This is a genomic window from Tardiphaga sp. 285_C5_N1_2, from assembly GCF_052076065.1.
GTDB classification, from domain to species: domain Bacteria; phylum Pseudomonadota; class Alphaproteobacteria; order Rhizobiales; family Xanthobacteraceae; genus Tardiphaga; species Tardiphaga robiniae.
Genome location: NZ_CP197241.1, coordinates 390,001 through 444,874 on the forward strand (window position 1 = coordinate 390,001; position 54,874 = coordinate 444,874).

Here is a 54,874-nt window from a genome sequence, read left to right on the forward strand (position 1 = left end):
CGCAGAAGGATCTCGATGCGGTCACCGCCAAGCTGCCGCAGCAGGCACCTGACAAGCCGGATCCCAAAGTGGTCGCGCAGCTCGATGACGTCGCCAAGAAAAACGGCTTTGCGAACTACGGCGACTACAACGACGTCGTGGAAAACATCATGCTGGTGCTGGGCGGCTTCGATCCGCAGACCAAGAAATATGTCGGCCCCGAAGTGGTGTTCAAGCAGCAGATCGCGGCCGTGCAGGCCGATAAGAAAATGCCGGCCAAGGACAAGAAGGCCGCGCTCGCCGATCTCAACGCCGCGCTCAAATCGCCGCCGCCAGCAGTCGAGAACAAGGGCAATATCGACCTCGTCGGCAAATATTACGACAAGCTGGCCGCAGCGATGCAGAACGACGAGTAAGTCCGCCATTGCCATCGCGCGGCTTGGACTTCTGAAGATCGGGGCCGCAGTGCGGTCCCGAATATCGTTGGAGGCCTGGCCAACGCTACGAAATAACGCCTTGGCGTGCTCCGAATTGTTGTCTAAGCCCTCGTTATTCCGGCTTTCACGAGCCTTTCACTGACGCGGGAGACCGACATGTCGAATCCGAAAGAAGTTCCCGCCCTCCCGCTGAAGGGCTACAGCCTGTTGGACTTCCAGCCTGATCCGACCGTGGTCGGCATCTCCTTCGACACCGAGGCCGGTGTCTTCATGTTCGTGGCCACCAAGGAAATCCTCGACATGCTCGGCCAGGCTTTCATCCACAAGGCCGCCTCAATGCCGTCACGCGAGCAGAGCTGAGACAAAGCTGTTTGCCACTCCGGAATCGGGTGGCGAATGGCTGAAGATCGTCGCAAACTCCGGACCTCACCACATCGGATGCTGATGCGATCGATGGAGGCTCTTATGACCGACGTTCAGTTCACTCTTTTCGACACCGCCATCGGCCGTTGCGGCATCGCATGGGCCGATCGCGGCATCGTTGCCGTGCAATTACCACAGCCGGACGAAAAACAGACCCGCGTGCGCATCAAGCAGCGCCATGCGGAGGTCGTCGAGGCCGCGCCGCCGCCTGCGGTACAGGCAGCCATCGACGGTATCGTCGAACTGATGACCGGCAAGCCGGTCGATCTTCTCGATATCGATCTCGATCTCACCGACGTTCCCGAATTCAATCGCAACGTCTATGCGATTGCCCGCCAGATCCCGCCGGGCGCGACGCTGACTTATGGCGATATCGCCAAGAAGCTCGGCGGTGTCGAACTGTCACGCAATGTCGGGCAGGCGATGGGGCAGAATCCGTGTCCGGTGATCGTGCCGTGTCATCGGGTGCTGGCTGCCGGCGGTAAGCCGGGCGGATTTTCGGCCAATGGCGGCGTCGAGACCAAGCTCAAGATGCTCGCCATCGAGGGCGCGTATGTGAATCACACGCCCTCGCTGTTCGATTAGACCTGCCGCAAGATTACCGCAGGCCTGACGCAGGATTTTCGCAAGCTGAGGTGAAATTGCGTCAGGCCGCTTTTCGACCTTAACCCTTTGGCGGAACGGAGATCTTGACCGATTCCCGCTGCAGCATCTTGTTGTGGAAAGCGTCGAGTTTCGGGAATGCCTTGTGCCATCCGCAATCCGGAAAGCGGAAGTCGGCATAGCCGAGCACGCAGACGAGCGCGATCTGCGCCGCATCCATCGGACGCGTCAGGATGTCCGGATGGTTTTCGAAACGCGTGAGGCCCTGCCATGCGCGATCCCACTGATCGTCATACCAAGCCTGCCACAGAAACTCTTTCGGGCGCACGCCGACCTCGTAGCGGCACAGTAGCATCGCATCCGTCATGCCCTGCAGCATCGAATGCTCGCTCTTCACCTTCCAGCGCGCCGGACCCGAGGCCGGGATCAGCTTGTTGCCGCCGGCGAGCTCGTCGAGATATTCGGTGATGACGTAGGAGTCGACGATGACATTGCCATCGTCGAGGATTAGCGCCGGCAATTTTCTGACCGGGCTGATGTCATGGGAATAGGTCTCGTTCTTCTGCGTCGGCGCGACCGAAGCCGCCACCAGTTCGATCTTGTCGATCAGCCCGAGTTCGATCGCCGCGATGCGCACCTTGCGTGCGAAGGGCGAGCCCGGAGAAAACGTCAGCTTCATTTTGGTCCTTTACTCAGTTCTATTGGTCGTCATTGCGAGCGCAGCGAAGCAATCCAGTCCTTGCTTTGTGGCCTTCTGGATTGCTTCGTCGCTTTCGCTCCTCGCAATGGCGAGGAGAGTGATACGCCTTAAGCCGCAACCACTTTCTGCTTCTGCTCGCCGAGCTTCTCGATGCCGAGCATCATGACGTCGCCGACTTCGAGGAATTTCGGCGGCTTCATGCCGAGGCCGACGCCGGGTGGCGTGCCCGTGGTGATGATGTCGCCGGGCATCAGCGTCATCATGCCGGACAGATACGAGACGATCTGCGGCACATTGAAGATCATGGTCGCAGTCGAACCCGTCTGGCAGCGCTTGCCGTTGACGTCGAGATACATGCTGAGCTTGTGCACGTCGCCGACTTCGTCTGGCGTCACCAGCCATGGGCCGAGCGGGCCGAATGTGTCGTGCGACTTGCCCTTGGTCCACTGGCCGCCGCGCTCGATCTGGAAGAAGCGCTCGGAAACGTCATTGCAGACGCTGTAGCCGGCGACATGCTTCAGCGCATCGGCTTCGGTCACATATTTGGCTTTGGTGCCGATGACGATAGCGAGTTCGACTTCCCAGTCGAGCTTGGTCGAGCCACGTGGCTTCTCCACGTCGTCATTCGGGCCGCACAGGCTGTTCAGCGCCTTCATGAAGACGATGGGCTCCGACGGAATCTGCATGTTGGATTCAGCGGCGTGGTCGGCGTAGTTCAGGCCGATGGCGATGAATTTCGGTTTGCCGCCAACGGGCGAGCCAATGCGCGGCGAGCCGCTTACGGCAGGCAGCGATGCCGGGTCGAGCGCAGCGAGCTTGGCAAGATTGGCAGGCGCAAATGCATCGTCAGCCAGATCCTTCACCTGGCCGGAGAGGTCACGCAGCTTGCCGTCCTTGTCGATCAGTCCCGGCTTTTCGCTGCCGAACGCGCCGTATCTTACGAGCTTCATTGTCGTCTCCCTTGGGGCTTGCCTGAAAGGTTGTGGAACAGGGCGCGGGGAAATTCAACCGCGCGACAGAAAGGTCAGAGCCGCAAAAATCAGTGCTGCAGCGCGGCAAATCTGAAAGCATCGCCCTCGCGCATGATGTGGCCGGCACCGAAGTGACCGCCGATCACCAGTGTCGGCGTATCCGCAAAACGCGAGAACAATGCGCGCCGCGATAAGGCGGATTGCAGGGGATCGGCATCCGCCGTGGACGACCAGTCGAGATGCGCCATCTGCACCGGATGATGTGCGGCGTCGCCGGTCAGCAGCGCTTCCTCGCCTGCGGATTTGATATGCACGCTCATATGGCCGGGGCTGTGGCCCGGTGTCGGGATCAGCGTGATCTCATCCGAGAGTTGCGCATCGCTGGCAACGAGATCCATCAGCCCGGCATCGGCGATCGGCTTTACGGAATCGTTGAACACGGCGAGATGCGACGCCGTATCGCTATGCGCCGCCCAGTAGTTGTATTCGTGCTGCCCGAACACATAGCGTGCATTCGGGAATGTCGGCGTCCATTGGCCAGCGACCAGTTTTGTATTCCAGCCGACATGATCGACATGCAGATGGGTGCACAGCACCGTGTCGATACTGTCCGGCGCGAAGCCCGCCGCCGTCATGTTTTCGAGGAACGGCGTGTGCAGATTATTCCAGGTCGGCACCGAACGGCCCTGCTTGTCGTTGCCGAGACACGTATCGACGACGATGCGCTGCGTCGGTGTTTCCACGACCAGCGCATGGATCGACATTTTCAGCCGGCCTTCAGGAGTTGCAAATTCCGGCATCAGCCACGGCAGCGCATGGACCTCATCGGGGCCGACCTGCGGGAGAATGAAGCGTGTGCTGCCAATCGTCTCGCCTTCGATGATCTGCGTGATCCTGACCTTGCCGACCGTCCATTGCATCAGGCGTTCACCCCATTGTTCTTTTTGGAGCCGGAAGATGCGGGTTTCCGGCATGGCGCGCAATGGATCATCTCGCGGGGCTGCGCGTTGTCTGGGTGGAACACCAGGCCCTGCAGCGAGGAGCGTGCGATGCCAGAACTAGCGATTTCATCCGAGAAAGTGGGCTTTCTGATCGAGAAGGCGCGGCAGTTCGATGCCAAGGATATCGCCTCCGACACCGATTCCGGCTCCAACGGCGCCGATGACGATATGATCGATGTGCTTGAGGACAATGGCGAGGATCCCGTGGCGCGGGAAATCGCGGGCTTCATCAGCGCGCTCACCGAGGACGAGCAGATCGATCTTGTCGCCTTGATGCGGCTGGGACGCGGCGACGCCACCATCGAGGAATGGAGCGACTTGCGCCGCGAAGCCGCAGAAGGCCGCAACGGGCGCACAGCGCGCTATCTGCTCGGCGAGCCTTTGCTCGGCGATCTCTTGGCCGAAGGCCTGGAAGAATTCGGCGTCGATTGGTCGAACGAGCGCACTACGCCGGTTCACTGATCGCTTAATCAAACCGCGTAACTCAAAAAGAAAAGGCGATCGGCCGTGCAGCCGATCGCCTTTTTGCGTCTTGAGATGCCGTCGAGTTACATCGTGCCGGGGAAAGCGCCGCCGTCGAGAACGATGTTCTGGCCGGTGATGAAGCCGGATTTCGAACTGCACAGCCATGCACATGCCTGACCGAATTCATCGGCTTCACCGAAGCGACCCGACGGATTTTCGGCCGCGCGCTTGGTCAGGATCTCGTCGACCGAAAGACCTGTCGCCTTGACCTGGCCGGCGGCAACGCCCTTCAGGCGATCGGTGTTGAATGGGCCGGGCAGCAGGCCGTTGATGGTGACATTCGCACGCACGGTCTTGCGCGACAGGCCGGCAATGAAGCCGGTCAGGCCGCTGCGTGCACCATTCGACAGGCCGAGCACATCGATCGGTGCTTTCACGGCGGCTGAGGTGATGTTGACGATGCGGCCGAACTTGCGCTCCATCATGCCGTCCACCGTCGCCTTGATCAGTTCGATCGGGGTCAGCATGTTGGCGTCGATGGCCTTGATCCAGTCGTCGCGGGTCCAGTTGCGGAAATCGCCGGGCGGCGGGCCGCCGGCATTGTTGATGAGGATGTCGATCTGGCCGGCTGCCTTCAGCGCAGCTTCGCGGCCTTCGACCGTGGTGATGTCACCGACGACTTCGGTGACCTCGACGCCGGGATAGGCCTTGCGGATATCGGCAGCGGCTGCAGCCAGCACGTCGCCGCCGCGTGCAGTCATCGTGACATGCACGCCTTCTGCGGCCAGCGCTTCGGCGCAGCCACGGCCGAGGCCCTTGCTGGATGCGCAGACAAGCGCGCGGCGGCCTTTGATTCCAAGATCCACGATGTCACTCCTGAAGTTCGATAATCCGAGGGCCGCGTTATAGCGGTTCCGGCGGGGTCTGATAAGGGCGCTCCCGTCAGAGCCGGTGCGCGCGTTTCCATTGCTCGATGGTGGCCGTCACGTCCGGCGGCAGCGATTTGACGCCCTTCTGCCCGGCCAGCGACAGCAGGGGCCGCAGCTGTGAGCCGGTCATATAGACTGGCTGCCTGTCGGCCGGCATCAACTGGTCGAAGATCAGCACCAGCGTCACCGCGATCAGGCCGACGCGAATGGCGCCGAGCAAAGCGCCGCCGAGCCGGTCGCCGATGCCGATCTCGTGGCCGATCACGTCGTTGATTGCCATGCGCAGCAGCGAGCCGAGCACGATGCCTGACACGAGAAAGATCGCGAAGAACAGCAGTGAATTTTGCGTGGTCGAAGCGGCGGCGGCGCCGGACAGTTGCGGCGCGATCAGCCCGGTGATCCAGACGGCGATCGGCATGGCCAGCAGATAGCCCAGGATGGTCACGGCGCTGCGCAAGAGGCCGGCGCGGAAGCCGATGACCATGGCGACGATCAGGCCGACATAAACGACGACATCGAAACTGTTCATCGCGGCTTCGTTCCCATGCGGCAATTCCGCGTCAAAGAAATCGGCGGAGCGCGCCGGTTTGCGATCGCGGCAAGGCCGGGTATCACTAGGGCAAAATCAAAGGGAAATGCCATGTCCGGGATATTCGACGTCAGTAAAGAAACCATCCTCATCACCGGAGCCTCGCAGGGCCTCGGCCGACAATTTGCGCGCGTGCTGTCCGCGCATGGTGCAGCTGTGGTGCTCGCAGCGCGGCAGATGGGCAAGCTAGAGAGCCTGCAGAAGGACATCACGGACAAGGGGGGGCGCGCTGTCGCGGTGTCGATGGATGTCACCGACAATGCCTCGATCGCAAAGGCGTTCGATACCGCTGAAGCTGCGCTCGGGCCGGTCAGCGTGCTGATCAACAATGCCGGCATCGCGGTGGAGAAGATGGCCATCGATCAGACTGAGGCGGATTGGGACGCGGTCATCGGGGCCAATCTCAAGGGCGCCTATTTCGCGGCGACCGAAGCCGCACGCCGCATGATCGGGCATAAAGTGGAGGGCAATATCGTCAATATCGCTTCCGTCCTCGGATTCGGGCTGACCAAGGCGGTGTCGCCTTATGCGATCTCCAAGGCCGGCATCGTGCAGGCGACCAGGGCACTGGCACTGGAACTCGCCGCGCACCGCATTCGCGTCAATGCGCTGGCGCCAGGCTATATCGATACCGACATCAACCACGCCGCGTGGGACACGCCCGTGGGCGAGAAGCTGATCAAGCGCATCGCGCAGCGCCGGGTCGGTCACGAGAGCGATCTCGACGGTGCCATTCTGCTGCTGGCCTCGCAGGCCTCGCGCTACATGACCGGCAGTACCGTGACTGTGGATGGTGGCTTTCTGCTGAACTAGGCCGCCAGAGGGCGTCCAGCGGGTCTTTGAAGGCTGTTTGGCTCTGTGCGGTCCGTCACTGGGCCGGACTGTGCCGAAACAAGGCAGATTGGCGCGTTTCCGGACCGTCATAAAAGCGCAAAAAGATCGCCGCAGCCCCTTTCCAAAGCAGGCTGGCATTGGTACATACCCCTCGCACCGAGGGCTTTGCCCCGGTTGCCTTCTCAGGAAGCCTCCGGACTGGGATCGATCGACGCCTTGGCGTTGGCCGACTTCGTTTCGTCTCTGGTTTTCCGAAAGGTTTGGCGCGGGGTGGAGCAGCCCGGTAGCTCGTCAGGCTCATAACCTGAAGGTCATAGGTTCAAATCCTATCCCCGCAACCAAACATCTAATTGATATTTCAGAAAAAACGAAAAGCCGCCCTCTGGGCGGCTTTTCGTTTTTACGTCGTGGCGACGGATGCCTTTCAGGGAAAGAATGTGAGGTTTCCGCAGTGATGCAGGCGCCAACTGGCGATGCCGTTAGCGCCTCGACAGCAATACGATGACAGTTATAGCGAGCAGCAACGACAGGCCCTTCCAGACCATGTTCGGATTGCGCTCCAGGAGAGGCACGGTCGACGGATTGAGAAACTCCGCCTTCGGATTGCGCAGGTCGTAAACATATTCGGAGAGTTCGTCGTAGCGCTTCGCCGGGTCGGCGTGCACGGCCTTACGCAACACGCCGTCGATCCATTCCGGAATATCGCTGGCATTGTTGAGCAGCGATCGATAACGCAGCTTGCGGTGCTGCGCGGCGTTCGTCGCCTTCGCGACCTCCGCTCCGTAAGGCAGCGTCCCGGACAGCATCTGATAGGTGAGGGTCCCAAGCGCATAGAGGTCGGATTGCGATGTGGCGCGCTTGCCGAAAAACAACTCGGGTGCGGTGTATTGCGGCGTGCCGAGAATGTCGCTGTGTTTGCCGGGTGAATCAGCTTCGGCGACGCCGTTGACACGGGTCGAGCCAAAATCGATGATCTTCACCGTGCCCGTCTTGTCGATCATGATATTGTCTGGCCGAATGTCCTGATGGATCATCTCCATCCGATGGAACGCCTGTAAGCCGCGTGCGATCTGCTCGGTGATGCCGCGCACGGTTTCCAAATCCGGCTTCGGATTGTCGAGCATCCACTGCTTCAGCGTCTGGCCTTCGATGAATTCGGCGACGATGTAGAGGTAGTTGCGCTTGCGCGACTGTCGGCACGGCTTCAGCACATGCGCGCTGTCGATCCGCCGCGCCACCCATTCCTCGATCATGAACCGCTTGAGATAGACCGGGTCGTCGCGCAGATCGATCGACGGAATCTTGATGACAACCTGTTCGCCGCTCTCCACATCGACCGCGAGATAGATGTGGCTGCGGCTGCTGCCATGAAGTTCGCGCACGATCCTGTAGCCGTCGAACACCGCGCGAGCTTCGAGCAGTGGCGGCAGCGGCAATTGCGGCATCAGAATGTCGCTGGCCTCACCATCCGGCACCGCATCTATCCGCACGATCTGTACGGTGAGGTTGTCCGGGCTGTTCTGTGCATAGGCCTCGTCGACGATCAGCCTCGCGGCAGCGTCGAGATCGCCTGCGTGATCGGCGATCGCCGAAGTGATGAAGCGCGCGCTGACGAAATCATAGACGCCGTCGGTGGCGAGGATGAAGACATCGCCGTCGTCGATCTGCAGCACCTGATAGTCGATCTCGATTTGCGGGTTCACGCCAAGCGCGCGGGCGAGGTAGCTCTGCTCGGATGAGATTACGACGCGATGGTCGGTGGTAAGTTGCTCGAGTGCGCGGTCCGATACGCGATAGATGCGGGAATCGCCGACATGAAAGAGGTGCGCTGCGCGTGCGCGTATCACCATTGCACTCAGGGTGCAGACATAGCCGCGATCCTTGTCGTAATGGTAGCGGCCGCGCTGGGTCTGGGATTGCAGCCACGAATTGGTCGCAGCGATGACGCGTTGCGCCGATGTCTTCACCGACCAGGATTCGGATGTGCAGTAATAGTCGGTGAGAAACGATTTGACCGCAGATTCGCTGGCTTCGCCGCTGATCGCGCTGCTGCTGATGCCGTCGGCGATGACGACGGCAATGCCTTTGAGGCTCAACAGCGGCTCGGTCGGAATCAGGGCGCCGTGGAAATCCTGATTGGTGTCTTTGCGGCCTCTGTCCGAATGCTGGCCGATCGAAATCGTCAATTCACGCGGCATGGGTTACACTAATAAAATGACGCCCCAGCTGGAGAAGCCGGGGCGTCGTGTTGCGAGGATTGCGGGTCGGCCTAGCGGGCGAGACTAGCAACGCGCTTCGGAGCTGTCTTGATGTGTGTTGCATACAGCGTTAGGCCGGTGAAGGTAAGGCCACCAATGAGGTTGCCGAGCACGGTCGGAATCTCGTTCCAGATGATGTAATCCATGATCGTGAACTTGCCGCCGAGCATCAGGCCGGCAGGGAACAGGAACATGTTGACGATCGAATGCTCGAACGTCATCGCGAAGAAGACCATGACCGGCATCCACATCGCGATGACTTTGCCGCTGACGGTTGTTGAGATCATCGCACCGACCACGCCGGTTGAGACCATCCAGTTGCAGAGCATGCCGCGGATGAACAGCGTCAGCATGCCGGCTGCGCCATACTGCGCATAGCCGAGCGTACGGCCTTCGCCGATATGGCCGATCACCTGACCCACCTTGTCTGGGGGCGTCGAGAAGCCGAAGGTGAACACGATTGACATCATGATGGCGACGATGATCGCACCCATGAAGTTGCCAACGAAGACGAGCCCCCAATTGCGCAGCACGCCGCCGACAGTGACGCCGGGGCGCTTGTCAAGCAATGCGAGGGGCGTCAGCACGAAGACGCCGGTGAGCAGGTCGAAGCCCAGCAGATAGAGCATGCAGAAACCAACCGGGAAGAGGATCGCGCCGATAATCGGATAGCCTGTTTGCACCGTGACGGTGACGGCGAACACCGCAGCGAGTGCCAGGATAGCACCGGCCATGAAGGCGCGGATGATGGTGTCGCGCGTGGACATGAAGATTTTGGATTCGCCGGCGTCCACCATTTTGGTCACGAATTCCGAAGGGACGAGATAGGCCATTACTTGAAAACTTTCTTTGGAGCGGGGTCGGTTGATGTGGCGTGCACCTATGGGGCGGCGGCGACGCTCATGTTGAGATAGATGCGGCCGTTCTCGAGCTTGACCGGGAAGCTGCGCGCGCAGCCCTTGTCAGCACCCGAGGCTTCGCCATCATCGAGATTGATGATCCAGTTATGCAGCGGGCAGGCGACCTTGCGACCGTGCACGATGCCTTCGCTGAGTGGACCGCCCTTGTGCGGGCAGCGATTTTCCAGCGCAAACACCTCGTCGCTGGCAGTGCGGAATACCGCGATCTCGCGCCGCGGAGTCTTCACCGTGCGCGCGCCGCGTTGCGGGATCGCGCGCAGTGGACCGACGTCGAACCAGAAGTCGTTGGATGGGACCATTGTCATGTTCATTCTGCCGGGACGGCTATAATCGAGTTGAGTGTTGCGAGCGGCGTAAACTCATGCTGTTCGCGGCCGGCGGCGCGTTCGGCCCAGGGATCCTTGCGGACCGCGCGCTGTGATTTCTCGAAGCGCGCCAGCAGCGCGCGACGGTTGTCGGCATCATCCATGATCGCCGCACGTACCTTGTCGAGGCCGGCGTTTTCGACCCACTTCCAGACGCGTTCGAGATAGCCCGCTTCCTCGCGGTACATCTGCATGAAGGCAGCGATGTATTCGATCGCCTCATCCTCCGTATCGACATGGCCAAGCAGATCGGTCTGGCGGACATGCAGCCCCGCCGCACCGGCGATGTGGATGTCGTAGCCGGATTCGACGCAGATCACGCCGATGTCCTTCACCGTGGATTCCGCGCAGTTGCGCGGGCAGCCCGAAACGCCGAGCTTCACCTTCGCAGGCGCCCATGAGCCGCACATGAAGCGCTCGAGCTTGACGCCGAGACCGGTCGAATCCTGCGTGCCGAAGCGGCACCATTCGGAGCCGACGCAGGTCTTCACCGTGCGCAAGCCCTTGGCATAGGCTGCGCCGGAGACGAGGCCCGCACTATTGAGCTGCGCCCACACCGCGGGCAGGTCTTCCTTCCGCACGCCCAGCAGATCGATGCGTTGGCCGCCAGTGACTTTCACCGTCGGAATCTTGAAGCGGTCGGCGACGTCGGCGATGGCGCGCAATTCGTCGGGGGTGGTCAGGCCGCCCCACATGCGCGGCACAACGGAGAAGGTGCCGTCCTTCTGGATGTTGGCGTGGACGCGCTCGTTGATGTAGCGCGACTGCGCATCGTCGGCATACTCGCCCGGCCACGCGCAGAGCAGGTAATAATTCAGCGCGGGGCGGCAGGACGGACAGCCGCAAGAGGTTTTCCACGCCAGTTCCTGCATCACGGCGGGAACGGACTTCAACTCCTTCGAGAGAATGAAGCCACGGACTTCGCTATGGGTGAGGTCGGTGCATTTGCACATCGGCTTGCGGCCGGCGGCGGAGTAATTGTCGCCGAGCGTGGCCGCGAGCAGCGATTCCACCTTCGCCGTGCATTGGCCGCAGGAGGCCGATGCCTTGGTGCGGGCGCGCACATCGTCGAGGGTGGTGAGGCCGTGGGCGGTGATCGCCTGCGTGATCGCGCCCTTGCACACGCCGTTGCAGCCGCAGATTTCGGCATCGTCGGACAGCGCTGCGACAGCAGCGACCGGATCGAGGGCAACGCCGCCCTGATAGGCCTGGCCGAGGATCAGCGCGTTGCGCATGGCGCCGATATCGACGTTCTTTTTGAGGAGGTCGAAATACCACGAGCCGTCGGCCGTATCGCCATAGAGCACCGCGCCGATGATGCGGTCGTCGCGCAAGACGACACGCTTGTAGATGCCGCGGGCAGGATCGCGTAGCACGATCTCATCCTTGACGTCGCCTTCGGCGAAATCGCCGGCCGAGAACAGATCTACGCCGGTGACTTTCAGCTTGGTCGAGGTGGTCGAGCCGATATAGCCGTCCACGGTTTCGCCGGCGAGGGTCGCCGCGAGGGTCTTCGCCATGTCATACAGGGGCGCGACAAGGCCGTAGCACTGGCCGCGATGCTCGACGCATTCGCCGACCGCATAGATGTTGTCGTCGCTGGTCCGCAGATGATCGTCCACGACGATGCCGCGCTTGACGTTGAGGTCGGCTAGCTTGGCGAGTGCGGTGTTCGGGCGGATGCCGACCGCCATCACGACGAGATCGGCCGGTAGGGTCCGACCATCGTCGAGCCGGACTGACTCGACACATCTGTCACCGAGGATGGCTGCTGTGTTGGCTCCGGTCAGCACCTCGATGCCGCGCGCCTCGATCGCCTTTTGCAACAGATAAGCGGCATTGGGATCGAGTTGGCGCTCCATCAGTGTTGGCATTAGATGGACAACGGTTGTTGTCATGCCGCGCATGGCCAGGCCGGCTGCGGCCTCGAGGCCGAGCAAGCCGCCGCCGATGACGACAGCGTGGCCGCCCTTGCCGGCTGCATCGAGCATCAAGTTGACGTCGTCGAGATCGCGATAGGTGACGACGCCGGGCAGTTCCGCGCCGGGTACCGGAATGAGGATCGGCTTCGAGCCGGTTGCGATAATCAGCGTGTCATAAGCTTCGACCGCGCCGGACTGTGTGGTGACGGTTTTCGCAACGCGATCGATCGCGACGACGAGTTCGCTGCGCCTGAGATCAACCTTGTTGGTCGCATACCACTCATCGGTGTGAATCAGAATGTCGTCATATGCCTTCTCGCCGGAGAGCACCGGCGACAGCATGATGCGGTCATAATTAACACGCGGCTCCGCGCCGAACACCACTACGTCGTAGCGGTCTGGTGCGCGTGCGAACAGCTCGTCCATGACGCGGCCGGCGGCCATGCCGTTGCCGAGGATGACGAGCTTCTGATTCTTTGCGTTCGGTTGATCGAGCATGTGCAAACCTGTTTGGACCGCTGCCGATCGGAAACAGGGACTCGCTCACCAAGCCCGGTAGGGATGGAGTCACGATGACCGCTTCGCACCTGACAATCAGGAAGCGAGCTGTGTCCCTGCGCTTGAAACCAGCAGCGGTTTCAGCATCCGGCGGACGGCGGTCATCATTGACGTAGATATTATTAGCAAATGGCGTGCCAACGTACCTGTCGTCTAACATTCTGATTTTTCGACTATTTCTAAATGAGCTCGGCTGTCGCAGATCAGTCGTGCCATTAAAACGAGCGGCGTTACTGATTTCCTAGGCAGATGATTAAATCTTGTGCGGTGCGCTGCAGGTTCGAGATGGCTCCCGATCTGTGCAGACCACAGGCTCGACGACCGACGCGCGCCTGGCGAAGATCTCGTCAATTTATTAGAGGATCGTTGCGGTGGTGAGCTGGCCGTTCTCGGTGCTCGGCCGGGCACGGCGACGCAGCACATAAAGCGTGCCGAGGGCAGGGCGCCCTGCTTCGAGGCGCAGCTCGGAATTCTCCTTGCATACGATTTCGAAGTTCGTCGCGGCGCAGGCTTCGAAATATCTCTCGCTATGGGCGAACCTTCCTGACGAGAGCAACGTGAAGTCGCCGTGACCCGCGCGTTCGATGCTCGCTGCGAAGAGGCCGCCTGCAGGTAATACGCGCGCAATCAGGCCGATGAGTTCTTCCAGCCGGCCGAGATAGATCAGAAGATCGGCAGCGAAGACGAGGTCGAAGCTGCGTGGGCTGTCCGCGAGATAGCTCACGACATCGGCCTTGATAAGGTCGTGATAGGCGTTCCGCCGTGTTGCGATGGCGAGCATCTTCTCCGACAGGTCGATGCCGGTCAGCCGCGCGCCGAACCGCCCGAGTGGCTCCGCAGCCAACCCCGTTCCGCAGCCGAGATCCAGAATGGTCGCAAGTGTCGGTCGGCAGGACGCAACCATATCGGCGAGTTGCTGCGGCACCTTGTAGCCAAGAATGTCCACAAGCTTGTTGTCGAAGCCTGCGGCGAATTCGTCGAAGTGCGCTTCGACATAGGCTGCCGGTGCGCGATCATGTGTCTGTCCACCGACGGCATCCAGCAAGTAGCGCTGCACGGGATCGTTCGGCCGGCCTTCCAGTCGCAGGCGTCCGGCCGTGGCAGCGGCTTCATGCATGCCATAGGCGCTGAACAACGCGAATGCGGTGCGCAAGACCTCGTCCAGTGGTTCGGTCTCTTGTCCGGCAAGCGTCGGGTAGCGGGTGATGGCGCCCTGAATGTCGCCGTCCAGCATCGAGGCAAAGGTACGCGCGCGGGCGTAGAGACGTAGTGTGACGCCTTCCAGCGGCACAAAGCCGTTTGCGGTTGCCAAGGCATCGGCGCTCTCGCCAAACCGGCCGGCCATGTAGAAGGCCTGTCCGAGGCAAAGATGCGTGACCGCGTCGATGCCGCCCCAGGATAGTGCACGTTGCAGATGCACGATCGCCTGCTCGGGACGGCGGGAGCCGAGATACAGCACGCCCAGGCCGAGATGAGCGTCGCCAAGCGAGGCATCGCCCGACAGAGCGCGCAGATAGGCCGCTTCAGCATCATCGATACGCTGCAGCCGGTAGGCGAGGCTCGCATATTGCAGCCATGTCGTCGCGTGGTCCGGATCGATGGCGAGCGCGCGCAACGCACTTGCTTCCGCCAGTTCGTCGCGACCGCTCAATTGATAGTCCGTCGCGAGCTCACGCCAGGCGGTGACGTCCGTCGGCATCAGTGCAAGTGCAGCAAGAAGCGCGTCGATAGCGACGTCATGCTGGCCATGGTTGCGGTTGATCGTTGCAAACTGCCGCAGCACAGAACATGCGTTGTCGGATTGCTCCATCAGCAGCGCGAAGACGGCGTGCTCCTTCATCCAGCGATCGATCTGATCGGCGGCGTGCTGGGCGTCCGGAAGTGCGAGCGTAGTGGAATCCATCGAGTCAGTCAGGAAAGTCGAATCCGAAGTTGTGCACTATGCTGCTTCTGCTCAATGCGCGCCGCGAAAACAAGGTAGCGATTGTGCCGCAGAGGTTGTGTTTCTGATATCAGGTTGCGCGATGCGTAGTCGTCTAAGGTCGCATCATCTGATCTGTTGCCGCGGGTTCCAATCCGTATAAGCTGTCCTGAAAGAAAAACGACCACTGGGCGGAAATGAAATGGAGGAGGCGCGGTGAAATCACCCGTCGTAAAGCGATCGATCGTTGTCGCCGGACACAAGACAAGCGTCAGCCTCGAAGAGGCGTTCTGGACGGCGCTGAAGGAGATCGCCGGCATGCGCCGGATCACGATGTCGCAGCTCGTCGGCGAGATCGACAAGAACCGACAGCAGAACAACCTGTCCTCGGCGATCAGGCTTTACGCGCTGGCCCATTACCAGGCCCTCGTCCCGCAGTCCGGGCTGTCGTAGGCGTCCGGTAAGCCCTGCGGCGGACCGGCTGGCGGCAAGGCGCATCTGCGCCTACATTCGGTCCAGCCACTTCCACATCAGTCAGGGCCTCTGCATGACCGTTCACCAGCGCAATTTGTCCACCCCCATCGATCCCGTGAAGCTCGACCGTCTGGCCGAAGTCGCCGTGAAAGTTGGGCTGCAACTTGCGCCGGGGCAGGATCTGCTGCTGACCGGCCCCGCCGCGGCGCTGCCGCTGGTGCGCAAAATCGCTGAACATGCCTACAAGGCCGGCGCAGGCCTGGTGACGCCGTTTTTCTCCGATGAAGAGATGACGTTGGCGCGCTATCGCTACGGTCACGATGTGAGCTTCGATCGCGCCGCCGGCTGGCTCTATGAGGGAATGGCAAAAGCGCTCGGCAACAACACGGCGCGCCTCGCCATCGTCGGCGACAATCCGATGCTGCTGTCCAACGAAGACCCCGCCAAGGTGTCGCGCGCCAGCAAGGCGAATTCCATCGCCTATCAGCCGGCGCTGCAGAAGATCGCCGGCTTCGACATCAACTGGAATATCATCGCTTATCCCACGCTGTCCTGGGCCAAGCAGGTGTTTCCCGGCGATGAGGACGACGTTGCCGTGCAGAAGCTTGCGGATGCGATCTTCGCCGCATCGCGCGTCGACAATGCCGATCCCATTGCCGCCTGGGCCAAGCACAATGCGGCGCTGCGCAGCCGCACCGAATGGCTGAACGCGCAGCGCTTCCGCGCGCTGCATTTCACCGGGCCGGGCACCGATCTCGTGGTGGGTCTTGCCGACGGCCATGAATGGGAAGGCGGCGCGTCGACCGCCAAGAACGGCATCATCTGCAACGCCAATATCCCAACCGAGGAAGTCTTCACGACGCCGCATGCCGCGCGTGTCAACGGTCATGTCCGATCAACCAAGCCGTTATCTTACCAAGGTACGCTGATCGACGACATCGCGGTGCGCTTCGAGGACGGCAAGATCGTCGAGGCGAAGGCCTCGCGCGGCGAGGAAGTGCTCAACAAGGTGCTCGACACCGACGAAGGCTCGCGTCGGCTCGGCGAAGTGGCGCTGGTGCCGCATTCGTCGCCGATCTCGGCGAGTGGCCTCTTGTTCTACAACACGTTGTTCGACGAGAATGCCGCATGCCATATCGCGCTCGGCCAGTGCTATTCGAAGTGCTTCGTCAATGGCGGCGATCTCACGCCCGAGCAGATCGCGGCGCAGGGCGGCAACAAGAGCTTCATCCATATCGACTGGATGATCGGCTCCGGCGAGATCGACATCGATGGTGTCCACACCGACGGCCGTCGCGTGCCGGTGTTCCGCAAGGGCGAGTGGGCGTAACGCTGCAGCTATGATCTGAACGGGCGCGGAAACTGAGTCTTCAAATTTATGGCCCAGCCCCACCGCGTCGGCTTTCTCCTGATCGACGGCTTCGCGCTGATGTCCTTCGCCTCGGCGATCGAACCGCTGCGCGCCGCCAATGTGCTAGCCGGCAAGAAACTGTATCAGTGGCTGCAGATCTCGACCGGCGCCGACGCGATCCTGGCATCGAACGGATTGTCGGTGGCGTCCGATCACACCATTGCCGACAGCGTGCGCTATGACACTGTATTGGTTTGCGCCGGCGGAAATCCCGCAAGTTTCGATGATGCCAAGACGCTGGCCTGGCTGCGTCGCCTCGCGCGCTCGGGCTGCGCCATCGGCGGTGTATCCGGCGGGCCTTTCATTCTCGCCAAGGCCGGCATCCTCGACGATGTACGTTGCACGATCCATTGGGAGCATCTCGATGCGTTCATCGAAGCCTTTCCCGAGATCGAGCCGACGCGTACGCTGTTCGAGATCGATAGCAACCGGCTCACCTGCGCCGGTGGTGTCGCCGCGCTCGACATGATGCATGCCATCATCCGCCGCGATCACGGCCAGGCACTGGCAGCGAAAGTCAGTGACTGGTTTCTGCAAACCGCCGTGCGGCTCGGCGACGACAGCCAGCGCATTTCATTGCGCGAGCGCCTCGGTACCAGCAATCGCGCCGTGCTCTCGGCGATCACCGTGATGGAACGGCGTCTGGCCGGCCCTGCGCCGCGCGACGAGCTGGCAAAAACGGCCGGCGTGTCCGTGCGCCAGCTCGAGCGGCTGTTCACCGCACATCTCGGCGTAACCATTGAGCAGCATTACATGACCCTGCGCCTCGGGAAAGCTCGTGCACTGCTGCAGCAGACCAGTATGCCGGTGGTCGAGGTCTCGGCCGAATGCGGCTTCGCCAGCGCCAGCCATTTCGCACGGATGTATCGGCGGGCCTTCGATGTGCCACCGTCGCAGGACCGGATGTCGGGGAAGAGCAAGGCGAAGTGAGGCCTAGCTCCGCCGCGGATAAATAATCACAGACAGATACGTCATAGGCGCCTTCACCAGTTCTTCCGGGCCGTGCCGCGCGGCTGCGTCGAAGAACAGCGTGTCGCCGGGCTCCATCAGATAGGTCTGATCGGCGTGGCGATAACGCACCTTGCCTGTCAGCATGTAGATCATCTCGACGCCGGCGTGACGAAAGTTACTATAGGCCTCGGCATCCTCGTTCAGCGTGATCAAATAGGGCTCGACGCCGAGCTCGCCGTGGATCGACTGGCCAAGCAGTTGATAGTGATGGCCGGACTTGGTGCCGCGTCGCTCGATCTTGACGCCCGTACCGGCTTTCACGAAGGAGCAATCACGCTCTTCTTCGGTCTCGCGAAAGAATCTGGAGATCGGAACGTTGAGCGCTTTTGAGAGTGCATTCAGCGTGCCCAGCGATGCGGAGATGCTGCCGGTCTCGATCTTTGACAGCATGCCGGTCGAGATGCCCGCCGATGTGCTGAGCTCGGCCACCGTCAGCTCCAGCTCTTTACGCAACTGGCGCACTTCATTGCCGATCTTGGATTCCAGCGAGCCGCCGACTTCCAGCGGCGCATTCGAGCCGGTGCGTAGCTCCTCCGGCTTCGATCGCGTGGGTGATGATTTCGTTGTCTTCGGTTTCGCTTTCACGGTGGCGCTTCCTAAATACGGTGATTTCCCGACAATAGCGATATTTCCTGTCAGGAAAACTATTTTCTCGGCGATTGACATGGCGGTTTTGTTTCGGGCAAGGTCCACGCGCATTCAACGAGCGAGACGCGAGCCATGTGCGGCATTGCCGGTCTATTTCTGAAAGATCAAAAGCTGGCCCCCGAATTAGGCGGGTTGCTCTCCGGCATGCTGGAAGCGCTGAGCGATCGCGGCCCTGACTCTGCAGGCTTTGCTGTTTATGGCGACGGCGATGTCGGACAGATCAAGCTGACGCTGCGTGCCGCGCCGTCGTTTGATTTCGCTGCATTGGTGGCGTCGCTTGGCAAGGTCGCCGGTGCGCCGATTGCGTATCAGGTGCATGATACTCACGCCGTCATCAGCATCCCCACCGATCGCGAGGCTGCCGTCGCATCTGCGCTCCTCGGCCTGAAAGATGTCGATATGGTCGCGCGCGGCAAGCGCATGGCCGTATTCAAGGAAGTCGGTCTGCCCGCCGATGTGGCGAAGCGTTTCGGCCTGAACGCGATGACCGGCACCCATGCCGTCGGTCATACGCGCATGGCAACTGAGTCCGCCGTCACAACCAATGGCGCACACCCCTTCACCACGGGCACGGACCAGTGCCTCGTGCATAACGGTTCGTTGTCGAACCACAATGACGTTCGCCGCGAGTTGATCCGCCGGGGCATGACGTTCCGCACGGAAAACGATTCCGAGGTCGCCGCGGGCTATATCAGTTCGCGGATGGCCGCCGGTGCTTCGCTGCAGGATGCGATGACGTCGTCGCTGTCCGCGCTCGATGGCTTCTACACATTCGTCATCGGCACCGAGACCGGCTTCGGCGTGCTGCGCGATCCCATTGCCTGCAAGCCAGCCGTGATGGCCGAGACCGATCGCTGGGTCGCCTTCGGCACCGAATATCGTGCGCTGGTCGATCTGCCGGGCATCGACGTCGCCAAGGTCTGGGAGCCCGAACCCGCCAAAGTCTATTTGTGGGAGCGTCACTGATGCCCACGGTCGATCTCGCTTCGTCGCCGCTGCGCGAACTTAACGGCGCTCTGCACAGGCTGACACCCAGCACCAACGAGACACACTGGACCGTCAGCAATCCGCGCGGCCAGCACAATATCGCGGTCGGTCTCGATTTCCCGGTCGAGATCGAGATCGACGGCCACGTCGGTTACTACTGCGCCGGCATGAACAAGCAGGCGCGCGTTACCGTGCGCGGCAATGCCGGGCAGGGCGTCGCGGAGAACATGATGTCGGGCCGCGTCCACGTCACCGGCGATGCCTCGCAGGCGGCGGGCGCCAGCGGCAATGGGGGGCTGCTGGTGATCGACGGCAACGCGTCCGCGCGTTGCGGCATCTCCATGAAGGGCATCGATATCGTCGTGAAGGGCTCGGTCGGCCATCTCTCGGCCTTCATGGCGCAGGCCGGCAAGCTCGTGGTGCTCGGCGATGCCGGCGAGGCACTCGGCGATTCCATCTATGAGGCGCAGCTCTTCGTGCGCGGCTCCGTCGCCAGCCTTGGTGCGGATTGCATCGAGAAGCCGCTCAAGGACGAACACAAGACCGAGTTGAAGCGGCTGCTCGATGAAGCCGGCGTCGAAGGCGTCAGCCCCGACGAGTTCAAGCGCTACGGCTCGGCGCGTAAGCTCTATCACTTCCATATCGACAACGTCGGATCGTACTGATGAGCGCGCAAGACCGCTGGATCCACACGCCGCCGCGCAAGTCGGCGACCTTCGACGATGCTGCGATCGCGGAAATCCGTCGTGCGGCCGCGACCGGCATCTATGACATCCGCGGCGCCGGCGCTAAGCGCAAGCTGCCGCATTTCGACGACCTGCTGTTTCTCGGCGCCTCGATCAGCCGTTATCCGCTCGAGGGCTACCGTGAGAAATGCGCCACCGATGTCGTCATCGGCGCGCGTTTTGCCAAGAAGCCGATTCATCTGAAGATTCCGATTACCATCGCCGGCATGAGCTTCGGGGCACTGTCCGGTCCCGCCAAGGAAGCGCTCGGCCGCGGCGCATCGGCGGTCGGCACGTCGACCACCACGGGCGACGGCGGCATGACGCCGGAAGAGCGTGGTCATTCCGATCTGCTGGTCTATCAGGTACTGCCGTCGCGTTACGGCATGAACCCGGATGACCTGCGCAAGGCCGATGCCATCGAGGTCGTGGTCGGGCAGGGCGCCAAGCCCGGCGGCGGTGGCATGTTGCTCGGCCAGAAGATTACCGAGCGCGTCGCCGGCATGCGACGTCTGCCCGTCGGCATCGACCAGCGCTCGGCCTGCCGGCATCCGGACTGGACCGGGCCTGACGATCTCGAAATCAAGATCCAGGAACTGCGCGAGATCACCGACTGGCAGATCCCGATCTACGTGAAGGTCGGTGCCTCACGCCCGTATTACGATATCGCGCTCGCGGTGAAATCCGGCGCCGATGCCATCGTGCTCGACGGCATGCAGGGCGGGACGGCTGCGACGCAAGATGTGTTCATCGAGAATGTTGGCCTTCCCACCATGTGCGCGATCCCGCCGGCGGTGAAGGCGCTGCAGGATCTCGGCATGCATCGCAAAGTGCAGCTCATCGTGTCCGGTGGCATCCGCAATGGAGCTGACGTGGCCAAGTGTCTCGCGCTCGGCGCGGACGCGGTGGCGATCGGGACCGCCGCACTGATCGCGCTCGGCGATAACGATCCGGCATTGGAAGCCGAATACCAGAAGCTCGGTACCACCGCCGGCGCTTATGATGACTGGCATGAAGGCCGCGATCCCGCTGGCATCACCACGCAGGATCCTTTGCTGGCCGCGCGGCTCGATCCCGTGATCGCCGGCCGCAAGCTCGCAAACTATCTCTCTGTGATGACGCTGGAAGCGCAGACCATCGCACGCGCCTGCGGCAAGAGCCACGTCCACAATCTCGAACCGGAAGATCTGGTGGCACTGACAATGGAGTCGGCAGCCATGGCGAGGGTCCCTCTCGCTGGAACGAACTGGATTCCCGGCAGCAATATCTAACGAGCCGTTATGGCTGGATGATCTTCGGAGCGCGTGTCAATGACGACCTGGACCGAACTAGCCAAACAACACGATCTCAAATATTTTCTGATTGCCTTTGTCGATCTGTTCGGCGGCATGCGCGCCAAGCTGGTGCCGGCCACGGCCATGGACGGCGTGGCAAAGTCCGGCGCTGGCTTTGCCGGTTTCGCGGCCTGGTTCGATATGACGCCGGCCGATCCCGACGTGCTCGTGATGCCGGATATGGATACGCTGACGCTGCTGCCATGGAAGCCCGGCGTCGCCTGGGTCACGGGGGATCTCTATATGGGCGGCAACCCCGTGGCGCAGAATCCACGTCAAGTGCTGAAAGGCCTCATTGCGAGGGCGGCGGAGCAGGGTGTCGAACTCAAGACCGGCGTCGAATGCGAGTACTTCCTGATCTCGCCGGACGGCACCGCGATCTCCGATCCCGCCGATCAGCAGGCCAAACCGTGCTACGACCAGCAGGCGCTGATGCGGCGCTACGAGATCGTCGCCGAAATCTGTGATGCGATGATTGCGCTCGGCTGGAAGCCCTATCAGAACGATCATGAAGACGCCAACGGCCAGTTCGAGATGAACTGGGAGTTCGACACCGCGCTGAAGACCGCCGATCGCCACGCGTTCTTTAAGTTTATGGTCAAGTCGATTGCCGAAAAGCACGGCTACAAGGCGACCTTCATGCCGAAGCCGTTTGCCAATCTCACTGGCAATGGCTGCCACGTCCATGCGTCGCTATGGTCGACCAAGGACGGCTCGAATGTGTTCGAGGACGAGAGCGGCGAGTTGGGTCTCTCGAAGACGGCCTATCACTTCATCGGCGGCCTTGTTCATTCGGCCGAAGCGGTTTGCGCAATCACCAATCCCACGGTGAATTCCTACAAGCGCATCAATGCGCCGCGCACGCTCTCCGGCGCGACATGGTCGCCGAACACGGTGACCTACGGCGGCAACAATCGCACGCATATGATCCGCATTCCCGATGCGGGCCGGTTCGAATTCCGTTTGCCCGATGGCGCGGTGAATCCCTATCTGCTGCCGGCTACCTTGCTCGCCGCCGGCCTCGACGGCATGGCCAACAGCCGCGATCCCGGCCCGCGCCTCGACATCAATATGTATACGGAAGGCGTGAAGGCGCCGAAGGCAAAGCAGCTGCCGCTGAACCTGCTCGATGCATTGCGGGCGCTCGAAGCATCCGACGTGTTGAAGGCGCAGCTCGGCGAGGTCGTGGTCGGATCGTATCTCAAGCTCAAACACAGCGACTGGAATGAGCACTGCCGTCAGCTCACCGAATGGGAGCGGCAGACGACTTTGGATTGCTGATACCGCACGTTCGTCGAAATTGCGTGCTATGAGTTCTGCCTCAGGAGCGTCATTGGGTTGACGCAACGTTGTCGCAGGATCATTTCGCACCATGACGACCGGCGTCAGCGCGTTTTACGACGGCATTTCAATATTTTACGGTTTCGACCGGGTGATGGACCCGGCTTTGTACATGCCGCTGCCGGATGACTGGATCATCGGCGTCGCCGATATCGTGGAATCCACCAAGGCCATCGCCGAACAGCGCTACAAGGCCGTCAACATGGCCGGCGCTGCCGTCATCGCGGCCGTGACCAATGCGCTGGACGGCCGCGAATTCCCGTTCGTGTTCGGCGGCGATGGCGCGAGCTTCGCAGTCTCACCGGATGATCTCGATCGCGCCCGCGGGGCTTTGGCGGCGACGGCGACCTGGGTGAAGCACGATCTCGATCTCGTGATGCGGGTGGCCCTGGTCCCGATCAAGGACATCCGTGCGCAGGGGCCGGACGTGCGCGTGGCGCGCTTCGGTCCATCGAAGAATGTGTCCTATGCGATGTTTTCCGGTGGCGGATTGGGCTGGGCAGAGGCCGCGATGAAGCGCGGCGAATTCGCGGTGACGCCGGCACCTGTCGGGACCTATCCCGATCTCTCCGGGCTCTCATGTCGTTTCGAGGAAATTCCATCGGCGCACGGTTTGATCCTGTCGGTGCTGGTGACGGCCGCAGCGGGCGCCGAGCCATCCGCATTTCGCCGCGTCATCGAAGACATTATCGCGCTGGTCGAACGCAGTCCAAATGCGGGCCGTCCCGTACCCGCAGGCGGTCCCGCGATGACGTGGCCGCCCGCGGGTCTCGGCTACGAAATCCGAGCTGGCCGCGGCGCGAAATCGCTTTCGCGCTTTCGTATCTGGGTGACGACGCGAACGCTGTTCGTTTTTGTGTTGATGCGTTTTGGCATTAGCGTCGGCGGCTTCGTGCCGAAGACCTATGTGCAGCAGTTGGTCGAGAACTCGGATTTCCGCAAATACGACGATAGCCTGCGCATGATCCTGGATTGCACACCCGATCTCGAACGTGCGCTCGAGCAGCATCTTGTCACGGCAGCCGCGGAAGGAACGGTGCGCTATGGCCTGCATCGGCAGGATGCGGCGATGATGACGTGTTTCACGCCGTCAGCCATCCGCAGCGATCACGTTCATTTCATCGACGGCGCGCGCGGCGGTTATGCCTCGGCGGCCACCGCGTTGAAGGCCATGTCAGTCTGAGAGAAGCGAACTGAGTTACCGGCCGACGCGGGTCCAGTTCTCGCCACCGCAGAATGCGCCGACACAGCCTTCGACCTTCAGCGTGTTAGGGCCGACCAGCGCCACGTTGCTGGTATAGATCTTCCCGTCATCGGCATTATAGATCCGGCCCGACCACGTGTTCACTCCGGTAGGGCGCATATCGTAGAACAGGTGAACACCGATCATCGAACGTTTAGCCAGCGCGGGATCGGGATTCTTGTCGTCGATCGGCGGCTTGCCGGTCTGCGGATCGATCTTGTCGCGCAGCGAGACGACGGTGCCGCACAGGATGGTGCCGCATTTGCTGACCCGCACCTGTGCATCGCCGGCCTGGGTCTGCCAGACACCCATTGCTTCGCCGCCCGATTGGGCTTGCGCAGCGGAGCCTGCGAACACTGCACCCAGCAATGCGATCATAACAGTGAATCTGGCGGCCATGCGTGTCTCCTCGGATCAGGCGGTCTGCATAACAAGAAATGGGATTTGTGCAATGCCGCGGCGCTGCGTTTGAGACTACTCAGCGTCTCAAATGATCATGATCGATTCAATTTGACGCAGCTTACTCAGGTCAACCGGTGGCGGTCACCACGGCAGCCCGCAAAGGTCCATCTCGCCTTCATGCGGCGCGCGCTTCAGGTAGGACACCAGCGGGGTCATGACATCGAAGCGTACCCGCTCGCCGTGCTGTTCGGCATAGACCTCGCCGATGAACGGCTTCCAGTTGCGGCGCGTGTAGAAATCCAGATTGTGCGGTTCACAGAACAGCAGCGCAAAATCGGTGGCGCGTTCGTCTTTCAGCGTATGGAGTGCGGCGGTGAGCGCCAGACTGGCCAGACCGCGACGACGATAGTCGGGATGCGTCACAACGCCGCCGATGCCGCCAATCCGCGTCTTGCGATCCTTCCATATGCCTTCGCGCCGATACAGGCCGACATGGCAGACCGGCTGTCCGTCGTCCTCCACGATGACCCGCAATTCGGGATAGGCGAAGACCACGTGTCCCCAGGGCAGTTTCTCGACCGCCTCGCGCGGCCAAACCAGGTCGAACAGCGGTTTGACGCTCGGCCATGAGGCATCGCCGGTCACAATCTCGATTTCGATGCTCATTTCGGTCGCCACCTCTGCGCTTTGTGCAGCCCTTATAGGTCGGTCCGAGGGTAGTAAACCTGTCGAATCCAGTGCTTATCTGAGAATAATATTCTAGGGATCAAGGAAACGTTGGAATGACTGAGGCGGAGCTCTCCAAATACCAGCGCTGGGCGATTTTGGCCGGCGCGGCGACGCTGCTCAGCCTGGCCATGGGCATGCGCCAGAGCTTCGGCCTGTTTCAACCCTCGATTCTGCGCGACACCGCCATCACCACGGCTGATTTCTCCCTGGCCACCGCTTTGCAGAACGTGATCTGGGGCATCTCGCAGCCCTTCATCGGTGCTATCGCCGATCGTTTCGGCACCCGTCACGTGATGATCATCGGCGTTTTGATCTATGCGGCCGGCCTCGTCTTCATGATGGTCGCGACCACGCCGCTGGTTTTCACCCTGGGCGCCGGCCTTTGCGTCGGCCTCGCACTGTCTTGCACGGCGTCGAGCATGACCATGACGGTAGCTTCGCGCAGCGTCTCCGCCGCCAAGCGCAGCGTCACCATGGGCGCGGTGTCGGCTGCAGGTTCGCTCGGTCTCGTCATCGCGTCACCGCTGGCGCAGACGCTGATCTCGACGGCGGGCTGGCAAGTGGCGCTGATCGGCTTTCTCGGCCTCGCTGCGGTGATGCTCCCCGCTGCGCTGTTTGCTGGCCAGTCTGACAAGATCGAACGCGCACCGGCGGATGAGCTGCAGCAATCTTTGGGAGAAGTGGTGCAGTCCGCGCTCGGCCATTCCGGCTATATCGTGCTGGCGTTGTCGTTCTTTGTCTGCGGCCTGCAGCTCGTATTCATCACCACGCATCTGCCGAATTATCTGGCGATCTGCGGCCTCGACGCGTCGCTTGGCGCCACCGCGCTGGCAATAGTCGGCCTGTTCAATGTGTTTGGCTCCTATGCCTTTGGCTGGCTTGGCGGCCGTTATCCGAAGCAGATTTTGCTCGGCGGAATTTACATCGTTCGCTCGTTGGCGCTCGCCACTTATTTCTATTTTCCGGCGACGCCGACCACGACCATGGTCTTCGCAGCCGTGCTGGGATCGCTGTGGCTCGGCGTGGTCCCGCTGGTGAACGGCCTCGTCGCGCAGCTGTTCGGGTTGCGCTTCATGGCGACACTCACCGGCATCGCCTTCCTCAGCCATCAGGCAGGATCTTTCCTCGGCGCCTGGGGCGGTGGCATGATCTTCTCGCATCTCGGCAATTATGATCGCGCCTGGCAATTCGCCGTCGTGATCGGGATGATCGCCGGATGCTTCCAGATGCTGATGAATGTGAAGCCGCCAGTGCGGCGCGATGCCGTCTCCGCCGCAATGCCGAGCGCGGCCTGATCGCGAAGCGATCGGGGATCGCAAAGATGGGAGTGTCGGAGCCGGGCGGAACCTTCTATAAGGGTTCCCGTTAAGCCAACTCTCCCATTATTGCGGATCTTGACCCATGACCTTCACGCTTCCCAATCTGCCTTACGCCTATGACGCGCTCGCGCCGCATATGTCGAAGGAAACGCTGGAATTCCATCACGATAAGCACCATCAGGCTTACGTGACCAACGGCAATAACCTGCTGAAGGGCACCGAATTCGAAGGCAAATCGCTTGAAGAAATCGTGAAGGGCTCGTTCGGCAAGAATGCCGCGCTCTTCAACAATGCCGGCCAGCACTACAACCATCTCCACTTCTGGAACTGGATGAAGCCGAACGGCGGTGGCGACAAGCTACCCGGCCGTCTGGAGAAGAAGATCACCGAGGATCTCGGCGGTCTCGAGAAGTTCAAGACCGACTTCGCCGCTGCAGGCGTTGGCCAGTTCGGCTCCGGCTGGGCCTGGCTCTCGGTCAAGAACGGCAAGCTGGAAATCTCCAAGACCGCGAACGGCGAAAGCCCGTTGGTCCATGGCGCGACCCCGATCCTCGGCGTCGACGTCTGGGAGCACTCCTACTACATCGACTATCGCAACCGTCGTCCCGACTATCTCAAGGCGTTCGTCGATCATCTCGTGAACTGGGAATATGTCGACGAGCAGTTCGGCAAGGCGGTCTGATCGCTTTCGATCTGCGTTTAATGACGCGCGGGAAGGGCGGTGGCGCAAGCTGCCGCCTTTTTTCGTTGTCGTGACGTTTTCGTGTCTTGGTTGACCTGCTGCGACTTGCCGCCGCAGGCACGCTGCGGCAAAACGGAATGACGTGAGCCACTAAGCGCAGCGGGTATTAGATGAATTATGTTTTGGTTTTTGTCGGCGGCGGCCTTGGCGCCACCTTGCGCCATGTCATCAACATGACCTGCGCTCGCTGCATGGGAGCGGCGTTCCCGTGGGGCACCTTCATCATCAACATCACTGGCTCCACGGTGATGGGCCTGATCGCCGGCTATCTCGCTTACAAGGGTGAGGCCTCGCAGCCCTGGCGCCTGTTCCTGATGACCGGCATCCTCGGCGGCTACACGACCTTTTCGGCCTTTTCACTGGATACGGCAGTGCTCTATGAGCGCGGCGAATTGGGCCTTGCCCTGGCCTATGTGCTGGGCTCAGTGGTGCTGTCGATTGCCGGGCTCTTTGCCGGCCTGGCGCTGGTCCGCCATTTCGCCTGATCCGCTCCGGGCTTGCGGTATGTTATAATATAACATAAATGACAGTGAGGCGTTTTGGCGCCGGGTTTCCACTGGCTCAGGCCCGATTTCATGGCGCATTCCCATTCCCACGGTCATGACCACTCCCATGGTCACGCGCACGGCCACGGTCATACCCACAGCCATGGCCCGGCAAGCCCGCATCCGGCCCAGCCCGCGCCCTGGTCGATCCTGCGCATGACGTTGCCCGCACGGCTGGGGGCTGCGCTGGCGGTCTCCGCAGCGCTCTGGGCGGTGGTTCTGCTGGCGATGAGGCCATCATGACGACACAGCTCGCTTTCCAGAACGTCACGCTGGGTTATGACCGGCATCCGGCGGTGCATCACCTCAATGGCGAGATCGCCGCTGGCAGTTTGCTCGCGGTGGTTGGGCCGAACGGCGCCGGCAAATCCACGCTGTTTCGCGGCATCGTCGGCATACTGAAGCCGCTGACGGGCGCGATCACACTTGGCGGCCTGAAGGCGCGCGACATCGCTTACCTGCCGCAGAGCGTCGATATCGACCGCACATTCCCTATCTCGGTGTTCGACTTCGTCGGCACAGGGCTTTGGCGCACGACGGGGATATTGGGCGGCCTTGGCAAGAACGCACGCGAGCAAATTGGACGGGCCCTCACCGCTGTTGGCCTCAACGGATTCGAGAACCGCAATATCGGCACGCTGTCCGGTGGCCAGATGCAGCGCATGCTGTTCGCGCGTGTATTGCTGCAGGATGCGCGCGTCATCGTGCTCGACGAGCCGTTCAATGCGATCGACGCCAAGACGTCGGCTGATCTGATTGCGCTGGTGCGTCACTGGCACGCAGAAAAGCGCACGGTGCTGGCGGCGCTGCACGATATGGAGATGGTGCGCTCGCATTTCCCGGAGACGTTGCTGCTTGCCCGCGGCTCCGTGGCCTGGGGTGCAACGCAGCAGGTGCTAACGGCGGATAACCTGCTGGAGGCGCGGCGCATGTGCGAAGCCTTCGACGATGGCGCCGGCACCTGTGTTGTCGATGCCGCACACTCGCGGGCGGCCTGATCGACATGCTCTACGATGCGCTGATCGCGCCTTTCCTCGAATTTGAATTTATGCGCCGCGCATTGGCCGGCGTGGTTGCGCTGGCGCTCGGTGGCGCGCCGATCGGCGTCTTCCTGATGTTGCGGCGGATGAGCCTTGTCGGCGACGCGATGGCGCATGCCATCCTGCCAGGGGCTGCGATCGGCTTCCTGTTTTCCGGGCTCAATCTGTTCGCGATGACGTTTGGTGGCCTGATTGCAGGTTTTTCTGTTGCGCTGCTGGCAGGTCTGGTGTCGCGCGTCACCGTCATCAAGGAAGATGCGTCGCTGGCCGCGTTCTATCTCGTATCACTGGCAGTCGGCGTCACCATCGTTTCGATGCGCGGCACCAATATCGATCTGCTGCATGTGCTGTTTGGCAATATTCTCGCACTCGACGATCAGACACTGCTGGTGATCGCGTTCAACGCGACGATTACGCTGGTGGTGATGGCGGTGATCTATCGCCCGCTGGTCATCGAATGCGTCGATCCGGTGTTTCTGCGCACTGTCTCGCGCGCCGGTGCACCCGCGCATCTGGCGTTTCTGGCGCTGGTCGTCGTTAATCTCGTCAACGGCTTTCATGCGCTCGGTACGCTGCTCGCGGTGGGGCTGATGATCCTGCCGGCGGGCATCGCGCGGTTCTGGTCGCGCGATATCACGGGGATGATGATGATCTCCGTCGCGAGCGCGATGGTCTCCGGTTACTTCGGTCTGGTGCTGTCGTTCCAGACCAAGGTGCCGTCCGGTCCCGCGATCATTCTGGTCGCCGCAGTACTCTACGTATTTTCGGTTTTGTTCGGCAATGTCAGTGGCTTGGTAAGGCAGTTGTTCCCCGGCCGGCATCTTGAGGCGTAGGTGTGTCAGTCATGCGGAAATCCAGCATATTCGTCCTTTCTGCTGTCCTGTCGCTTGTCACGGCGATCGTCCCGGCGCGGGCGCAGGACAAGATCGATGTCGTCGCCAGCTTCTCTATCCTCGGTGACTTCGTGCGCAATGTCGGGGGCGAGCGAGTCGCTGTAACGACCCTGGTCGGCCCGAATGGGGATGCGCATGTCTACACACCGACGCCGCGTGACGCGAAAAAGATCGCCGATGCGAAGCTCGTTGTCGTTAACGGCCTCGGCTTCGAAGGCTGGCTGCCGCGGTTGGTGAAATCATCGGGTGGTAAGGCTGTCATCGTCACCGCAACCCAGGGCATCGCACCGCGCAAGCTCGACTCGCACGAGGATCCGCACGCCTGGCAATCGGTGGGCAATGCCAAGGTCTATGTCGCAAACATTCGCGATGCGCTGGCCAAGGCCGATCCGGCAGGTGCCGACATCTACAAGGCGAACGCCGAGGCCTATCTCGCGAAGCTGACTGCCCTCGACAGTGATGTGAAGGCGGCCATCGCCACCATTTCCGAAGCACACCGCAAGGTGATCTCGACCCATGACGCCTTCGGCTATTTCGCGGCGGCCTATGGCATCGAATTTATTGCGCCGCAGGGCGTTTCGACGGATTCCGAGCCCAGCGCCAAGGATATCGCGGTCATCATCACTCAGCTCAAGATCTCGAAAATTCCGGCGGTTTTTCTGGAAAACATCGCCGATCCCCGGCTGATGCGCCGGATTGCCGCCGAGACCGGGGCAAAAATCGGCGGAACGCTGTATTCCGACAGCCTGACGCCCGAAAACGGCGATGCACCCACTTACATTGATATGGTCAGGCACAATATAAAGGCGCTGACGAGCGCGCTGACCAGTTAGCGCAGGGGCACCCCTGCTGCCGGCGCTGCACAAGACCCCGCCGGAGAGATCATGTCTGAAGCGACTGCCAACAAAATTCCCGTGACCGTGCTGACCGGCTATCTCGGCGCCGGCAAGACCACGCTGTTGAACCGCATCCTGTCGGAAAACCACGGCAAGAAATACGCTGTGATCGTCAACGAGTTCGGCGAGATCGGTATCGACAACGATCTCATCATCGGCGCGGATGAAGAAGTGTTCGAGATGAACAACGGCTGCGTCTGCTGCACTGTCCGCGGCGACCTCGTGCGCATTCTCGACGGTCTCATGAAGCGCAAAGGCAAGTTCGACGCCATCATCGTGGAGACCACGGGTCTCGCCGATCCCGCGCCGGTGGCGCAGACCTTCTTCGTCGACGAAGACGTGCAGGCTCATGCGCGGCTCGACGCGGTGGTGACCGTGGCCGATGCCAAATGGCTGAGCGACCGCCTTAAGGATGCGCCGGAAGCCAAGAACCAGATCGCCTTCGCCGACGTCATCGTGCTGAACAAGATTGATCTTGTGTCGAAGGCTGAGCTCGCCGAAGTCGAGGCGCGCATTCGCGCCATCAACCCCTATGCGAAGCTGCACAAGACGGAACGCGCGCAGGTGAAGCTGTCCGACGTCCTGGAGCGTGGCGCCTTCGATCTCGATCGTATTCTGGAGATCGAACCGGAGTTCCTCAACGCGGACGACGGTCACGATCATCATGACCACGATCACGGCCATCATCACCATCATGATCACGGCCACGGTGGTCTGAAGCACTATCACGACGAGGATATGCACTCGATGTCGCTGCGTACCGACAAGGCGCTCGATGCATCGACCTTCATGCCGTGGCTGCAGGATCTGATGGCCAAGGAGGGCGGCAAGATTTTGCGCTCCAAGGGTATCCTGTCGTTCTCCGGCGACGACGACCGCTACGTGTTTCAGGGCGTGCACATGATGCTCGAAGGCGATCATCAGCGGCCGTGGAAGGACGGCGAGAAGCGCGAAAGCCGTCTTGTCTTTATCGGTCGCGATCTGCCCGAGCAGCTGATCCGCGACGGCTTCGAACGCTGCATCCCCGCCTGATGATGTCCGATTTCAATCCGCTGCAGGAGCAGGAATCCATCGTATCGGTCACCGACCGCGTGTTGCCGGTGGCCATCGGTGCGTCGGTCACATCAGTGCATTTTCTCGGCGACAAGGCAGCCTTTGTCGGCGCCGAAGAGAAAGTCACGCTGGTCGATCCGGCAGGCGCGATGTCGCCGGTCGAGGTCGCGTTCGGTGGCATCCTGTGCTCGACCTCCGACGGCAAGCGCATCGTGATGGGCTGCGACGACGGCAAGGTCGTCGTGCTCGACCGCGACGGCACAGTCTCGACCTTTGCGACCGACGCCAAGAGGCGCTGGATCGACAGTGTAGCTTTGCATCCCGACGGCGCTGTTGCGTGGTCGGCGGGCAAGACGGCCTTCGTGCAGGCGCCGAAGGGCGAGGTGAAATTCTTCGAGGTGCCATCGACCGTTGGCGGCCTTGCATTCGCGCCCAAAGGGCTGCGGCTTGCGATAGCCCACTACAACGGCGTGACGCTGTGGTTTCCCAACATGGCCGGCAATGCCGAAGTGCTGGAATGGGCCGGTTCGCATCTCGGCGTGACTTTCAGCCCGGACAACAAGTTTCTGGTCACCGCGATGCATGAGCCGGCGCTGCATGGCTGGCGTCTCGTGGACGGCAAGCACATGCGCATGACCGGCTATCCGGCACGCGTGCGCTCGATTTCCTGGAGCGCCGGTGGCAAGGGTCTCGCGACCTCGGGCGCGGATACGGTCATCATCTGGCCGTTTGCCAGCAAGGACGGCCCGATGGGCAAGGAGCCGGCGATGCTGGCGCCGCTCAAGGCCAAGGTCACCGTGGTGGCCTGTCATCCCAAGCAGGACATCTTGGCCGCCGGTTACAGTGACGGCACTATCCTGATGGTTCGCATGACCGATGGCGCGGAAATTCTGGTGCGGGCCAACAAAGGGCAGCCCGTCAGCGCGCTGGCCTGGAATGCCAAGGGTACGCTGCTGGCTTTTGCCGATCAGGACGGCGACGCCGGGCTGCTGGAGCTGTAGCTCTTTCACCTCCCCTGTGGGGAGAGGGAGTTCACGACGGTTGGTGCGAGGCGGCATTGTCATCCGCCCGTCACTTCCTGTACGCATGCAGGCATCATGCGATTTTTGGCGACATTCCAGACTTACGACTTCCTCGACACGCTGCTCAGCCTGGCCACGGCCTTTGTGCTAGGCACGCTGATCGGTGCTGAGCGACAATATCGCCAGCGCACCGCGGGCCTGCGCACCAATGTGTTGGTGGCGCTCGGGGCGGCCGCTTTCGTCGATCTCGCAATGCAGCTGCACGGTGCCGATGGCGCGGTGCGCGTGATCGCCTATGTCGTCTCCGGCATTGGCTTTCTCGGCGCGGGCGTTATCATGAAGGAAGGCACCAATGTGCGCGGCCTCAATACGGCGGCGACGCTATGGAGTTCGGCCGCGGTGGGCTCCTGCGCCGGCGCGGACATGATCGCACAGGCTATCGCGCTTACGTTTTTCGTGCTGGCCGGCAATACGCTACTGCGGCCGCTGGTCAATGCGATCAACCGGGCGCCGCTGGACGCGAAGTCGTCGGAAGTGACCTATTACGTGCGGCTCACGGTCTCGCCCGAGGTGGTACCCGAGATGCGCGAGCGCCTGCAGGAGGCGCTGGAAGCCGCAAAATATCCGGTCGGCGATGTCGATGTGATCGAGCAGAGCGACACCCAGCAGGAGATCGTCGCCACGCTGGTCTCGACGGCCGTCGATCCCAAGGAGCTGGATGCCGTGGCCGCCCGGCTCGAGGCGTATGCCGGCGTGCGCAACGCCACATGGGACGTCAGCACCAAGGACTAGTCGTCCAAAAGAAGTCCAGGGCGCCATCGGCGATCTGCGACTTTCCGGCTCGGGAACTTTGGCGGCTGGCTCCCGTTGTCACCGCACATTAACTGCGGTGGATGCTATGATCTCGACGACCCAGACGCGCGTGTTCCGGACTAATTTGGCGATCGCGATCTTGGCGACGGCTGCAGGATTGGGCGCATCGACGTCGGCAATGGCACGGCTCACGCTGACGCCGCCATCCGCTCGATTTGCCCAGGCGACGCCGCCACTGCAGTCAACGCCGGGTGCCGAAAACAAGCCGTCGGCCCCCGCAGAACCCGCGACCACTGGCCAGCGCCCGCAGGAAACGCCGCCGCAGCCGGCGCGTCCGGATGCAGAAGCACGCGATGCCGGCGCCAAGCCGGCGCTGCCACCAGCGCCGGCTGAGAAAACGGCGCCGCCGATCACCATGAAATAGCGGAGCTTTCGAGGTCGCTGTCAAAGTCCCTCATGGTGAGGAGGCGCGTTTGCGCCGTCTCGAACCATGAGGCCGGGTTCTCCCAGTGTGCCGCCATCCTTCGAGACGCGCGCGAAGAGCGCGCTCCTCAGGATGAGGACGGTGTTTGTTGACGCTGCCCGCACAATAGTCTCGCCAGTTTCATCGACCGCCTTCATACTCCCTGCCAACAGTTTCATAGGGGGCACCATGAAGATCGAAGATATCAGGCGTAACGCCTATTCGATGCCGCTGACCAATCCGTCATTCCCGCGCGGGCCCTACAAATTCTACGACCGCGAATATTTCATCATCAGCTATCGTACCGACATGGACGCGCTGCAGGCCGTGGTGCCGGAGCCGCTGGAGATCGTCGACAACATCGTCAAATACGAATTCATCCGCATGCCCGATTCCACCGGCTTCGGCGACTACACCGAAACCGGGCAGGCGATTCCGGTCCGCCTCAACGGCGTCGAGGGCGTCTATATCCATTCGATGTATCTCGACGACGATGCGCCGATTGCCGGTGGCCGCGAGCTCTGGGGCTTCCCGAAGAAGCGCGCAACCCCGAAGATCGTGGTGGAGAGCGACGTGCTGGTCGGCACGCTGCATTACGGCTCCGTGCTCTGCGCTTCAGGCACTATGGGCTACAAGCACCGGCCGGTGGATCATGACACGGTGATGCATGCGCTGACGGTGCCAAACTTTATTCTGAAGATCATCCCGCATGTGGACGGCTCGCCGCGCATCTGCGAGCTGGTGCGCTATCATCTGGAAGAGATCAATCTGAAGGAAGCGTGGACCGGACCTGCGGCACTCGGGCTGTTCCCGCATGCGCTGGCGGATGTGGCGCGGTTGCCGGTGAAAGAGGTCGTGTCGGCGTTGCACTTCAAGTGCGACCTGACGCTGGGATTGGGCGAAGTGGCGTTTGATTATCTGGCGAAGTGAGCTGTCCAGGGCCTCCTCACACGCCGACGTCATACGCGGGCTTGACCCGCGTATCCACCTTTCTGCACCGTCCAACGAAGATGGATGGCCGGGTCAGGCCCGGCCATGACGTGGGGAGAAGGTAGAGCCTCACCATAAAATGCGAAGGTACAAAAAAGGCGGCAGTGTCCGACACTGCCGCCTTCGTCGTTACTCATTCAGGCTGAGCACTCAGTTCAACGCACCAGCACGTTCTTGAACTGCCACGGATCACTCGTGTCGATATCTTCCGGGAACAGGCCCGGGCGGCCTTCGAGCGGCGTCCAGTCGGTGTAGTAGCCCTTCACCGGGCCGAGATAGGGTGTCTGGATCTCCAGCAGACGCTCGAAGTCGATCTCGTCGGCTTCGACGATGCCTTCGGTCGGGTGCTCCAGCGCCCACACCATGCCGCCGAGCACGGCGGAGGTCACCTGCAGGCCGGTGGCGTTCTGATAGGGCGCGAGTTCACGCGTCTCCTCGATGGAGAGCTGTGAGCCGAACCAGTAGGCATTGTTGTCGTGGCCGTAGAGCAGCACACCGAGTTCATCGATACCGTCGACGATTTCGTTTTCGTCGAGGATGTGGTGCTTCGTCTGCATCTTGCCGGAGCCGAACATCTCGTGCAGCGACAGCACCGCATCGTCCGCCGGGTGATAGGCATAGTGGCAGGTCGGCCGGAACACCGCGGTGCCCGAAGCGTCACGCACTGTGAAATAATCGGAGATCGAGATCGACTCGTTGTGGGTGACGAGGAAGCCGTATTGCGCGCCGCGCGTCGGGCACCAGGTGCGCACGCGCGTATTGGCGCCGGGCTGCATCAGGTAGATCGCAGCGCCGCAGCCGGCCTCATGGGTGTGTGCATTCTCCGGCATCCACTTTTCATGGGTGCCCCAGCCGAGTTCGGACGGCTGCACGCCTTCCGAGAGGAAGCCTTCGACCGACCAGGTGTTGACGAACACCTCTGGCGGCTTCGGCGACTTGGAGCGCTGGGTGTCGCGCTCAGCGATGTGGACGCCCTTGATACCGGCCTGCCGCATCAGGTCCGCCCATTCGGCCTTGGTCTTCGGCTGGGGGGCATTGAGCTTCAGGTCGGAAGCGACATTCAGCAGCGCCTGCTTGACGAAGAAGGAGACCATGCCGGGATTGGCGCCGCAGCAGGAGACGGCCGTGGTCGAGCCGGCCTTGCGTGCCTTCTTGGCGGCCAGCGTCGTTTCGCGCAAAGCGTAGTTGGAGCGCGCTTCGGCGCCCTTCGATGCGTCGAAATAGAAGCCGAGCCAGGGCTCGTTGACCGTGTCGATGTAGAGCGCGCCGAGCTCGTTGCAGAGCTCCATGATATCGACCGAGCCGGTATCGACCGACAGGTTGACGCAAAAACCCTGGCCGCCGCCCTCAGTGAGGAGCGGCGTCAGCAGTTCGCGATAATTCTCCCTGGTCAGCCCCTGCTGGATGAAGCGCAGACCATGCTTGTCGCACAGCGCCATGCGGCCTTCGTCCTTGGGATCGAGCACGGTGATGCGCGACTTGTCGTAGTCGAGATGCCGCTCAATCATCGGCACCATGCCTTTGCCGATCGAGCCGAAGCCGACGATCACGATGGGGCCAGTGATCTTCGCGTAGATCGGCGAGGCGGGGGATGAGGACATCAGCTTCTAACTCCAGACAGGATCAAGATGAACGCGCTGCGTCGTGCGCGGTTGGGAAAGGACAGTGACGATGTGACATCAGAATGAAATTTCGGGAATGAAATCTCGATGCCGGTATTAAATGCAGCTCAGCGCCGTATGCCGACTGAGAGAACGGTCAGCGAACGTGGTTCCCCCGAGGGCGTCTCGAATGTAATGGACTGCCCCGCAGAAAGGCCGATAAGCGCGGCTCCGATCGGGGTCAATACCGAAATTCGCCCGGCGTCCACGTCGGCGGAGGTCGGATAGACCAGTGTGACGTGCTTTTCCTGCCCGCTGATATCGTCGCGGAACGTCACATCGGACTCCATGCCGACGATTCCGGGCAATGGATGAGTGTCAGGCACGATCGTCGCGCGCTCAACTTCGCCGGCCAGAAAGTCGGCGGTCACGGGGTATTTCTCTGCAGCGGCCTCGGCCAGTACGCCGAGACGCTCACGGTCGCTGCGGCGGAGTGTGATGGGCGGCAGCTCAGTGCGAAGGGAATGGATCATGGGTTTCACAGCCAAATGACGCCCGGCGCGCAAAGCGCCCGAGCATGCCAAGAATGATGAGGATGCTGAAATCGAACAAGCCCGGACGGCACGCGCGCGTGCGCCCGGGTCACATTCCTGCTTGAAGGTGACCGGCGCGGAGCAGTAAGCGGTTGCGGGGCAGGTTCGTCATGATGGCCGAAACCTATGTATCCTGCAGTGAAAGTCAACCGGCGATGGCGCCGTTGCTAGCAGCGACGTCCAACGGGTGTGTCTGACGCTCGGTTGACGATCAGCTGCGCCGCTTGGCGGTGACTTCGATTTCGACTTTCATCTCGGGCTTGTAGAGCCCGGCGACCACGAGAAGCGTGGCAGCGGGCCTGATCTCGCCGAGATGGGCACCGGTCACCGCGAACACCTTGTCGGCGTCGCTGGCGTCGGTGATGTAGTAGATCGCGCGCACGATATCGGCCATGGTAAAGCCGGCCTCCTTCAGCGCGGCTTCGATGGTCTTGAAGCAGTTCTGTGCCTGTGCCGTGACATCGACCGGCAAGATCATGGTGGTGTAATCGTAGCCGGTGGTTCCGGACACGAAGCAGAAATCGCCGTCGACCACCGCACGGCTGTAGCCAGCGGTCTTTTCGAATGGCGATCCGGTGGAAATCAGTTTGCGCGTCATTACCGGGCTCTCCTGCAGAGGTGAGCTCCGCAATGCCGTGCCTTGGTGGTCAAATCAAGCTGCGTGGGCCAGATCGGCAGGCTCAGCAGCCTTGCGGACCCATTTACCGCTTCCGAAGATGATGCCGCGGGCGCCATCCAGCGCTCCGGGCTTCAGTTCGAGGCCGAGCAGGCGATCGCGCTCGAACGGCCCGGGCAGCGCCAGCGCGGCCATCCTGTCCGGCGAGAATCCGAAACGCGCGTAATAGGGGGCATCGCCGAGCAGCACGATGGCGCCATGGCCGCGCGCCGAGGCCTCGGCGATCGCGTGATTCATCAACGCGGCGCCAAGGCCAAGGTCGCGGGCACCCGGATCGACCGCGAGGGGGCCGAGCATCAGTGCAGCTCGGCCCCCGGCGTCGACATGCCAAAGCCTGATCGTGCCGACCAGCCTGCCTTGCACCACCGCCGAGAAGGCCAGGCCTTCGGCGGGCAGTCGTCCGTCACGCAGTCGCTGGCAGGTGCGGGCATGGCGCGAAGCGCCGAAGCACACATCCAGCAGAGATTCACGGGCGGCGACGTCGGAGCCACGTTCCGCACGGATCTCGTACGAAGGGGCTGCGATGGGCAAAGCAACAGTGTTGTTGGTGGCGGTCTCGTGCAGATCGGTCATGGCATGTCGGTCCCCACTCCGTTTTTCACACGGAGTGTTGTCATCCAGAATTGGAAGGTGACGGGATGAGAGCCGGCGGGCCGGCTCTCCGATTAGTCATATCCGGGGTGGATGCCGGATATAGTGAGCGAACTTAAATTTGCAACGCTCAGATATGGAAGGTGCGCAGCGGCGGGAAGCCGTTGAACGCCACCGCCGAGTAGGTCGACGTATAGGCGCCGGTGCCTTCGATCAGCAGCTTGTCGCCGATCTCGAGAGTCACGGGCAGCGGATACGGCAGCTTCTCATACATCACGTCGGCCGAATCGCAGGTCGGGCCGGCGAGCACGCAGGGCGTCATCTCGGCGCCGTCATGCGGCGTCTTGATGGCGTAGCGGATCGACTCGTCCATGGTCTCGGCGAGACCGCCGAACTTGCCGATGTCCAGGTAAACCCAGCGCACGTCGTCCTCGTCGCTCTTCTTCGAGATCAGAACGACTTCGGCTTCGATGATACCAGCATTGCCGACCATGCCGCGCCCCGGCTCGATGATGGTCTCCGGAATCGCGTTGCCGAAGTGCTTGCGCAGCGCACGGAAGATCGAACGGCCGTACTGCACGACCGCCGGGACTTCTTTGAGGTACTTGGTCGGGAAGCCACCGCCCATATTGACCATGGACAGGTTGATCCCGCGCTCAGCGCAGTCACGGAACACCGACGAGGCCATCGCCAGCGCACGGTCCCATGCCTTCACCTTGCGCTGCTGCGAGCCGACATGGAACGAAATGCCATAGGGCTCCAGGCCAAGACGCTTGGCGAGGTCCAGCACGTCGACAGCCATTTCCGGATCGCAGCCGAACTTGCGCGACAGCGGCCACTCGGCGCCGGCGCAATCGTAGAGAATGCGGCAGAACACGCGGGCGCCAGGAGCTGCACGCGCGATCTTCTCGACCTCAGCGGCGCAGTCGACCGAGAACAGGCCGATGCCGAGCGCGTGGGCGCGCGCGATATCGCGTTCCTTCTTGATGGTGTTGCCGAAGGAGATGCGGTCCGGCGTGGCGCCAGCGTCGAGCGCCATCTGGATTTCCTGCACCGACGCACAGTCGAAGCACGAGCCCATCGAGGCCAGCAGCGACAGCACTTCCGGCGCCGGGTTTGCCTTCACCGCGTAAAACACGCGGCTATCAGGCAAAGCCTTCGCAAAGCTCTGGAAGTTGTCGCGCACGACTTCGAGGTCGACGACGAGGCACGGCTCAACATCGGTGCCCTCGTTGCGGCGGGCGCGGAGGAATTCCTGAATACGTTCGGTCATAGCACTCTCCCAAACGGCCCCGCGAAAGGGTCACGTTCAAAAAATGATGACGGTTCAGCGCTTTCGGACCCAGGCACGCGATGGAGGCGTGACAAAGCCAAAAGTACAGACCGTAAGTGCTGCCGTGGATTGGTTGGGGGTGACCCTACCGCACACCTGGCAATGAAGGACAAGCCTCTTCGGTATTCGCGCTGGCTGTTGGAAAGCCAGCAGAGACCAAAAAAGCCCGCTCCGTCGTTGCTTTAAGTCGCGTCCCCCGTTGAGAACGAGGTGCGCCGGTTCGCCTCCGGCTGCCAGTCACGGTTGCAAAGAACAAAGTCACCTTCAACGGCATCTCTGGAGAGAGATGCTGGCCTTTCGCAAAACTCCGCGAACGACCCTCGGCTTCTTCATCCCTTGGCGGCTGTCCGGCCTCTTGTCCGGATACCTACCGACTGACACACGACCACAGGCACGTGCGAAATTGGGCAAGACCGGAAATAGGTTCTTTGACCCTGCTACGCAACAATTTTTTTGGGCTGCGGGGCATTTTATTCAACGCCATCGCGCAGCGTTGCAAACGAGACGCACTCAGCGCGCTCAACATGAACGGATGTTAAGTTCGGTTAAGGAATTGGCGTAGTCTGGGGCTGGCGTGGAGTGCTGAACTACACCAGCGTCATGGTCCTGTAGTCGTCCTCTCGTGCGGCTGTCATCTCGCTCTCGGTGTCTTCTTCCGCGAGAGGAAGGATCCCGTAAACGCTACAGCTAGCGACGAATCACGAGCAGCCCGGGTGACTGGCGCTCGACTCAAGCACGCAATTGCGCGCCTGGCTGGGCGATGACAGTCGAGTGTGAGGAAGCCAGAGAGTGGAGCTGCGCGAGCACGCAGCGATCAGCCGCGGCGGGTGAACGGCTCGATCCGTGCGGCGGTGCGCAGGAAGGCGACCATGATGGCGACGCCGCACAGGAACAGGCAGACCTGCAGGATGTGCTCGCCGGTGGTGGAGAGGCCGAACAGGATCGACAGCGCCCAGCCGCCCGCGAAGGCGGCGCCGAACACTTCCGCGCCGATCAGGATCGCCGCCGAGATGACGGTGATGACGCTGGGCCAGTAGATGCGGCGAGGGGCGGTGGAGGTGGTCATAATCTCAAGGTCCTGTTTCGGGCCGCAATCTCTCCGAAAAAGCCTGCTGCGGCAAGCACTAAAGGGCCCAAAAAAGCCCCATCGCGTGGTATAGATCGACGCATTCTATGGGCTTCAAAGCAGGATTTCTTATGTCAGAAACGTCGGTCTCGCCGGTTGCGTCGAAAGGTCTCGAAAATCCGCTTCTGAAAGCCTGGCAGACCCCGTTTGAGACCCCGCCGTTCGACGAGATCAAGCCCGAGCACTTCATGCCGGCCTTCGAACAGGCGTTTTTCGACCATTCGGCCGAGATTGCCGCGATCGTGAACGATCCGGCCGCACCTGACTTCGCCAATACGATCACGGCGCTGGAGCGCTCCGGCAAGTTGCTCAGCCGTGTGGCATCGGTGTTCTACGATCTGGTGTCGGCGCATTCCAATCCGGCGATCCTGGAGATCGACAAGGACGTGTCGTCGCGGATGGCGCGGCACTGGAATCCGATCATGATGAATGCCGTGTTGTTCGGCCGCATCGTGGCGCTGCACGACAAACGCGCCGAGCTCGGCCTCACCACCGAACAGATGCGTCTCCTGGAGCGGACCTATACCCGCTTCCACCGCTCCGGCGCCGGCCTCGACGAGACCGCCAAGGCGCGGATGGCTGAGATCAACGAGCGTCTCGCGCATCTCGGCACCAGTTTCAGCCATCATCTGCTCGGCGACGAGCAGAAGTGGTTCATGGAGCTGGGCGAAGGCGATCTCGATGGGCTCGCCGAGAGCTTCGTCGCCTCGGCCAGGGCCTCGGCTGACGAGCGCGGCATGACTGGCAAGGCGATCATCACCACGTCGCGGTCCTCGATGGAGCCGTTCCTGAAAAGCGCGGCGCGGCGCGACCTGCGCGAGAGGGCCTACAAGGCCTTCATCCAGCGCGGCAACAACGGCAATGCCAATGACAACAACGAGACCATCGTCGAAATCCTGAAGCTGCGCGAGGAGACCGCGAAGATCCTGGGCTTCCCGACCTTCGCGGCCTATCGCCTGGAAGACTCCATGGCAAAGACGCCGGAGGCCGTGCGCGGGCTGCTGGAGCGGGTCTGGAAGCCGGCACGCGCACGCGCGCTCGCCGACCGCGATGCGCTGCAGGAGCTGATCGCGGAGGAGGGCGGCAACTTCAAGCTCGCCGCCTGGGACTGGCGCTATTATGCCGAAAAGCTGCGCCAGCGCCGCGCCAATTTCGATGATGCGGCGATCAAGCCGTATCTGACGCTCGACAACATGATCGCGGCGCAATTCGACACCGCGACGCGTCTGTTTGGTATCACCTTCGCCGAGCGCAAGGACGTGCCGGTCTGGCATCCGGATGTCCGCGTCTGGGAGGTCAAGGATGCCGCGGGCGCGCTCAAGGCGATCTTCTATGGCGACTACTTCGCCCGCCCGTCGAAGCGCTCCGGTGCCTGGATGACCTCGCTGCGCGACCAGCAGAAGCTCGACGGCGACGTGGCGCCGCTGGTGCTGAATATCTGCAACTTCGCCAAGGGCACAGACGGCCAGCCGTCATTGCTGTCGCCGGACGATGCGCGCACGCTGTTCCATGAATTCGGCCATGGCTTGCACGGCATGCTCTCGAACGTCACCTATCCCTCGCTGTCGGGCACCTCGGTGTTCACCGACTTCGTCGAACTGCCGTCGCAGCTCTATGAACACTGGCAGGAGCAGCCGCAGGTGCTGCAGACTTTCGCCAAGCACTACCAGACCGGCGAGCCGCTGCCCGACGATCTGCTGAAGCGGTTCATCGCTGCCCGCAAGTTCAACCAGGGCTTTGCCACGGTGGAGTTCGTTTCGTCGGCGCTGATCGACCTCGAATTCCACACCCAGCCGGCGTCTGCTTCGGCAGATGTCGCGGCCTTCGAGAAGAAGGAACTGGAGAAGATCGGCATGCCCGAGGAAATCGCGCTGCGACACCGGCCGACGCAGTTCGGGCACATCTTCTCCGGCGATCATTATGCGTCTGGCTACTACAGCTACATGTGGTCCGAAGTGATGGATGCGGACGCCTTCGGCGCCTTCGAGGAAGCCGGCAACATCTTCGATCCCGCAGTGGCCAAGCGGCTGCATGACGACATCTATTCGTCGGGCGGTTCGGTCGATCCGGAGGCGGCCTATATAGCGTTCCGCGGCCGTGCCCCCGCGCCGGATGCGCTGCTGCGGCGGCGCGGGTTGCTGGAAGAGCCTGAGGCGGCGTGAGGTGATGCTTCTGATGAACCGCTTTTTGGGTTTGATCGCGATCATGACTGCGCTGGCCAGCGGCATCACTGCTGCCTCCGCCCACCCGCATGTCTTCGTCACGGCATCGAGCGAACTGATCTACGCGCCGGACGGCACGATCACAGGTGTGCGTCATGCCTGGGTGTTCGACGACATGTTCTCGACCTATGCGCTGCAGGGCATCGAGAGCAAGACAAAGGGCGTCTATACCCGCGAGGAACTGGCGCCGCTGGCACAGACCAATGTGGAGTCGCTGAAGGAATTCGCCTTCTTCACCTTCGCCAAGGTGGAAGGCAAGAAGCAGCGCTTCAACGATCCCGTCGACTACTATCTGGAAAAGCGTGATGCAGCTTTGGTGCTGCACTTCACGCTGCCCTTCAAGACGCCGTTCAAGGCCAAGAAGATGGAGCTCGAAATCTTCGATCCAAGCTTCTTCGTCGATTTCGGCCTTGAGAAGAAGGATCCGATCAAGCTCGCCGGCGCGCCGGCCTCCTGTACGACGGCGATCCAGCGCCCGTCGGACGGCGCCGCCAAGGCGCAGACCATGAACGAAGACACTTTCATGAATGGCGAGAACAGCAATTACGGCGCCATGTTCGCCAATAAGATCACGGTCGATTGCCCATGAGTGTAACTTCATCGACAGGTCTCTCTCCGCGTCATGCCCGGGCTTGTCCCGGGCATCCACGCCTAGACACCGGCATCCGGAAGACGTGGATGGCCGGGACAAGCCCGGCCATGACGAGCGGATGGAGTGTCGTTCTTGTTTGTGCGGCAGTGCTGGTCGTCGCCGCCATGACCGACGCTTCGCTGCATCACGCTCTGGCGCAGAATCCGTTCGGTGCGCCGAAAGGCGTGCCGGACTCGCAAGTCGGCGGCATCATCGGCTGGTTGCTCACCAAGCAGTCCGAATTCTACCGGGCGATGTCGGCGACCATCCGTGCCGCAAAATCCGACGGCAGCGCGGTGTGGACGCTGCTGGCGATCTCCTTTGCCTACGGTATCTTCCACGCCGCCGGCCCCGGCCATGGCAAGGCGGTGATCTCGTCCTATCTGGTCGCCAATGAAGAGACCGCCAAGCGCGGTATCATATTGTCCTTCGTCTCGGCGCTGATGCAGGCGCTGGTGGCGGTGTTGATCGTGGGCATTGGCGCATGGCTGCTGAATGTCACGGCGAAGACCATGTGCAGCACCGAGCGCTGGGTGGAGATTGCGAGCTACGGGCTGATCGCGGCGTTCGGCGCGCGGCTGGTCTGGACCAAGGGGCGCGGCTTTGTCCGCGCCTTGCGACCGTCGCTGCCGGCCGCTGGCCCGCAGCTCGCGATGGCGCATGCCAGCGCGTCCGCGCATACGCACGATCACGGCCATGACCACCATCACCACGACCATCATCATGGCCACGCGCATGCTCATGCGCACGCCCATACGGCGCATGCTGAGGCGACGGCTTCAGCACATGTGCACCATGACGACAGTCATCATGATCACGTTCATGACGAGCATTGCGGCCATTCCCACGGTCCGACGCCGGATCAGCTCGCAGGCCCCGGCGGCTGGGCGCGTGGATTATCGGCGGTGTTCACGGTGGGCATCCGGCCGTGTTCCGGCGCGATCCTCGTGCTGGTCTTCGCGCTGGCGCAGGGCATGTTCTGGGCAGGCATCGCTGCGACTTTCGTGATGGGCCTGGGAACCGCGATCACCGTGGCGACCATTGCCGTCCTCGCCGTCTCCGCCAAGGGTCTCGCCGGCCGTCTGGCCGGTGGCCGCGATGGCAGTGGCGCGCTGGTGATGCGGGGGATTGAGTTCGGCGCGGCGGCGCTGGTGATGCTGTTCGGCGTTGGCCTGCTGCTGGGCTATGTCGCGGCCGAACGCGTCACCTGTTTCTGATCGCTGTCCTGCCCTGATGGACAGTCCGTCGTCTTGACAAGGTCCAGCCAAAGCGCGAAGCCACCGGCATCATGACAAATGTCGTTTCCCTTGAGCAGCCACCGGCCTCCACCCTGGAGATACCGGAACGCGTCGGCGTCTTGCTGGTCAATCTCGGAACTCCCGACACGGCGGATACCCGCGGCGTGCGTGTCTATCTCAGAGAGTTCCTGTCCGATCCACGCGTGATCGAGAACCAGGGCCTGCTGTGGAAGCTGATCCTCAATGGCATCATCCTGACCACGCGGCCGCGCCGCAAGGCCAAGGACTATCTGAAGATCTGGAACACGGAGAAGAACGAGTCTCCGCTGAAGACGATCACGCGTGCGCAGTCCGACAAGCTCGCAGCCTCGCTCGATAGTCATACCCATCTCGTGGTGGATTGGGCGATGCGCTACGGCAATCCGTCGATCCGTTCCCGCATCGCTGAACTCACCGCAAAAGGCTGCGACCGCATTCTGGTGGTGCCGCTCTATCCGCAATATTCGGCGGCGACCTCTGCGACTGTCTGCGACGAAGTGTTCCGCGTGCTCGGCACCATGCGGGCGCAGCCGACCCTGCGGGTCACGCCGCCTTATTATGATGAGCCGGATTATATCGACGCGCTGGCGATCTCGATCGAGAAGCATCTGGCGACGCTGTCCTTCGTGCCGGAAATGATCGTGGCGTCGTTCCACGGCATGCCGCAGAAATATATCGACAAGGGCGATCCCTATCAGGCGCAATGCGTGGCCACAACCGAAGCGCTGCGCAAGCGGCTCGGACCGGACGCGCCGAAGCTGCTGCTGACCTTCCAGTCCCGTTTCGGCTTCGATGCCTGGCTTCAGCCGTATACGGACAAGACCATCGAGCAGCTCGCCAAGGACGGCGTGCGTCGCATTGCCGTCGTAATGCCTGGCTTCTCGGCCGACTGCCTGGAGACGCTGGAAGAAATCGCGCAGGAGAATTGCGAGATCTTCATGCATAATGGCGGCGAGCAATTCTCTGCGATCCCCTGCCTCAACGACAGCGACGAGGGCATGGACACGATCCGCCAGCTTGTGCTGCGCGAGCTGCAGGGCTGGATCTAAGGGCGCTCCAACCCATCCACGTCATTGCGAGCGCAGCGAAGCAATCCAGAAGCCACAAGCGAAGACTGGATTGCTTCGTCGCAAGGGCTCCTCGCAATGACGGCTGAGAGGTCCGTGGCTCGCGATCACGTCGGCGCTCTCGCTTTTCCCGATTTCGAACCTTAAAATCCTCCACGTCGACAAAACAACGAGGCGCCATATGTTGCGCGTCCATTTTGCCGCAGGGAGACTTTGATGTCCGGTTACGACATTTTCGCCATCGCCGTTGTGCTGCTGATCATCTTCACGCTGTTTGCCGGTGTGAAGACCGTACCGCAGGGCTATGACTGGACCATTGAGCGCTTCGGCAAGTTCACCCGCACGCTGTCGCCGGGCCTCAACCTCATCATTCCTTATTTCGACCGCGTCGGTCGCAAGATGAACATGATGGAGCAGGTGATCAGCATCCCCGAGCAGGAAGTAATCACCAAGGACAACGCCACCGTCACCGTGGACGGCGTCGCGTTCTTCCAGGTGTTCGACGCGGCCAAGGCAAGCTACGAGGTCTCCGACCTCAATCAGGCGATCATCGTGCTGACCATGACCAATATCCGTTCGGTGATGGGCTCGATGGATCTCGACCAGGTGCTGTCGCATCGCGACGAGATCAACGAGCGGCTGCTGCGCGTCGTCGATGCCGCCGTCTCCCCATGGGGCCTCAAGGTCAACCGTATCGAAATCAAGGACATCGTGCCGCCGGCCGATCTGGTCGAGGCGATGGGCCGGCAGATGAAGGCGGAGCGTGTCAAGCGCGCCGACATTCTGCAGGCCGAGGGTCAGCGCCAGTCGGAAATTCTCCGTGCCGAAGGTGCCAAGCAGGGCCAGATCCTGCAGGCGGAAGGGCGCCGCGAGGCTGCGTTCCGTGACGCCGAGGCACGCGAGCGTTCCGCAGAGGCCGAAGCCAACGCAACGCGGGTGGTGTCGGAGGCGATTTCGAAGGGTGACGTTGCGGCGCTGAATTACTTCATCGCCGACAAATACATCAAGGCATTCGGCCAGCTTGCGGAATCGCCGAACCAGAAGGTCATCATGCTGCCGGTGGAAGCCATGAGCATGCTGGGCTCGCTGGCCGGTATCGGCGAGATCGCCAAGGCGACCTTCGGCGAGAACTCGACCTCGGCCCAGGCTGCCGCGCGCCGCAGCGGATCAGTGCCGCCGGCGGGTACAACGCCGCCGCGCAGCTAGGGATTTCGCAATGGCCGAAATGTTCGTCACTTTGGGGAGCTGGAACTGGCTGATCTTCGGCGTGCTTCTGATGGCGCTGGAGCTGCTGGCGCCCGGCGTCTTCATGTTCTGGCTCGGGCTGTCCGCATTCCTGGTCGGCGTGCTGTCCTTCATCGTTACGCCGTCATGGCAGGTGCAGATCCTGCTGTTCGGATTGTTCGCCGTCGCCGCCGTGCCGCTATGGCGACGCATCGCGCGTCAGAAGCCCGGCGCCAATCCGAATCCGTTCCTCAACAAGCGCAGCGATGCGCTGGTCGGCCGTATCTGCACGCTGGATCGGCCGATTATCGACGGCGAGGGCATCGTGCGGATCGACGACACAGTGTGGCGCGTCAGCGGGCCGGATACGCCCGCGGGGACGCGGGTGAAGATCGTGAAGGCGGATGGGGCCAGTCTGACGGTGGACGTGGCCTGATCAGTCAGCCGCCAGCGATTTGCTCCACCGCTCCGCAAAGTGATGCAGTGGCAGGAAGGTGTCCTGCAACTCCCGGCCTGTATCCGTCAGCCCATAGCCGTCCGGCTGCAGCGCGATTAGACCCGCGTCTCTGAGATCGCTCAGGCGTGCCTGGAGAACGGTAGGGGACGCGTCGTCGCAAGCCTCGCGCAGCGCCCGCGAGGTCAGGGAGCGCTCACGCAACTCCCAGAGAATGCGCAGCGTCCATCGCCGGCCCAGCAGGTCGAGCAGCGCCATGATCGGTCGGCCGGTCGTTGAGCCGCGCACACCGCGTCTGGGCGGCTTGGAAACGGACTTTGCCATCACATTACTCTCTTGCAGGGCGCTACAGAATATGTAGCATGTCGCTACGATTATTGTAGCGCAGGAGTTGGGCATGTCACGCATCGCGCCGCTGCAGCCGCCTTATGCTTCCGACATTCAGACGCAATTCGATGCGATCATGCGCGGGGCGCCGCCGCTGATGCTGTTTCGCGTGATCGCCGGTCATCCGAGGGCATGGAGCAAATTTCGCGCAGCTGGCCTGCTTGATCGTGGACCGCTGTCGCTGCGGGAGCGCGAGATTGTCATAGATCGCACCTGCGCACTGAGCGGATGCGAATATGAATGGGGCGTCCATGTCGCGACCTTTGCAGAAGCGGCGAAACTGACGGAAGCTGAGGTGAAGGCGACCGTTGACGGTGACTCACAGGCGACATGCTGGTCGTCAGCGGAACAAGCTCTGATCGCGGCAGTCGATGCGCTGCATCACCGCGCCACGCTCAGCGATGAGGAGTTCAAGACGCTGGCCGCTCACTACGATGACGCGAAAATCTTCGAGATCATCCTGCTGTGTGGATTCTATCGTACGGTGTCGTACATCGCGAACGGCTTGGCATTGCCACTCGAAGCGAATGCGGCAAGGTTCCTGCGAACTGCAAGCTAACGTGGCTTACGCCACGCCCGCCCGTAGCAGATCGTGCAGATGCACGATGCCGACGGGCTTTCTGGCGTCCGTCACCAGCAGCGCGGTGATCTTCGACGAGTTGAGGATTTCCAGCGCCTCGCCGGCGAGCAGGTCGCGGCTGATGGTCTTGGGATTCTTGGTCATGACTTCATCGACCGAAACCGTCATCAGGTCGGCGCGCATGTGACGGCGGAGATCGCCGTCGGTGACGATGCCGACCACATGGCCGTTGCCATCGGTGATGCCAACGCAGCCAAAGCCCTTCGAGGACATTTCCACCAGCGCATCGGACATCTTGGTGCCGAGCGGCTTGAGCGGCACGGCGTCGCCTGAATGCATGAGGTCGCGGGTGTATTTCAGCATTGCGCCGAGCTTGCCGCCGGGATGTAGCACGCTGAAATCCACCGACGTAAAGCCACGGCCTTCCAGCAGCGCGATCGCCAGCGCATCGCCCATCGCCAGCATCATCAGCGACGACGTCGTGGGCGCGAGATTATGCGGGCAGGCCTCGCGCGCCTTCGGCAGCGTCAGCGCGACATCGGCGGCCTCGGCCAGCGTCGAGGTGGCTTCGGAGGTGATCGCGACCACGCCGATCCTGAAACGCTTGGCATAGGTGATAAGGTTCTTCATCTCCGGCTGCTCGCCGGACCAGGACAGCGCCATGATGACGTCGTCGGGCGTGATCATGCCGAGATCGCCATGGCTGGCTTCGGCGGCGTGCACGAAAAAGGCGGGTGTACCGGTCGATGCGAAGGTCGCGGCGATCTTGCGGCCAATATGACCGGACTTGCCGAGGCCCGTGATGATCAGGCGGCCTTTGGCCTTGAGGATCAGGTCGGCGGCCGCGACGAAGGCCGGGCCGAGGTCGGATTGCAGCGCGGTGGCCAGCGCAGTGACGCCGCTGGCTTCGGCCTCCAGCGTACGCAGCGCCGAGGCAATCGCTTCAATGGCCTGATCGCTCATCGCTGCCGTCGTTTTCGTCGGAAGGCCGGGTGTCTTGGAGAGGGGCATCAATAGCATCCTGGGGCCGTAAATTGTCCGGCTGTGTCGCCGTCCTCTTAGCACGGCTGGGCCTGCCTGGCGAAACCCCGCCGATGCGATCTCAACGGGCCATTAACCATAAGCGTTTTAACTCCCTTAACCATGAGTTGTCGCGCGCGCCTCCGGCGTCGCTCTTGGTTGATTTTGTAAGCTTTTGATAGTGTTGGAGTTTTTCTGATCGTGAGGATGGGTCGAGTACGCGACCGCCGCAACCGCGCCTGGGCCAACGGCGCGGTTTCGGCATGTCTGTGCCTGAGCCTCCTCACGCCATCTCCGGCATTCTCGCAAGCATTGACGTCAGACCTGCTGGCGCCGGTCCCGGGCGGTTTCGTGTCACCGCAGAATCTGCCGACGCGCCGAACGACGGATGCGCCGCTCCAGCCAACTGGAACGCTGCAGACCAGCCAGCTATCGCCGGATCGCATCCCGCAATCGATCATCACGCCGCCGCTGCCCGCTGCATCGGGCGCCGCCGGCACCGGGTTCGATGCGCTCAACCGCAAGCGCAAGCAGACCAAATATTATCCGGGCGCGAAGAAGCCGAAGCCGCCAGTGGGCCCCGGCAGCCCGCCGCCGCCGCTGGTGCCCGAGACGCGGCCGTCACCGCCATCGGCCAAGGCCGCCAAGCCCCCCGTTGCGCCGTCGGTTGCCGGCACCGTGGTGGGTCAGCCGCCGCGCCGGCGATTGCCGATTGATCCCGATCCTTATGCCCCGACCGGCGTGCGCGTCGGCAGCTTTCTCGTGAAGTCAGCCGTGGAAATCTATGGCGGTTTCGACAACAATCCGGCGCGTTTCGTGCAGCCGAAGGGGTCGTCGTTCTACAAGGTCGCGCCGGAGCTGCTGGCCGCAACCGACTGGACGCGGCACTCGATCATCGTGGATCTGCGCGGATCCTTCACCGGCTATGAGAAGCAGTTTCCCGCAGCGCCATTCCAGACTTCGCCGGCACCCGAAAATGTCGATCGCGCCGAATTCAACGGCAAGATCGCCGGTCGTCTCGATGTCGCCCGCGACCTGCGCGTTAACAGCGAAATGCGTATGCGGGTCGGCGCGGATAATCCGGGCAGCCCGAACATTCAGGCCGGCTTGAAGGAGTTCCCGCTGTTCACGACGACTGGTGGGTCGCTGGGGGTCGAGAAGGACTTCAACCGCCTTCAGATCAAGGTCGATGGTCTCGTCGATCGCACTGTCTATCAGGATTCGAAACTGACCGACGGCACCCAGACCAACAACAATGACCGTAATTTCAATCAGTATGGCGGCGTCGGCCGCGCCACCTATGAAGTGCTGCCGGGTCTGAAGCCGTTCGCCGAAGTCCAAGGCGATGTGCGCGTGCACGACGATCGGGCGGATCGCTTCGGCTATCTCAGGGATTCCAGCGGCGGCTATATCAAGGCCGGCACGACGTTTGAATTCACGCGTCTACTGACGGGCGAAGCCTCAATCGGTTATGCAGCGCGCAGCTATACGGATACGCGGCTGGAGGTTCTCAAGGGCCTGCTGACGTCAGCGTCGCTGATCTGGACGGCCACACCGCTGACGACTGCGAAATTCGTTTCGACCACGTCGATCGACGAGACCACCGTGCCCGGCGTTCCCGGCATTCTCACACGCACCTATACGGTTGAGGTCAATCACGACTTCCGGCGCTGGCTGACGGCCACGGGCAAGTTCACTTACGTGACGCAGGACTATCAGGAAAACTTCCGCTTCGATAAGATCTACTCGCTGCAGGGTGATCTCGTTTACAAGCTGAACCGTGAAATCCAGCTCAAGGCGCAGGTGCGCCGCGATATCCTGGATTCAAACATCCTTGGCGCGAGCACGGCCTCGACGGTGGTGATGCTGGGTGTGAGACTGCAGCGATAGCGGTCAAAAATCGCTGGGCGCCACGTCGCTCGTCCTAATTCCACTTCCGCATGAACTTGGCCGTCTTCCGGCGAAATTTCACACCGGAGCCATCGGGCAATCGGATGGCGATGAAGCCGGCTGCGATACAGGCCTCGCGCTGCGGCATGTGCTCATCGGGCGCGCGCTCGGTCTCCCACCACGAGGCCCGGTGCGACGCGCGCGGCAGCGCGTCGTCGATGATCTCCTCGATCGCATCCATGCTCAGCACGAATTCGTCCTTGGTCTGGCTGGCCAGGTAGGCGCGGAGCAGGTCGTAGTCAGGCACGGAATTGTCCTCGGTATAATCTCGCAAACGTCATACGCGCCCGCGCGATCAGGCGCTACAGCGCGATTTCGGTAAATCGACATCGGAAGTGCGTCATCCGAGCATTTTCCGCAACCGTTCGTTAACGCCGTGTGGAACCCAAAGCCGGTACTTAAGCGCTCGGCAAGCATTCGCGTGCGATCCGTGGGGTACGGAGCACATGATGAAGTCGGGCAATGCAAGCACGGGAATTCGACGCTGGCCGTTATCGGCCAAGCTGTTGATTCTGTCGTCGCTGGTCACGATCATTGGCTTTTCGGCCGTTTGCGGCACTGTGATGCTCGATATGCGCCGCGGCGAGGAAGCGCTCGCGCGACAGACTGCCGAGAACCTCGCCACCTCCATCGATTCTGATATAGGTCGAACCGTTGAACAATACGATCTGTCGTTGCGCGCTGTCATTTCCGGCATCAATACGCCCGAGATCGACAAGCTCAGCAAGGAAATGCGCCAGCTGATCCTGTTCGACAATGCGGCATCAGCGCGCCAGTTCGCATCCATTCAGGTGTTCGATGCGCATGGCGATCTTATCATCGATGCGGCATCGCTCGATCCTGCCAAGCAGAGCAGTGCCGACGAAGAGTTCTTCAAGGTACACAAGTTCGACGGCGAGCGCGGGCTCTATGTCAGCAAACCGATGCTGCACCGGGGCGCGTATTCCGTCGTGCTGAGCCGCCGCATCACCGACGTCGATGGCAATTTTGCCGGCGTCGTCGCGGGTGCCATCCGGTTCGCCTATTTTCATGATCTGTTCGGCCGCTTGCGGCTGAACAAGGACGACAACATCACAGTGATCCGCCGCGACGGCGTCGTCATCATGCGTACGCCGTTCGATCTCGACGTGGTCGGCAGGGATCTGAGCAAGACCCCCGGCGTGATGCGGGCGCTGAGCCGGTCCAACGGGTCGTATTCGGGCGTCGGTGTCGTTGACCAGATCGAGCGCCTCTATGTGTGGCGCGACAGCGGTCGGCCGTTGCTCGTGATCGTCGGCCGGCCGTGGGCCGGCATCTACAGTCTGTGGTATCAGCAGGCGATCAAGATCGGCGGCATCATGCTGGCGCTGATTATCTTCATCACCGCGGTGACACTGTTTCTGGCACGCGAAATAGGCCGCCGCGCACACGCAGAGCACAAGCTCGAAGAACTGGCCACGACCGATGGTCTCACTGGACTGCGCAATCGCCGCAAATTCGATGCGGCGATGGAGCTGGAATGGCGTCGCGCCATCAGGCATTCACGGCCGATGGCACTGCTGTTGATCGACGCCGACCATTTCAAGGTTTTCAACGACAGCTTCGGTCATCAATCCGGAGACACTGCCCTGATCGCGATCGCGAATTGCATCGCAGGAGCGGCGAAGCGGGCCGGCGACTGTGCCGCGCGCTATGGCGGGGAAGAGTTCGCCGTGCTGCTGCCCGGTGCGACCGTGCAGGATGCCTATGAGGTTGCCGAAACCATTCGACGTCGCGTCGAACAGGTGCCGGCCGATCCTGCGATGCTCACGGTCAGCATCGGCGTCGCCAGCGTGAAGCCGCTGGTGACGATGGAGTGGACGGGACTGGTCGAAGCTGCCGACAAGGCGCTCTATGCGGCGAAGGCCGCAGGCCGCAACCAGTGTGTCATCGCAGGCGATGCGCACCAGGCGATTGCAGCCTAGCGCTTACTCTCCGAGGTAACGCAGCATTTCGGCGCGCAGACCTTCGCGCAGATCAGGGCGTTGCAGGCCGAACGCGATATTGGCGCGCAGGAAGCCCGACTTCGAACCGCAATCGTGCCGCTCGCCTTCGAATTCCACGCCGTAGAACGACTGGCTCTTGGCGAGGCCGATCATCGCATCGGTGAGCTGGATTTCGCCACCCGCGCCGCGCTCCTGGGTCTCCAAAATCTTGAATATCTCCGGCTGCAGGATGTAGCGGCCGGTAATCGAAAGGTTGGACGGCGCGGTGCCCTTCGGGGGTTTCTCGACCATGCCGTCGATGGTGAAAGCGGCTTCGTGAGTTGGGTGGCGCTCGCCGACACCGCAGATGCCGTATTGATGCGTCATGTCCATCGGGACTTCCTCGACGGCAACGAGGTTGGACTTTTCGCCAAGCGCTCCCGCGATATCGACCATCTGCTTCAGGCAGCCCGGGGAATTCAGCACCAGTTCGTCCGGCAGCACCACGGCGAAGGGCTCATTGCCGACGATATCGCGGGCACACCACACAGCATGGCCAAGCCCGAGCGGCGCCTGCTGGCGCGTGAAGCTCATGGCGCCGGCGGCAGGCTGGGACAGCGCCAGCTGTTCGATCTCGGCAGACTTGTTGCGGCTCTTGAGTGTCTCGTCGAGCTCGAACATGCGGTCGAAGTGATCTTCGATGATGCCCTTGTTGCGGCCGGTAACGAAGATGAAATGTTCGATGCCGGCCTCGCGGGCTTCGTCGACCACATATTGGATCAACGGCCGATCGACGATAGTCAGCATTTCCTTCGGCATCGCCTTGGTGGCGGGAAGGACGCGGGTGCCGAGGCCGGCGACCGGAAAAACGGCTTTGCGAATTTTCATCAGGGGACTTTGCAATGACCTTGGAGGGGAACGACGCAGGCAGGCCAACGAAGATTGCGCCTGCTGGTTCCGTTTGCAACCGGGAACAAAGGCGGATGTGTGGTGCCGGGCTACATGTCTGCAATTATCCTTTCTGCCGCGCGGCACGTTCGCCCAGCCACGCAAAACTGGAATAGTGTTAAGCTGATGGAAACCCTCGCCGGGCCTCCTGTCATGCCACAGTCATGACCAAATTCCGGTCAGATTCCCGAGATGGATAGTGATGAAATCTGCGACGAAGATGGCGCGTAGCCTGACATGCGGTGTAGCTGCGCTCGGCGCAGTTTTGCTTACGGTAACCCTGCCCGTGGCGGCG

58 protein-coding genes and 1 tRNA gene (2 of these 59 running past the window's edge) are annotated in these 54,874 nt (G+C 61.8%); 36 read left to right on the forward strand and 23 right to left on the reverse strand.

From position 1 onward, the window contains the following. The 3 genes from AB7951_RS01810 to AB7951_RS01820 all read left to right on the forward strand — a co-directional run. A protein-coding gene (locus tag AB7951_RS01810) for a hypothetical protein (RefSeq protein ID WP_120288019.1) crosses the window boundary here: on the forward strand, positions 1-395 show its 3' portion. Its footprint begins 214 nt before the window's first position; only the last 395 of its 609 coding nucleotides appear in the window; the start codon falls outside the window, past its left edge; it ends in the stop codon at positions 393-395. 177 nt (positions 396-572) lie between these two features. Further along, complete coding sequence (locus AB7951_RS01815) at positions 573-776, forward strand: hypothetical protein (protein WP_068729147.1); 204 nt, start codon at positions 573-575, stop codon at positions 774-776. A gap of 105 nt (positions 777-881) precedes the next feature. After that, positions 882-1,424 carry a methylated-DNA--[protein]-cysteine S-methyltransferase gene (locus AB7951_RS01820; RefSeq protein ID WP_093757381.1) on the forward strand — a complete coding sequence of 181 codons (543 nt, stop codon included), beginning with the start codon at positions 882-884 and terminating at the stop codon, positions 1,422-1,424. Positions 1,425-1,503: 79 nt separating this feature from the next. Here AB7951_RS01820 and AB7951_RS01825 read toward each other — a convergent pair whose 3' ends face one another. From AB7951_RS01825 to AB7951_RS01835, 3 genes are all read right to left on the reverse strand, one after another. Beyond that, complete coding sequence (locus AB7951_RS01825; RefSeq protein ID WP_120287230.1) at positions 1,504-2,121, reverse strand: glutathione S-transferase family protein; 618 nt, start codon at positions 2,119-2,121, stop codon at positions 1,504-1,506. 128 nt (positions 2,122-2,249) lie between these two features. Then, complete coding sequence (locus AB7951_RS01830; protein ID WP_120287229.1) at positions 2,250-3,092, reverse strand: fumarylacetoacetate hydrolase family protein; 843 nt, start codon at positions 3,090-3,092, stop codon at positions 2,250-2,252. 89 nt (positions 3,093-3,181) lie between these two features. Then, the gene (locus tag AB7951_RS01835; protein WP_120288018.1) at positions 3,182-4,033 is read right to left on the reverse strand and encodes an MBL fold metallo-hydrolase; all 852 of its coding nucleotides are present in this window, start codon (positions 4,031-4,033) and stop codon (positions 3,182-3,184) included. A 129-nt stretch (positions 4,034-4,162) separates the two neighbouring features. Here AB7951_RS01835 and AB7951_RS01840 point away from each other — a divergent pair, with 129 nt between their 5' ends. Beyond that, positions 4,163-4,576 carry a DUF3775 domain-containing protein gene (locus tag AB7951_RS01840; RefSeq protein ID WP_120287228.1) on the forward strand — a complete coding sequence of 138 codons (414 nt, stop codon included), beginning with the start codon at positions 4,163-4,165 and terminating at the stop codon, positions 4,574-4,576. Between the two features lie 86 nt (positions 4,577-4,662). Here AB7951_RS01840 and AB7951_RS01845 read toward each other — a convergent pair whose 3' ends face one another. Both AB7951_RS01845 and AB7951_RS01850 read right to left on the reverse strand, forming a co-directional pair. After that, positions 4,663-5,445: an SDR family oxidoreductase gene (locus AB7951_RS01845; protein WP_120287227.1), complete on the reverse strand. Its 783-nt coding sequence runs from the start codon at positions 5,443-5,445 to the stop codon at positions 4,663-4,665. Between the two features lie 76 nt (positions 5,446-5,521). Next, positions 5,522-6,037 carry a CvpA family protein gene (locus AB7951_RS01850; protein WP_120287226.1) on the reverse strand — a complete coding sequence of 172 codons (516 nt, stop codon included), beginning with the start codon at positions 6,035-6,037 and terminating at the stop codon, positions 5,522-5,524. A 111-nt stretch (positions 6,038-6,148) separates the two neighbouring features. On the opposite strand from AB7951_RS01850, the gene AB7951_RS01855 reads away from it, so the two are divergent. Further along, the gene (locus tag AB7951_RS01855; RefSeq protein WP_120287225.1) at positions 6,149-6,910 is read left to right on the forward strand and encodes an SDR family NAD(P)-dependent oxidoreductase; all 762 of its coding nucleotides are present in this window, start codon (positions 6,149-6,151) and stop codon (positions 6,908-6,910) included. A gap of 285 nt (positions 6,911-7,195) precedes the next feature. Then, positions 7,196-7,272 (forward strand) — tRNA-Met (locus AB7951_RS01860). A gap of 138 nt (positions 7,273-7,410) precedes the next feature. Here the strand turns inward: AB7951_RS01860 and AB7951_RS01865 are convergent. The 5 genes from AB7951_RS01865 to AB7951_RS01885 form a co-directional block, all read right to left on the reverse strand. Beyond that, positions 7,411-9,129, reverse strand: coding sequence for a bifunctional protein-serine/threonine kinase/phosphatase (locus AB7951_RS01865; RefSeq protein WP_120287224.1), 1,719 nt, complete (start codon positions 9,127-9,129; stop codon positions 7,411-7,413). A gap of 71 nt (positions 9,130-9,200) precedes the next feature. Next, a complete protein-coding gene (locus tag AB7951_RS01870; RefSeq protein ID WP_089265759.1) occupies positions 9,201-10,022 on the reverse strand; it encodes a formate/nitrite transporter family protein in 822 nt (273 codons plus the stop codon). A gap of 47 nt (positions 10,023-10,069) precedes the next feature. Further along, positions 10,070-10,414: a nitrite reductase small subunit NirD gene (gene nirD, locus AB7951_RS01875; RefSeq protein WP_374725601.1), complete on the reverse strand. Its 345-nt coding sequence runs from the start codon at positions 10,412-10,414 to the stop codon at positions 10,070-10,072. A 2-nt stretch (positions 10,415-10,416) separates the two neighbouring features. Then, the gene (nirB, locus tag AB7951_RS01880; protein ID WP_120287223.1) at positions 10,417-12,894 is read right to left on the reverse strand and encodes a nitrite reductase large subunit NirB; all 2,478 of its coding nucleotides are present in this window, start codon (positions 12,892-12,894) and stop codon (positions 10,417-10,419) included. Between the two features lie 415 nt (positions 12,895-13,309). Next, the gene (locus tag AB7951_RS01885) at positions 13,310-14,857 is read right to left on the reverse strand and encodes a methyltransferase domain-containing protein (RefSeq protein ID WP_120287222.1); all 1,548 of its coding nucleotides are present in this window, start codon (positions 14,855-14,857) and stop codon (positions 13,310-13,312) included. Positions 14,858-15,091: 234 nt separating this feature from the next. On the opposite strand from AB7951_RS01885, the gene AB7951_RS01890 reads away from it, so the two are divergent. The 3 genes from AB7951_RS01890 (at position 15,092) to AB7951_RS01900 (ending at position 17,690) form a co-directional block, all read left to right on the forward strand. Beyond that, positions 15,092-15,328 carry a ribbon-helix-helix domain-containing protein gene (locus AB7951_RS01890; protein ID WP_089265762.1) on the forward strand — a complete coding sequence of 79 codons (237 nt, stop codon included), beginning with the start codon at positions 15,092-15,094 and terminating at the stop codon, positions 15,326-15,328. Positions 15,329-15,422: 94 nt separating this feature from the next. After that, positions 15,423-16,679 carry an aminopeptidase gene (locus AB7951_RS01895; RefSeq protein ID WP_120287221.1) on the forward strand — a complete coding sequence of 419 codons (1,257 nt, stop codon included), beginning with the start codon at positions 15,423-15,425 and terminating at the stop codon, positions 16,677-16,679. Between the two features lie 48 nt (positions 16,680-16,727). Continuing rightward, entirely contained in the window at positions 16,728-17,690 is a 963-nt protein-coding gene (locus AB7951_RS01900; protein WP_120287220.1) for a GlxA family transcriptional regulator, read from the forward strand. 3 nt (positions 17,691-17,693) lie between these two features. Here AB7951_RS01900 and AB7951_RS01905 read toward each other — a convergent pair whose 3' ends face one another. Then, positions 17,694-18,356, reverse strand: coding sequence for a helix-turn-helix domain-containing protein (locus AB7951_RS01905; protein ID WP_309942893.1), 663 nt, complete (start codon positions 18,354-18,356; stop codon positions 17,694-17,696). Positions 18,357-18,491: 135 nt separating this feature from the next. Here AB7951_RS01905 and AB7951_RS01910 point away from each other — a divergent pair, with 135 nt between their 5' ends. The 5 genes from AB7951_RS01910 to AB7951_RS01930 all read left to right on the forward strand — a co-directional run bounded on the left by AB7951_RS01910 (position 18,492) and on the right by AB7951_RS01930 (position 23,989). Then, positions 18,492-19,385: a class II glutamine amidotransferase gene (locus tag AB7951_RS01910; protein WP_120287219.1), complete on the forward strand. Its 894-nt coding sequence runs from the start codon at positions 18,492-18,494 to the stop codon at positions 19,383-19,385. Next, entirely contained in the window at positions 19,385-20,071 is a 687-nt protein-coding gene (locus AB7951_RS01915; RefSeq protein WP_120287218.1) for a protein glxC, read from the forward strand. The genes AB7951_RS01910 and AB7951_RS01915 overlap by 1 nt, the downstream gene beginning before the upstream one ends. Next, positions 20,071-21,402: an FMN-binding glutamate synthase family protein gene (locus tag AB7951_RS01920; protein WP_093757228.1), complete on the forward strand. Its 1,332-nt coding sequence runs from the start codon at positions 20,071-20,073 to the stop codon at positions 21,400-21,402. Before AB7951_RS01915 ends, AB7951_RS01920 begins: the two co-directional genes overlap by 1 nt. A 39-nt stretch (positions 21,403-21,441) precedes the next feature. Beyond that, entirely contained in the window at positions 21,442-22,746 is a 1,305-nt protein-coding gene (glnT, locus tag AB7951_RS01925) for a type III glutamate--ammonia ligase (protein WP_120287217.1), read from the forward strand. 91 nt (positions 22,747-22,837) lie between these two features. Beyond that, positions 22,838-23,989 (forward strand): DUF3095 domain-containing protein, encoded by a 1,152-nt coding sequence (locus AB7951_RS01930; protein WP_120287216.1) that lies wholly within the window; start codon positions 22,838-22,840, stop codon positions 23,987-23,989. A gap of 15 nt (positions 23,990-24,004) precedes the next feature. Here AB7951_RS01930 and AB7951_RS01935 read toward each other — a convergent pair whose 3' ends face one another. Then, positions 24,005-24,448 (reverse strand): DUF2147 domain-containing protein, encoded by a 444-nt coding sequence (locus AB7951_RS01935; RefSeq protein ID WP_120287215.1) that lies wholly within the window; start codon positions 24,446-24,448, stop codon positions 24,005-24,007. A gap of 144 nt (positions 24,449-24,592) precedes the next feature. Beyond that, complete coding sequence (locus tag AB7951_RS01940; protein WP_093757224.1) at positions 24,593-25,117, reverse strand: GNAT family N-acetyltransferase; 525 nt, start codon at positions 25,115-25,117, stop codon at positions 24,593-24,595. Between the two features lie 116 nt (positions 25,118-25,233). Between AB7951_RS01940 and AB7951_RS01945 the strand changes: the two genes are divergently transcribed. From AB7951_RS01945 to AB7951_RS02000, 12 genes are all read left to right on the forward strand, one after another. Further along, positions 25,234-26,475, forward strand: coding sequence for an MFS transporter (locus tag AB7951_RS01945; RefSeq protein ID WP_120287214.1), 1,242 nt, complete (start codon positions 25,234-25,236; stop codon positions 26,473-26,475). A gap of 106 nt (positions 26,476-26,581) precedes the next feature. Then, positions 26,582-27,181: a superoxide dismutase gene (locus AB7951_RS01950; RefSeq protein ID WP_093757222.1), complete on the forward strand. Its 600-nt coding sequence runs from the start codon at positions 26,582-26,584 to the stop codon at positions 27,179-27,181. 170 nt (positions 27,182-27,351) lie between these two features. Beyond that, positions 27,352-27,726 (forward strand): fluoride efflux transporter CrcB, encoded by a 375-nt coding sequence (gene crcB / locus AB7951_RS01955; protein WP_089265774.1) that lies wholly within the window; start codon positions 27,352-27,354, stop codon positions 27,724-27,726. Positions 27,727-27,816: 90 nt separating this feature from the next. Further along, on the forward strand, positions 27,817-28,029 hold the full coding sequence (locus AB7951_RS01960; protein WP_081421648.1) for a hypothetical protein: 213 nt from the start codon (positions 27,817-27,819) through the stop codon (positions 28,027-28,029). Next, entirely contained in the window at positions 28,026-28,784 is a 759-nt protein-coding gene (locus tag AB7951_RS01965) for an ABC transporter ATP-binding protein (protein ID WP_120287213.1), read from the forward strand. Before AB7951_RS01960 ends, AB7951_RS01965 begins: the two co-directional genes overlap by 4 nt. 5 nt (positions 28,785-28,789) lie before the next feature. Then, entirely contained in the window at positions 28,790-29,659 is an 870-nt protein-coding gene (locus AB7951_RS01970) for a metal ABC transporter permease (RefSeq protein ID WP_089265777.1), read from the forward strand. A gap of 11 nt (positions 29,660-29,670) precedes the next feature. Beyond that, positions 29,671-30,552: a metal ABC transporter substrate-binding protein gene (locus tag AB7951_RS01975; protein WP_120287212.1), complete on the forward strand. Its 882-nt coding sequence runs from the start codon at positions 29,671-29,673 to the stop codon at positions 30,550-30,552. A 51-nt stretch (positions 30,553-30,603) separates the two neighbouring features. Next, positions 30,604-31,647 carry a CobW family GTP-binding protein gene (locus AB7951_RS01980; RefSeq protein ID WP_068729004.1) on the forward strand — a complete coding sequence of 348 codons (1,044 nt, stop codon included), beginning with the start codon at positions 30,604-30,606 and terminating at the stop codon, positions 31,645-31,647. Then, positions 31,647-32,669: a WD40 repeat domain-containing protein gene (locus AB7951_RS01985; protein WP_120287211.1), complete on the forward strand. Its 1,023-nt coding sequence runs from the start codon at positions 31,647-31,649 to the stop codon at positions 32,667-32,669. Before AB7951_RS01980 ends, AB7951_RS01985 begins: the two co-directional genes overlap by 1 nt. Positions 32,670-32,765: 96 nt before the next feature. Next, positions 32,766-33,482 (forward strand): MgtC/SapB family protein, encoded by a 717-nt coding sequence (locus AB7951_RS01990; protein ID WP_089265780.1) that lies wholly within the window; start codon positions 32,766-32,768, stop codon positions 33,480-33,482. A 106-nt stretch (positions 33,483-33,588) separates the two neighbouring features. Beyond that, positions 33,589-33,927, forward strand: a complete 339-nt coding sequence (locus AB7951_RS01995; RefSeq protein WP_120287210.1) for a hypothetical protein — start codon at positions 33,589-33,591, stop codon at positions 33,925-33,927. Between the two features lie 228 nt (positions 33,928-34,155). After that, positions 34,156-34,896, forward strand: coding sequence for an acetoacetate decarboxylase (locus AB7951_RS02000; protein WP_199711969.1), 741 nt, complete (start codon positions 34,156-34,158; stop codon positions 34,894-34,896). A 215-nt stretch (positions 34,897-35,111) separates the two neighbouring features. Here the strand turns inward: AB7951_RS02000 and AB7951_RS02005 are convergent, their stop codons facing one another. The 6 genes from AB7951_RS02005 to AB7951_RS02030 all read right to left on the reverse strand — a co-directional run bounded on the left by AB7951_RS02005 (position 35,112) and on the right by AB7951_RS02030 (position 40,816). After that, positions 35,112-36,557 carry a saccharopine dehydrogenase NADP-binding domain-containing protein gene (locus AB7951_RS02005; RefSeq protein WP_120287209.1) on the reverse strand — a complete coding sequence of 482 codons (1,446 nt, stop codon included), beginning with the start codon at positions 36,555-36,557 and terminating at the stop codon, positions 35,112-35,114. Positions 36,558-36,685: 128 nt separating this feature from the next. Then, on the reverse strand, positions 36,686-37,090 hold the full coding sequence (gene rnk, locus AB7951_RS02010; protein ID WP_120287208.1) for a nucleoside diphosphate kinase regulator: 405 nt from the start codon (positions 37,088-37,090) through the stop codon (positions 36,686-36,688). A 271-nt stretch (positions 37,091-37,361) separates the two neighbouring features. Further along, positions 37,362-37,748: a RidA family protein gene (locus tag AB7951_RS02015; protein WP_120287207.1), complete on the reverse strand. Its 387-nt coding sequence runs from the start codon at positions 37,746-37,748 to the stop codon at positions 37,362-37,364. A 54-nt stretch (positions 37,749-37,802) separates the two neighbouring features. Then, positions 37,803-38,399 (reverse strand): GNAT family N-acetyltransferase, encoded by a 597-nt coding sequence (locus tag AB7951_RS02020; protein WP_120287206.1) that lies wholly within the window; start codon positions 38,397-38,399, stop codon positions 37,803-37,805. Positions 38,400-38,547: 148 nt separating this feature from the next. Continuing rightward, complete coding sequence (locus tag AB7951_RS02025; RefSeq protein ID WP_068728986.1) at positions 38,548-39,690, reverse strand: type III PLP-dependent enzyme; 1,143 nt, start codon at positions 39,688-39,690, stop codon at positions 38,548-38,550. Positions 39,691-40,564: 874 nt separating this feature from the next. Beyond that, positions 40,565-40,816 (reverse strand): hypothetical protein, encoded by a 252-nt coding sequence (locus AB7951_RS02030; RefSeq protein WP_068728984.1) that lies wholly within the window; start codon positions 40,814-40,816, stop codon positions 40,565-40,567. Positions 40,817-40,947: 131 nt separating this feature from the next. On the opposite strand from AB7951_RS02030, the gene AB7951_RS02035 reads away from it, so the two are divergent. The 6 genes from AB7951_RS02035 (at position 40,948) to AB7951_RS02060 (ending at position 47,733) form a co-directional block, all read left to right on the forward strand. Further along, positions 40,948-43,038 (forward strand): M3 family metallopeptidase, encoded by a 2,091-nt coding sequence (locus AB7951_RS02035; protein ID WP_120288015.1) that lies wholly within the window; start codon positions 40,948-40,950, stop codon positions 43,036-43,038. A gap of 13 nt (positions 43,039-43,051) precedes the next feature. Continuing rightward, positions 43,052-43,687, forward strand: a complete 636-nt coding sequence (locus tag AB7951_RS02040) for a DUF1007 family protein (RefSeq protein WP_439059883.1) — start codon at positions 43,052-43,054, stop codon at positions 43,685-43,687. A gap of 110 nt (positions 43,688-43,797) precedes the next feature. Further along, positions 43,798-44,946, forward strand: a complete 1,149-nt coding sequence (locus AB7951_RS02045; protein WP_120287205.1) for a nickel/cobalt transporter — start codon at positions 43,798-43,800, stop codon at positions 44,944-44,946. Between the two features lie 71 nt (positions 44,947-45,017). After that, positions 45,018-46,055 carry a ferrochelatase gene (hemH, locus tag AB7951_RS02050; protein WP_120287204.1) on the forward strand — a complete coding sequence of 346 codons (1,038 nt, stop codon included), beginning with the start codon at positions 45,018-45,020 and terminating at the stop codon, positions 46,053-46,055. Positions 46,056-46,289: 234 nt separating this feature from the next. Then, entirely contained in the window at positions 46,290-47,279 is a 990-nt protein-coding gene (locus AB7951_RS02055; protein ID WP_089265787.1) for an SPFH domain-containing protein, read from the forward strand. A gap of 10 nt (positions 47,280-47,289) precedes the next feature. After that, a complete protein-coding gene (locus AB7951_RS02060) occupies positions 47,290-47,733 on the forward strand; it encodes an NfeD family protein (RefSeq protein ID WP_120287203.1) in 444 nt (147 codons plus the stop codon). Here the strand turns inward: AB7951_RS02060 and AB7951_RS02065 are convergent, their stop codons facing one another. Continuing rightward, a complete protein-coding gene (locus AB7951_RS02065) occupies positions 47,734-48,075 on the reverse strand; it encodes a winged helix-turn-helix transcriptional regulator (RefSeq protein WP_115032956.1) in 342 nt (113 codons plus the stop codon). Between the two features lie 73 nt (positions 48,076-48,148). On the opposite strand from AB7951_RS02065, the gene AB7951_RS02070 reads away from it, so the two are divergent. Continuing rightward, positions 48,149-48,697, forward strand: coding sequence for a carboxymuconolactone decarboxylase family protein (locus AB7951_RS02070; protein WP_120287202.1), 549 nt, complete (start codon positions 48,149-48,151; stop codon positions 48,695-48,697). A 6-nt stretch (positions 48,698-48,703) separates the two neighbouring features. Here the strand turns inward: AB7951_RS02070 and AB7951_RS02075 are convergent, their stop codons facing one another. After that, entirely contained in the window at positions 48,704-49,681 is a 978-nt protein-coding gene (locus AB7951_RS02075; RefSeq protein ID WP_410001886.1) for a KpsF/GutQ family sugar-phosphate isomerase, read from the reverse strand. A gap of 264 nt (positions 49,682-49,945) precedes the next feature. Between AB7951_RS02075 and AB7951_RS02080 the strand changes: the two genes are divergently transcribed. Then, complete coding sequence (locus AB7951_RS02080) at positions 49,946-51,628, forward strand: outer membrane beta-barrel protein (protein ID WP_120287201.1); 1,683 nt, start codon at positions 49,946-49,948, stop codon at positions 51,626-51,628. A gap of 34 nt (positions 51,629-51,662) precedes the next feature. Here AB7951_RS02080 and AB7951_RS02085 read toward each other — a convergent pair whose 3' ends face one another. Continuing rightward, positions 51,663-51,935 (reverse strand): hypothetical protein, encoded by a 273-nt coding sequence (locus AB7951_RS02085; RefSeq protein WP_089266229.1) that lies wholly within the window; start codon positions 51,933-51,935, stop codon positions 51,663-51,665. Positions 51,936-52,134: 199 nt separating this feature from the next. Between AB7951_RS02085 and AB7951_RS02090 the strand changes: the two genes are divergently transcribed. Next, positions 52,135-53,631, forward strand: a complete 1,497-nt coding sequence (locus AB7951_RS02090) for a sensor domain-containing diguanylate cyclase (protein WP_170849588.1) — start codon at positions 52,135-52,137, stop codon at positions 53,629-53,631. A gap of 3 nt (positions 53,632-53,634) precedes the next feature. On the opposite strand, the gene AB7951_RS02095 is transcribed toward AB7951_RS02090, so the two are convergent. Further along, positions 53,635-54,519, reverse strand: coding sequence for a UTP--glucose-1-phosphate uridylyltransferase (locus tag AB7951_RS02095; RefSeq protein WP_068728967.1), 885 nt, complete (start codon positions 54,517-54,519; stop codon positions 53,635-53,637). A gap of 262 nt (positions 54,520-54,781) precedes the next feature. On the opposite strand from AB7951_RS02095, the gene AB7951_RS02100 reads away from it, so the two are divergent. Then, positions 54,782-54,874: the start of a lytic murein transglycosylase gene (locus tag AB7951_RS02100; RefSeq protein ID WP_441255649.1), read on the forward strand. It continues 1,305 nt past the right edge of the window; the window shows 93 of its 1,398 coding nt (coding positions 1-93); its start codon is at positions 54,782-54,784; its stop codon lies off the right edge, out of view.

Excerpts from the sequence above, each read along its gene's own strand:
- AB7951_RS01815 (WP_068729147.1), top strand. The coding sequence starts at position 573 with ATGTCGAATCCGAAAGAAGTTCCCGCCCTCCCGCTGAAGGGCTACAGC.
- AB7951_RS01820 (WP_093757381.1), top strand. The coding sequence starts at position 882 with ATGACCGACGTTCAGTTCACTCTTTTCGACACCGCCATCGGCCGTTGC.
- AB7951_RS01825 (WP_120287230.1), bottom strand. The coding sequence starts at position 2,121 with ATGAAGCTGACGTTTTCTCCGGGCTCGCCCTTCGCACGCAAGGTGCGC.
- AB7951_RS01830 (WP_120287229.1), bottom strand. The coding sequence starts at position 3,092 with ATGAAGCTCGTAAGATACGGCGCGTTCGGCAGCGAAAAGCCGGGACTG.
- AB7951_RS01835 (WP_120288018.1), bottom strand. The coding sequence starts at position 4,033 with ATGCAATGGACGGTCGGCAAGGTCAGGATCACGCAGATCATCGAAGGC.
- AB7951_RS01840 (WP_120287228.1), top strand. The coding sequence starts at position 4,163 with ATGCCAGAACTAGCGATTTCATCCGAGAAAGTGGGCTTTCTGATCGAG.
- AB7951_RS01850 (WP_120287226.1), bottom strand. The coding sequence starts at position 6,037 with ATGAACAGTTTCGATGTCGTCGTTTATGTCGGCCTGATCGTCGCCATG.
- AB7951_RS01855 (WP_120287225.1), top strand. The coding sequence starts at position 6,149 with ATGTCCGGGATATTCGACGTCAGTAAAGAAACCATCCTCATCACCGGA.
- AB7951_RS01865 (WP_120287224.1), bottom strand. The coding sequence starts at position 9,129 with ATGCCGCGTGAATTGACGATTTCGATCGGCCAGCATTCGGACAGAGGC.
- AB7951_RS01870 (WP_089265759.1), bottom strand. The coding sequence starts at position 10,022 with ATGGCCTATCTCGTCCCTTCGGAATTCGTGACCAAAATGGTGGACGCC.
- nirD (WP_374725601.1), bottom strand. The coding sequence starts at position 10,414 with ATGACAATGGTCCCATCCAACGACTTCTGGTTCGACGTCGGTCCACTG.
- nirB (WP_120287223.1), bottom strand. The coding sequence starts at position 12,894 with ATGCTCGATCAACCGAACGCAAAGAATCAGAAGCTCGTCATCCTCGGC.
- AB7951_RS01885 (WP_120287222.1), bottom strand. The coding sequence starts at position 14,857 with ATGGATTCCACTACGCTCGCACTTCCGGACGCCCAGCACGCCGCCGAT.
- AB7951_RS01895 (WP_120287221.1), top strand. The coding sequence starts at position 15,423 with ATGACCGTTCACCAGCGCAATTTGTCCACCCCCATCGATCCCGTGAAG.
- AB7951_RS01900 (WP_120287220.1), top strand. The coding sequence starts at position 16,728 with ATGGCCCAGCCCCACCGCGTCGGCTTTCTCCTGATCGACGGCTTCGCG.
- AB7951_RS01910 (WP_120287219.1), top strand. The coding sequence starts at position 18,492 with ATGTGCGGCATTGCCGGTCTATTTCTGAAAGATCAAAAGCTGGCCCCC.
- AB7951_RS01915 (WP_120287218.1), top strand. The coding sequence starts at position 19,385 with ATGCCCACGGTCGATCTCGCTTCGTCGCCGCTGCGCGAACTTAACGGC.
- AB7951_RS01920 (WP_093757228.1), top strand. The coding sequence starts at position 20,071 with ATGAGCGCGCAAGACCGCTGGATCCACACGCCGCCGCGCAAGTCGGCG.
- glnT (WP_120287217.1), top strand. The coding sequence starts at position 21,442 with ATGACGACCTGGACCGAACTAGCCAAACAACACGATCTCAAATATTTT.
- AB7951_RS01930 (WP_120287216.1), top strand. The coding sequence starts at position 22,838 with ATGACGACCGGCGTCAGCGCGTTTTACGACGGCATTTCAATATTTTAC.
- AB7951_RS01935 (WP_120287215.1), bottom strand. The coding sequence starts at position 24,448 with ATGGCCGCCAGATTCACTGTTATGATCGCATTGCTGGGTGCAGTGTTC.
- AB7951_RS01940 (WP_093757224.1), bottom strand. The coding sequence starts at position 25,117 with ATGAGCATCGAAATCGAGATTGTGACCGGCGATGCCTCATGGCCGAGC.
- AB7951_RS01945 (WP_120287214.1), top strand. The coding sequence starts at position 25,234 with ATGACTGAGGCGGAGCTCTCCAAATACCAGCGCTGGGCGATTTTGGCC.
- AB7951_RS01950 (WP_093757222.1), top strand. The coding sequence starts at position 26,582 with ATGACCTTCACGCTTCCCAATCTGCCTTACGCCTATGACGCGCTCGCG.
- crcB (WP_089265774.1), top strand. The coding sequence starts at position 27,352 with ATGAATTATGTTTTGGTTTTTGTCGGCGGCGGCCTTGGCGCCACCTTG.
- AB7951_RS01960 (WP_081421648.1), top strand. The coding sequence starts at position 27,817 with ATGGCGCATTCCCATTCCCACGGTCATGACCACTCCCATGGTCACGCG.
- AB7951_RS01965 (WP_120287213.1), top strand. The coding sequence starts at position 28,026 with ATGACGACACAGCTCGCTTTCCAGAACGTCACGCTGGGTTATGACCGG.
- AB7951_RS01970 (WP_089265777.1), top strand. The coding sequence starts at position 28,790 with ATGCTCTACGATGCGCTGATCGCGCCTTTCCTCGAATTTGAATTTATG.
- AB7951_RS01975 (WP_120287212.1), top strand. The coding sequence starts at position 29,671 with ATGCGGAAATCCAGCATATTCGTCCTTTCTGCTGTCCTGTCGCTTGTC.
- AB7951_RS01980 (WP_068729004.1), top strand. The coding sequence starts at position 30,604 with ATGTCTGAAGCGACTGCCAACAAAATTCCCGTGACCGTGCTGACCGGC.
- AB7951_RS01985 (WP_120287211.1), top strand. The coding sequence starts at position 31,647 with ATGATGTCCGATTTCAATCCGCTGCAGGAGCAGGAATCCATCGTATCG.
- AB7951_RS01990 (WP_089265780.1), top strand. The coding sequence starts at position 32,766 with ATGCGATTTTTGGCGACATTCCAGACTTACGACTTCCTCGACACGCTG.
- AB7951_RS01995 (WP_120287210.1), top strand. The coding sequence starts at position 33,589 with ATGATCTCGACGACCCAGACGCGCGTGTTCCGGACTAATTTGGCGATC.
- AB7951_RS02000 (WP_199711969.1), top strand. The coding sequence starts at position 34,156 with ATGAAGATCGAAGATATCAGGCGTAACGCCTATTCGATGCCGCTGACC.
- AB7951_RS02005 (WP_120287209.1), bottom strand. The coding sequence starts at position 36,557 with ATGTCCTCATCCCCCGCCTCGCCGATCTACGCGAAGATCACTGGCCCC.
- rnk (WP_120287208.1), bottom strand. The coding sequence starts at position 37,090 with ATGATCCATTCCCTTCGCACTGAGCTGCCGCCCATCACACTCCGCCGC.
- AB7951_RS02015 (WP_120287207.1), bottom strand. The coding sequence starts at position 37,748 with ATGACGCGCAAACTGATTTCCACCGGATCGCCATTCGAAAAGACCGCT.
- AB7951_RS02020 (WP_120287206.1), bottom strand. The coding sequence starts at position 38,399 with ATGACCGATCTGCACGAGACCGCCACCAACAACACTGTTGCTTTGCCC.
- AB7951_RS02025 (WP_068728986.1), bottom strand. The coding sequence starts at position 39,690 with ATGACCGAACGTATTCAGGAATTCCTCCGCGCCCGCCGCAACGAGGGC.
- AB7951_RS02030 (WP_068728984.1), bottom strand. The coding sequence starts at position 40,816 with ATGACCACCTCCACCGCCCCTCGCCGCATCTACTGGCCCAGCGTCATC.
- AB7951_RS02035 (WP_120288015.1), top strand. The coding sequence starts at position 40,948 with ATGTCAGAAACGTCGGTCTCGCCGGTTGCGTCGAAAGGTCTCGAAAAT.
- AB7951_RS02040 (WP_439059883.1), top strand. The coding sequence starts at position 43,052 with ATGAACCGCTTTTTGGGTTTGATCGCGATCATGACTGCGCTGGCCAGC.
- AB7951_RS02045 (WP_120287205.1), top strand. The coding sequence starts at position 43,798 with ATGACGAGCGGATGGAGTGTCGTTCTTGTTTGTGCGGCAGTGCTGGTC.
- hemH (WP_120287204.1), top strand. The coding sequence starts at position 45,018 with ATGACAAATGTCGTTTCCCTTGAGCAGCCACCGGCCTCCACCCTGGAG.
- AB7951_RS02055 (WP_089265787.1), top strand. The coding sequence starts at position 46,290 with ATGTCCGGTTACGACATTTTCGCCATCGCCGTTGTGCTGCTGATCATC.
- AB7951_RS02060 (WP_120287203.1), top strand. The coding sequence starts at position 47,290 with ATGGCCGAAATGTTCGTCACTTTGGGGAGCTGGAACTGGCTGATCTTC.
- AB7951_RS02065 (WP_115032956.1), bottom strand. The coding sequence starts at position 48,075 with ATGGCAAAGTCCGTTTCCAAGCCGCCCAGACGCGGTGTGCGCGGCTCA.
- AB7951_RS02070 (WP_120287202.1), top strand. The coding sequence starts at position 48,149 with ATGTCACGCATCGCGCCGCTGCAGCCGCCTTATGCTTCCGACATTCAG.
- AB7951_RS02075 (WP_410001886.1), bottom strand. The coding sequence starts at position 49,681 with ATGAGCGATCAGGCCATTGAAGCGATTGCCTCGGCGCTGCGTACGCTG.
- AB7951_RS02080 (WP_120287201.1), top strand. The coding sequence starts at position 49,946 with ATGGGTCGAGTACGCGACCGCCGCAACCGCGCCTGGGCCAACGGCGCG.
- AB7951_RS02090 (WP_170849588.1), top strand. The coding sequence starts at position 52,135 with ATGATGAAGTCGGGCAATGCAAGCACGGGAATTCGACGCTGGCCGTTA.
- AB7951_RS02095 (WP_068728967.1), bottom strand. The coding sequence starts at position 54,519 with ATGAAAATTCGCAAAGCCGTTTTTCCGGTCGCCGGCCTCGGCACCCGC.